The 56914-nt window shown below is 56.7% G+C and carries 57 protein-coding genes, 1 tRNA gene and 1 other RNA gene (1 of these 59 only partly in view); 15 read left to right on the top strand and 44 right to left on the bottom strand.

Annotated features, from left to right (window positions below):
* From FHC51_RS01145 to FHC51_RS01160, 4 genes are all read left to right on the top strand, one after another.
* The coding region (locus FHC51_RS01145) for an IS1 family transposase (RefSeq protein ID WP_000641146.1) at positions 1-99 on the top strand (99 nt) is incomplete at its 5' end.
* Between the two features lie 695 nt (positions 100-794).
* Positions 795-1373, top strand: a complete 579-nt coding sequence (locus FHC51_RS01150) for a tyrosine-type recombinase/integrase (protein WP_220434734.1) — start codon at positions 795-797, stop codon at positions 1371-1373.
* A complete protein-coding gene (locus FHC51_RS01155; protein ID WP_220434735.1) occupies positions 1367-1582 on the top strand; it encodes a hypothetical protein in 216 nt (71 codons plus the stop codon). Before FHC51_RS01150 ends, FHC51_RS01155 begins: the two co-directional genes overlap by 7 nt.
* Positions 1579-1851 carry a hypothetical protein gene (locus FHC51_RS01160; protein WP_220434736.1) on the top strand — a complete coding sequence of 91 codons (273 nt, stop codon included), beginning with the start codon at positions 1579-1581 and terminating at the stop codon, positions 1849-1851. Before FHC51_RS01155 ends, FHC51_RS01160 begins: the two co-directional genes overlap by 4 nt.
* Before the next feature lie 983 nt (positions 1852-2834).
* On the opposite strand, the gene FHC51_RS01165 is transcribed toward FHC51_RS01160, so the two are convergent.
* A tRNA-Gly gene (locus FHC51_RS01165) sits at positions 2835-2908 on the bottom strand.
* Between the two features lie 80 nt (positions 2909-2988).
* Positions 2989-3726 carry an amidase activator ActS gene (gene actS, locus FHC51_RS01170; protein ID WP_114316862.1) on the bottom strand — a complete coding sequence of 246 codons (738 nt, stop codon included), beginning with the start codon at positions 3724-3726 and terminating at the stop codon, positions 2989-2991.
* A 184-nt stretch (positions 3727-3910) separates the two neighbouring features.
* Here actS and idi point away from each other — a divergent pair, with 184 nt between their 5' ends.
* On the top strand, positions 3911-4462 hold the full coding sequence (gene idi / locus FHC51_RS01175) for an isopentenyl-diphosphate Delta-isomerase (RefSeq protein WP_114385806.1): 552 nt from the start codon (positions 3911-3913) through the stop codon (positions 4460-4462).
* A gap of 46 nt (positions 4463-4508) precedes the next feature.
* Here the strand turns inward: idi and lysS are convergent, their stop codons facing one another.
* The 5 genes from lysS to xerD all read right to left on the bottom strand — a co-directional run bounded on the left by lysS (position 4509) and on the right by xerD (position 10625).
* On the bottom strand, positions 4509-6026 hold the full coding sequence (lysS, locus tag FHC51_RS01180) for a lysine--tRNA ligase (RefSeq protein ID WP_103822764.1): 1518 nt from the start codon (positions 6024-6026) through the stop codon (positions 4509-4511).
* Between the two features lie 9 nt (positions 6027-6035).
* Positions 6036-7134, bottom strand: a protein-coding gene (gene prfB, locus FHC51_RS01185; protein ID WP_103176869.1) for a peptide chain release factor 2 whose coding sequence is annotated in 2 segments (ribosomal slippage) — positions 6036-7058 and positions 7060-7134 — 1098 coding nt in all. Because the reading frame shifts where the segments join, the coding sequence is not laid out codon by codon here.
* A 90-nt stretch (positions 7135-7224) separates the two neighbouring features.
* The gene (recJ, locus tag FHC51_RS01190) at positions 7225-8958 is read right to left on the bottom strand and encodes a single-stranded-DNA-specific exonuclease RecJ (protein ID WP_103176870.1); all 1734 of its coding nucleotides are present in this window, start codon (positions 8956-8958) and stop codon (positions 7225-7227) included.
* A 5-nt stretch (positions 8959-8963) separates the two neighbouring features.
* Positions 8964-9677, bottom strand: a complete 714-nt coding sequence (gene dsbC, locus FHC51_RS01195; RefSeq protein WP_220434737.1) for a bifunctional protein-disulfide isomerase/oxidoreductase DsbC — start codon at positions 9675-9677, stop codon at positions 8964-8966.
* A 21-nt stretch (positions 9678-9698) separates the two neighbouring features.
* Positions 9699-10625 carry a site-specific tyrosine recombinase XerD gene (gene xerD / locus FHC51_RS01200; protein WP_255584722.1) on the bottom strand — a complete coding sequence of 309 codons (927 nt, stop codon included), beginning with the start codon at positions 10623-10625 and terminating at the stop codon, positions 9699-9701.
* 70 nt (positions 10626-10695) lie between these two features.
* On the opposite strand from xerD, the gene fldB reads away from it, so the two are divergent.
* Positions 10696-11217 (top strand): flavodoxin FldB, encoded by a 522-nt coding sequence (gene fldB / locus FHC51_RS01205; protein ID WP_103176873.1) that lies wholly within the window; start codon positions 10696-10698, stop codon positions 11215-11217.
* Positions 11218-11221: 4 nt separating this feature from the next.
* Here the strand turns inward: fldB and FHC51_RS01210 are convergent, their stop codons facing one another.
* Positions 11222-11635, bottom strand: coding sequence for a protein YgfX (locus FHC51_RS01210; RefSeq protein ID WP_103822769.1), 414 nt, complete (start codon positions 11633-11635; stop codon positions 11222-11224).
* Complete coding sequence (gene sdhE / locus FHC51_RS01215; RefSeq protein WP_103176875.1) at positions 11616-11882, bottom strand: FAD assembly factor SdhE; 267 nt, start codon at positions 11880-11882, stop codon at positions 11616-11618. The genes FHC51_RS01210 and sdhE overlap by 20 nt, the downstream gene beginning before the upstream one ends.
* Positions 11883-12184: 302 nt before the next feature.
* Between sdhE and ygfZ the strand changes: the two genes are divergently transcribed.
* A complete protein-coding gene (gene ygfZ, locus FHC51_RS01220; protein ID WP_156239714.1) occupies positions 12185-13165 on the top strand; it encodes a tRNA-modifying protein YgfZ in 981 nt (326 codons plus the stop codon).
* Between the two features lie 85 nt (positions 13166-13250).
* On the opposite strand, the gene FHC51_RS01225 is transcribed toward ygfZ, so the two are convergent.
* A complete protein-coding gene (locus FHC51_RS01225; protein WP_103176877.1) occupies positions 13251-13910 on the bottom strand; it encodes a hemolysin III family protein in 660 nt (219 codons plus the stop codon).
* Between the two features lie 165 nt (positions 13911-14075).
* The gene (gene yqfB, locus FHC51_RS01230) at positions 14076-14387 is read right to left on the bottom strand and encodes a N(4)-acetylcytidine aminohydrolase (RefSeq protein ID WP_220434738.1); all 312 of its coding nucleotides are present in this window, start codon (positions 14385-14387) and stop codon (positions 14076-14078) included.
* Positions 14388-14439: 52 nt separating this feature from the next.
* Here yqfB and FHC51_RS01235 point away from each other — a divergent pair, with 52 nt between their 5' ends.
* Together FHC51_RS01235 and bglA are read left to right on the top strand one after the other, a co-directional pair.
* Positions 14440-15171, top strand: a complete 732-nt coding sequence (locus FHC51_RS01235; RefSeq protein ID WP_220436635.1) for a MurR/RpiR family transcriptional regulator — start codon at positions 14440-14442, stop codon at positions 15169-15171.
* Between the two features lie 114 nt (positions 15172-15285).
* Positions 15286-16719, top strand: a complete 1434-nt coding sequence (bglA, locus tag FHC51_RS01240) for a 6-phospho-beta-glucosidase BglA (protein ID WP_220434739.1) — start codon at positions 15286-15288, stop codon at positions 16717-16719.
* Between the two features lie 78 nt (positions 16720-16797).
* Here the strand turns inward: bglA and FHC51_RS01245 are convergent, their stop codons facing one another.
* The 8 genes from FHC51_RS01245 to FHC51_RS01280 form a co-directional block, all read right to left on the bottom strand.
* Positions 16798-17541, bottom strand: a complete 744-nt coding sequence (locus tag FHC51_RS01245; RefSeq protein WP_103822774.1) for an SDR family oxidoreductase — start codon at positions 17539-17541, stop codon at positions 16798-16800.
* 69 nt (positions 17542-17610) lie between these two features.
* The gene (gene gcvP / locus FHC51_RS01250) at positions 17611-20484 is read right to left on the bottom strand and encodes an aminomethyl-transferring glycine dehydrogenase (RefSeq protein ID WP_220434740.1); all 2874 of its coding nucleotides are present in this window, start codon (positions 20482-20484) and stop codon (positions 17611-17613) included.
* Between the two features lie 127 nt (positions 20485-20611).
* Positions 20612-21001, bottom strand: a complete 390-nt coding sequence (gene gcvH, locus FHC51_RS01255) for a glycine cleavage system protein GcvH (RefSeq protein ID WP_039029826.1) — start codon at positions 20999-21001, stop codon at positions 20612-20614.
* Between the two features lie 23 nt (positions 21002-21024).
* Positions 21025-22119 carry a glycine cleavage system aminomethyltransferase GcvT gene (gcvT, locus tag FHC51_RS01260; protein WP_220434741.1) on the bottom strand — a complete coding sequence of 365 codons (1095 nt, stop codon included), beginning with the start codon at positions 22117-22119 and terminating at the stop codon, positions 21025-21027.
* Between the two features lie 428 nt (positions 22120-22547).
* Positions 22548-23750, bottom strand: a complete 1203-nt coding sequence (ubiI, locus tag FHC51_RS01265; RefSeq protein ID WP_114316849.1) for an FAD-dependent 2-octaprenylphenol hydroxylase — start codon at positions 23748-23750, stop codon at positions 22548-22550.
* Positions 23751-23762: 12 nt separating this feature from the next.
* Positions 23763-24941 carry a 2-octaprenyl-6-methoxyphenyl hydroxylase gene (ubiH, locus tag FHC51_RS01270; RefSeq protein ID WP_220434742.1) on the bottom strand — a complete coding sequence of 393 codons (1179 nt, stop codon included), beginning with the start codon at positions 24939-24941 and terminating at the stop codon, positions 23763-23765.
* On the bottom strand, positions 24938-26251 hold the full coding sequence (pepP, locus tag FHC51_RS01275) for a Xaa-Pro aminopeptidase (RefSeq protein WP_103822780.1): 1314 nt from the start codon (positions 26249-26251) through the stop codon (positions 24938-24940). The genes ubiH and pepP overlap by 4 nt, the downstream gene beginning before the upstream one ends.
* Positions 26252-26272: 21 nt before the next feature.
* Positions 26273-26851, bottom strand: a complete 579-nt coding sequence (locus FHC51_RS01280) for a YecA family protein (protein WP_139156297.1) — start codon at positions 26849-26851, stop codon at positions 26273-26275.
* Between the two features lie 167 nt (positions 26852-27018).
* Here FHC51_RS01280 and zapA point away from each other — a divergent pair, with 167 nt between their 5' ends.
* The 3 genes from zapA to FHC51_RS01295 all read left to right on the top strand — a co-directional run bounded on the left by zapA (position 27019) and on the right by FHC51_RS01295 (position 28195).
* Positions 27019-27348 (top strand): cell division protein ZapA, encoded by a 330-nt coding sequence (gene zapA / locus FHC51_RS01285; protein WP_039029820.1) that lies wholly within the window; start codon positions 27019-27021, stop codon positions 27346-27348.
* Positions 27349-27389: 41 nt separating this feature from the next.
* A non-coding RNA gene (gene ssrS / locus FHC51_RS01290) (6S RNA) lies at positions 27390-27573 on the top strand.
* Between the two features lie 25 nt (positions 27574-27598).
* Complete coding sequence (locus FHC51_RS01295; protein WP_220434743.1) at positions 27599-28195, top strand: 5-formyltetrahydrofolate cyclo-ligase; 597 nt, start codon at positions 27599-27601, stop codon at positions 28193-28195.
* 90 nt (positions 28196-28285) lie between these two features.
* On the opposite strand, the gene serA is transcribed toward FHC51_RS01295, so the two are convergent.
* On the bottom strand, positions 28286-29518 hold the full coding sequence (serA, locus tag FHC51_RS01300) for a phosphoglycerate dehydrogenase (protein ID WP_220434744.1): 1233 nt from the start codon (positions 29516-29518) through the stop codon (positions 28286-28288).
* Positions 29519-29785: 267 nt separating this feature from the next.
* Complete coding sequence (gene rpiA / locus FHC51_RS01305) at positions 29786-30445, bottom strand: ribose-5-phosphate isomerase RpiA (protein WP_103180978.1); 660 nt, start codon at positions 30443-30445, stop codon at positions 29786-29788.
* Between the two features lie 150 nt (positions 30446-30595).
* Here rpiA and argP point away from each other — a divergent pair, with 150 nt between their 5' ends.
* Positions 30596-31489: a DNA-binding transcriptional regulator ArgP gene (argP, locus tag FHC51_RS01310; protein ID WP_103822785.1), complete on the top strand. Its 894-nt coding sequence runs from the start codon at positions 30596-30598 to the stop codon at positions 31487-31489.
* 57 nt (positions 31490-31546) lie between these two features.
* Here argP and FHC51_RS01315 read toward each other — a convergent pair whose 3' ends face one another.
* The 7 genes from FHC51_RS01315 to tkt form a co-directional block, all read right to left on the bottom strand.
* The gene (locus tag FHC51_RS01315; protein ID WP_103822786.1) at positions 31547-32332 is read right to left on the bottom strand and encodes an oxidative stress defense protein; all 786 of its coding nucleotides are present in this window, start codon (positions 32330-32332) and stop codon (positions 31547-31549) included.
* A gap of 92 nt (positions 32333-32424) precedes the next feature.
* Entirely contained in the window at positions 32425-33060 is a 636-nt protein-coding gene (gene argO, locus FHC51_RS01320) for an arginine exporter ArgO (protein ID WP_103822787.1), read from the bottom strand.
* Between the two features lie 140 nt (positions 33061-33200).
* Positions 33201-34058, bottom strand: a complete 858-nt coding sequence (gene mscS, locus FHC51_RS01325; RefSeq protein ID WP_103822788.1) for a small-conductance mechanosensitive channel MscS — start codon at positions 34056-34058, stop codon at positions 33201-33203.
* Between the two features lie 185 nt (positions 34059-34243).
* Positions 34244-35323 carry a class II fructose-bisphosphate aldolase gene (gene fbaA / locus FHC51_RS01330; protein WP_039029814.1) on the bottom strand — a complete coding sequence of 360 codons (1080 nt, stop codon included), beginning with the start codon at positions 35321-35323 and terminating at the stop codon, positions 34244-34246.
* A gap of 89 nt (positions 35324-35412) precedes the next feature.
* Positions 35413-36576: a phosphoglycerate kinase gene (pgk, locus tag FHC51_RS01335; protein ID WP_103822789.1), complete on the bottom strand. Its 1164-nt coding sequence runs from the start codon at positions 36574-36576 to the stop codon at positions 35413-35415.
* Between the two features lie 49 nt (positions 36577-36625).
* A complete protein-coding gene (epd, locus tag FHC51_RS01340) occupies positions 36626-37645 on the bottom strand; it encodes an erythrose-4-phosphate dehydrogenase (protein WP_103822790.1) in 1020 nt (339 codons plus the stop codon).
* A 348-nt stretch (positions 37646-37993) separates the two neighbouring features.
* Positions 37994-39985, bottom strand: a complete 1992-nt coding sequence (gene tkt, locus FHC51_RS01345) for a transketolase (RefSeq protein ID WP_103822791.1) — start codon at positions 39983-39985, stop codon at positions 37994-37996.
* A gap of 279 nt (positions 39986-40264) precedes the next feature.
* On the opposite strand from tkt, the gene FHC51_RS01350 reads away from it, so the two are divergent.
* Positions 40265-41023, top strand: a complete 759-nt coding sequence (locus FHC51_RS01350; protein ID WP_103176898.1) for a M48 family metallopeptidase — start codon at positions 40265-40267, stop codon at positions 41021-41023.
* Between the two features lie 115 nt (positions 41024-41138).
* On the opposite strand, the gene FHC51_RS01355 is transcribed toward FHC51_RS01350, so the two are convergent.
* From FHC51_RS01355 to FHC51_RS01420, 14 genes are all read right to left on the bottom strand, one after another.
* Positions 41139-42779, bottom strand: a complete 1641-nt coding sequence (locus FHC51_RS01355) for a thiamine pyrophosphate-binding protein (RefSeq protein ID WP_220434745.1) — start codon at positions 42777-42779, stop codon at positions 41139-41141.
* A gap of 13 nt (positions 42780-42792) precedes the next feature.
* Complete coding sequence (locus tag FHC51_RS01360; RefSeq protein WP_220434746.1) at positions 42793-44262, bottom strand: aldehyde dehydrogenase; 1470 nt, start codon at positions 44260-44262, stop codon at positions 42793-42795.
* A gap of 9 nt (positions 44263-44271) precedes the next feature.
* On the bottom strand, positions 44272-45042 hold the full coding sequence (locus FHC51_RS01365; RefSeq protein WP_114316840.1) for an aspartate dehydrogenase: 771 nt from the start codon (positions 45040-45042) through the stop codon (positions 44272-44274).
* A 9-nt stretch (positions 45043-45051) separates the two neighbouring features.
* Complete coding sequence (locus FHC51_RS01370; protein ID WP_220434747.1) at positions 45052-45846, bottom strand: SDR family oxidoreductase; 795 nt, start codon at positions 45844-45846, stop codon at positions 45052-45054.
* Positions 45830-46600: an alpha/beta fold hydrolase gene (locus FHC51_RS01375; RefSeq protein ID WP_220434748.1), complete on the bottom strand. Its 771-nt coding sequence runs from the start codon at positions 46598-46600 to the stop codon at positions 45830-45832. The genes FHC51_RS01370 and FHC51_RS01375 overlap by 17 nt, the downstream gene beginning before the upstream one ends.
* A gap of 10 nt (positions 46601-46610) precedes the next feature.
* Entirely contained in the window at positions 46611-47141 is a 531-nt protein-coding gene (locus FHC51_RS01380; protein WP_103822797.1) for a cupin domain-containing protein, read from the bottom strand.
* Between the two features lie 10 nt (positions 47142-47151).
* Positions 47152-48408, bottom strand: coding sequence for an MFS transporter (locus tag FHC51_RS01385; RefSeq protein ID WP_156239732.1), 1257 nt, complete (start codon positions 48406-48408; stop codon positions 47152-47154).
* 25 nt (positions 48409-48433) lie between these two features.
* On the bottom strand, positions 48434-49621 hold the full coding sequence (locus FHC51_RS01390) for an NAD(P)/FAD-dependent oxidoreductase (RefSeq protein ID WP_220434749.1): 1188 nt from the start codon (positions 49619-49621) through the stop codon (positions 48434-48436).
* On the bottom strand, positions 49618-50544 hold the full coding sequence (locus FHC51_RS01395; RefSeq protein ID WP_220434750.1) for a VOC family protein: 927 nt from the start codon (positions 50542-50544) through the stop codon (positions 49618-49620). Before FHC51_RS01395 ends, FHC51_RS01390 begins: the two co-directional genes overlap by 4 nt.
* Positions 50545-50622: 78 nt before the next feature.
* Entirely contained in the window at positions 50623-51411 is a 789-nt protein-coding gene (locus FHC51_RS01400; RefSeq protein ID WP_114316834.1) for an IclR family transcriptional regulator, read from the bottom strand.
* A gap of 12 nt (positions 51412-51423) precedes the next feature.
* Positions 51424-52173 carry an SDR family oxidoreductase gene (locus tag FHC51_RS01405; RefSeq protein WP_220434751.1) on the bottom strand — a complete coding sequence of 250 codons (750 nt, stop codon included), beginning with the start codon at positions 52171-52173 and terminating at the stop codon, positions 51424-51426.
* The gene (locus FHC51_RS01410) at positions 52173-53195 is read right to left on the bottom strand and encodes an aromatic ring-hydroxylating dioxygenase subunit alpha (protein ID WP_114316832.1); all 1023 of its coding nucleotides are present in this window, start codon (positions 53193-53195) and stop codon (positions 52173-52175) included. Before FHC51_RS01410 ends, FHC51_RS01405 begins: the two co-directional genes overlap by 1 nt.
* Positions 53196-53205: 10 nt before the next feature.
* Entirely contained in the window at positions 53206-53514 is a 309-nt protein-coding gene (locus FHC51_RS01415; RefSeq protein WP_103822804.1) for a recombinase-like helix-turn-helix domain-containing protein, read from the bottom strand.
* Positions 53511-53834, bottom strand: coding sequence for a non-heme iron oxygenase ferredoxin subunit (locus FHC51_RS01420; RefSeq protein WP_013098654.1), 324 nt, complete (start codon positions 53832-53834; stop codon positions 53511-53513). Before FHC51_RS01420 ends, FHC51_RS01415 begins: the two co-directional genes overlap by 4 nt.
* A 414-nt stretch (positions 53835-54248) precedes the next feature.
* Between FHC51_RS01420 and FHC51_RS01425 the strand changes: the two genes are divergently transcribed.
* Complete coding sequence (locus FHC51_RS01425) at positions 54249-55460, top strand: MFS transporter (protein WP_220434752.1); 1212 nt, start codon at positions 54249-54251, stop codon at positions 55458-55460.
* Between the two features lie 3 nt (positions 55461-55463).
* On the opposite strand, the gene speB is transcribed toward FHC51_RS01425, so the two are convergent.
* Both speB and FHC51_RS01435 read right to left on the bottom strand, forming a co-directional pair.
* A complete protein-coding gene (speB, locus tag FHC51_RS01430; RefSeq protein ID WP_058608614.1) occupies positions 55464-56384 on the bottom strand; it encodes an agmatinase in 921 nt (306 codons plus the stop codon).
* A 152-nt stretch (positions 56385-56536) separates the two neighbouring features.
* On the bottom strand, positions 56537-56914 hold the 3' end of the coding sequence (locus FHC51_RS01435; protein WP_220434753.1) for a sugar phosphate isomerase/epimerase. The gene runs 438 nt beyond the window's last position; 378 of the gene's 816 nt are visible here — the last part of the coding sequence; its start codon lies off the right edge, out of view — the gene reads right to left on this strand; it ends in the stop codon at positions 56537-56539.

The raw sequence follows: 56914 nt of genomic DNA on the forward strand, positions 1-56914 counted from the left end.
CTGGCAAGGCTGGGACGGAAGTCACTGTCGTTCTCAAAATCGGTGGAGCTGCATGACAAGGTCATCGGGCATTATCTGAACATAAAACACTATCAGTAAGTTGGAGTCATTACCAGCGATGCTTTTTCCATCCTAAATAAACAGCCTGTAACGCTCTCTGAGCGCCTTTCTCACTTTCAAAGTATCTTTCATCACTTATGATTAAGCCTTACGCCGTGCGGCTTACAGGGCCGTTTGTCATGGCAAACCACTTTCAAGGTGTGTGCAATGTGTTGAACGAGTTTTCTAAATTGAAACGATGCTTCTTTTTTATGCTCACAAACTCCTTCATTTGAGAATAATTCTCAATAAATCAGATCTCATCGCAACAAATGAGAGGCGTTATCATTAACGCCTCATCTACAGTGCAATTACGCCCTACTTCGATACACTTTGGTAAAGTGTATTATGTAACTTATTGATTTATATAATTCTGTACGATTTTACATTACTTCATCGTGAAAACAGGGGTAACTCCCCGTCATCGAAATTAAATCTCTTGACAGAACCACCGTTTCATGAATCATTAATAAAATTAAGTTTATTGTTGTTTTTCAATCAGTTACAGATATTCGATGATGACGCATGGCAGAATTGGGTGGCCTTCGATCAGGTCGTTCAATTGCTCTCGCAATGCCGCACACATTTTGATCATTTTGTGCTGCTCTTAAGTTCATGTATCGTGCAACCTATTGAAAATGATCAATTTATGATCAATGATGATTTCAACGAAACGAACATGAGGAGGGGTAAAGATGAAAGGCATTAGCCAGGCGCTAAAGAGTGCAGACGAAGTTAAAGCAGTGGCGGCAGAGCTACAGCGCACCACCAGAAGCAACCTGTTCTATTGCTTGTGGGTGTTTATGTATGAATCGGGCTTGCGAATCTCTGACGTACTCAAGCTCAAGTATGAAGACGTAGAGGGGCAATCTCACCTCAAGGTGAAGCAGGAGAAAACGGGGAACGTGGTAAGGCCAAAAGTTACAGCGTCCATGTTGTCAGTGGTGGCACAACGCAAGGCAGAACAAGCTAAGATGCCTGTAGCTACAGATTACATTTTCAGTGCTGCCACATTACGCAGTAGAGGAAACCCCGTTACACGTAACACGGTGTTTGCCGAGTTCGGCAAGATGGGCCGTAGAGCGGGATTCTCTAACGTGGGATGCCATACACCCCGAAAAAGTCGGGGCCGAATTTTATTCGAGAATGGGGTGGCTATAGAGACAATCGCCCATTTCCTGGGACAGACAGATCCACGGTCAACGATGTATTACATCGGGTATGGTCAGGATGTCCTGGACGATTTAACAGAAGAGTTTTCTTTAGAATGGTGATCAACATGAAAGGCTTGCTTTATGCGCTGGCACTCCTGCCGCTGGCAGCTCATGCAGGACAAATTACGATGACCAACCCACAGGAGGAAAAGACGGAGAACGGGAAAATGCTATGCACGTATCAGAACAGCAATTATCTGTTCTCTTACGTAACAAAGGGGAAATGTCCGTATGCGAAAGCCTTCAATACTGAGGATTCAGAAGAGTGAAAAAGGAGGAAGAGCCGATCATTAGCTTTCAATGGAACGGTGCCACCGTGCGTGTTTATACGCAGGTAGTGAAACTTGCAGGAACGACGCTACAACGGCATTTACTGCCGTCCAACCTTAGAAAAGCAGTAAATGAAGAAGTGGCGAAGGCTGGCAACTTGCCGGAAGACAGCCCCCGCCGTATTCAACAATCCCAACGGAGAGTTAGAGATGCCGAATCAGCACATTATGGCGTTAGCGCTCGCGCTGTGCAACGTAAGCAACGGTAGAACCGTCCGAATCCCTGCCATGACAGGAAGCCAGCTTCATTTGCTTATGATGTGGCTACGGGCTTTACAGGAATGATACGAGGGGGCGTAATGCCCCCTTTCTTCCAAATCTTGTTCATCAGCGGAGAGCCAGATTTCGTTAAATAGCTCTGAAAGAATTTTTTTACCTGGCAGTACCGGCACACCACATCACCCTAACCCATTGTTATAAATCCAAAATAATTTAACTTGTTTTATGGTTGACACAATAAAAAATACTATGCTATAGTGAGATAGTCAAAAAATCTTAGACAGAATCACCAGAGGTGCTTATGATCAGAGCATACACCTCAGGACATAATCTATGCGAGCTTATTTTTTCACGCCAGAATTTGACCATCATTATCATCATGGCTTTACTCTGCCTCGCTTTCATTACTGAAAACTCTCTTTTCTCTATTGCCTACTTCGGCTGGATGGCAATCGCGCTAATAGATCGTTTGCAATGACAATAGCAGCCAATAAGCCCGTTGGTGGTAAGACAACGTGCGGAGCCGTTAGGCGACTTCATCAAGGGTTATGTCAGACAGTGAAGTTTGTCAGGATGACCATGTACCCGAAGGAGCGAGGCCGAACCGCTGGCAGAGCTTGCATGTGGTGTGCAAGTACCGTGACCACCATAAACCTGTTTATTCCCTGCAACGTCATCACGACGTGTGGCATGGGGGAGCATCGGCAAAAAATGCGCTTCACTGTAAGGTTATGAGAATCAATGCCCGGATCAGGCTTTTCCTTCACGTTGGATTATCGCGGTGTGAGGTTGGAACTGCCGCCGACGAATAGTTATACTCTCATTTCCATAGTAACTATCCGTGACAACTAACAGTGTACCTTGTGTTGGTAAATCATCGTTCAATAGTAGAACGATTACAGACAACTTAGCTAAGATAAGTTGTTGATAGCAAAACGAATTTTCATGAAGTTTTGCCACAAGGGGAGAGATCTGGAGCGGGCGAAGGGAATCGAACCCTCGTATAGAGCTTGGGAAGCTCTCGTTCTACCATTGAACTACGCCCGCATTGAGGTGCGTAAAGCATTATAGACCTTACGCCTCTGCTGACAAGAGACCGGCTCGCTAAGTGGCGATTAAATAATCACTTAGCACTTCGGTTTACCACCTGGTGCCGGTAAATAGCGGATCGGATCGATAGCCGTCGCCCGGTAGCGGATCTGGAAATGCAACGCCACGGTATTGGATCCGGTGCTGCCCATGGTGGCGATCTTCTGCCCGGACTTCACGTTTTGCCCATTATTCACCAGCATCGTGTCGTTATGGGCATAGGCGGTGATGTAGTCCTCGCCGTGCTTAATCATGATCAGGTTGCCATAACCCCGCAGCTGATTGCCGACATAGACCACTTTGCCTGCATCGGAGGCATACACCGGCGCGCCGCGGGTGCCGGCGATATCAATGCCTTTGTTTCCCCCTTCCGCAGTGGAGTACGGAATCACCACTTTGCCGCTGGCCGGCCAGACCCAGCAGCGCTGCCCGACAGGCGGCCAGGAGGATTTAGGTACGGTGTAAGAAGGGGTGACCGCGGCGGTTTTACCGCTGCTCTTTGACGAAGACTTTCTGGCCGTGCTGCTGCTGCCGTTAATCTTCAGCTTTTGCCCCACTTCGATGGTGTAAGGCGGGGAAATATTGTTCAGGCGCGCCAGATCCTTCACGCTGGTGCCGGTTGCACGCGATATACGGTACAGCGTATCACCGCGTTTAACGGTATACACAGGACCAGAATCCGATGATTTACTGCCCGCACATCCCGCCAGCAACAGGGCCAGGGTCAGGCAAAACAGAGCAGAAACAGGGTTTTTCGTCGGGCTTCCTGCAAACAAAACAGTACCTCGGTCAACGTGAATGGCAGCGCTATCATAACAGTCTCAATCAGGATGCCAATAGCACCCTGAGCGACAACCCGTTTAGCAGCGATTACGATATAATCGCCCAGCCAGGCCGTGCTGAACTTACTGGAATGCTAACAGGTCAGTATCGCCCGGTAATTTCAGCACGGGAGTTACAATGGGAACGCACGAACACGTCATTTTAGTTAACGACCACGGAACGGTTATTGGCACACAGGAAAAATACGCCGCACACACCTCGCACACCCCTCTTCATCTGGCCTTTTCATGTTGGTTATTCAATGCCAGGGGGGAGACGCTGGTTACGCGTCGCGCCATGAGCAAGAAAGCCTGGCCCGGCGTCTGGACCAACTCCGTTTGCGGACATCCGCAACAGGGGGAATCTCTGGAGCAGGCCATGATCCGCCGCTGCCGCTATGAAGTGGGCGCAGAGATCGCCGGGATCTGCCCGGTCGCACCGGCATTCCGCTACTGCGAAACCGATCCTTCCGGGATTGTCGAAAATGAGATCTGCCCCGTCTTCGCGGCGCTCGCCGTTAACACCGTGATCATCAACCGCGACGAAGTGATGGATTATCAGTGGGTAACGCTGGAGGCGATGCTCGGCGCGCTGGAGGCCACTCCCTGGGCGTTCAGCCCGTGGATGGTGATGGAAGCCCAGGCAGCGAGAGACGCCCTGCTTCGCTTCGCGGCAAACGCCAGGCAATAAAAAAGCCCCGACGCGTTATACGCCGGGGCTTTTTATCAACAATGACTTATTTTACCGGACGCATCGCCGGGAAGAGGATCACGTCGCGGATGGTGTGGCTGTTGGTGAACAGCATCACCATACGGTCGATACCGATACCCAGACCCGCCGTTGGCGGCAGGCCGTGTTCCAGCGCGGTTACGTAATCTTCGTCGAAGAACATCGCTTCGTCGTCACCCGCCGCTTTCGCATCAACCTGATCCTGGAAACGCTGCGCCTGATCTTCTGCATCGTTCAGCTCGCTAAAGCCGTTGCCGATTTCACGGCCACCGATGAAGAACTCGAAGCGGTCAGTGATTTCCGGATTCACATCGTTACGACGTGCCAGCGGAGAAACTTCAGCCGGGTATTCGGTGATGAAGGTTGGCTGAATCAGGTGCGCTTCGGCCACTTCTTCGAAGATCTCGGTCACGATACGGCCCAGACCCCAGCTCTTCTCAACCTTGATACCGATGCTCTCAGCGATCGCTTTTGCGGAGTCGAAGTTATCCAGATCCGCCATCTCGGTTTCCGGACGGTATTTCTTGATCGCTTCACGCATGGTCAGCTTAGCGAACGGCTTACCGAAGTCGAACACCTCTTCGCCGTACGGCACTTCGGTGGTGCCCAGAACGTCCTGCGCCAGGGTGCGGAACAGGGATTCGGTCAGCTCGATCAGATCTTTGTAATCCGCGTAGGCCATATAGAGTTCCATCATGGTGAACTCTGGGTTATGACGCACGGAGATGCCTTCGTTACGGAAGTTACGGTTGATCTCAAATACGCGATCGAAACCGCCCACCACCAGACGCTTCAGGTACAGTTCCGGCGCGATACGCAGGTACATGTCCAGGTCCAGGGCGTTGTGATGGGTGATGAATGGACGCGCGGAGGCACCGCCCGGGATCACCTGCATCATTGGGGTTTCCACTTCCATAAAGTCGCGGTTAACCATGAACTGGCGGATACCGGCCATGATCTTAGAGCGAATTTTGAAGGTGTTGCGGGATTCATCGTTAGAGATGAGATCCAGGTAGCGCTGGCGATAGCGCGCTTCCTGATCCTGCAGGCCGTGGAACTTGTCCGGCAGCGGGCGCAGGGCTTTGGTCAGCAGACGCAGCTCGGTGCAGTGGATAGAGAGCTCGCCGGTCTTGGTTTTGAACAGCTTGCCTTTGGCGCCCAGGATATCGCCCAGGTCCCACTTTTTGAACTGCTCGTTGTAGATGCCTTCAGGCAGATCGTCGCGAGAAACATACAGCTGAATGCGGCCGCCAACATCCTGCAGCGTAATAAAGGAGGCTTTACCCATGATACGGCGGGTCATCATACGGCCAGCAACGGCCACTTCGATGTTCAGCGCTTCCAGCTCTTCGTTCTCTTTAGCGTCGAAGTCAGCGTGCAGTTGGTCTGAGGTACGATCGCGGCGAAAATCGTTCGGGAACGGCACGCCCTGCTCGCGCAGCGCAGCCAGCTTCTCGCGGCGGGTTTTCAGTTCATTATTAAGATCGGCTACCGCGTCAGCGCCCTGTGCTTGTTGTTCAGACATGTTGGTTCCTCATAACCCTGCTTTCAAACTTGCTTCGATAAATTGGTCCAGGCTGCCATCCAGCACCGCCTGCGTGTTACGGGTTTCGACACCGGTACGCAGGTCTTTGATGCGGGAGTCATCAAGGACGTAAGAACGGATCTGGCTGCCCCAGCCGATATCAGACTTGTTATCTTCCATCGCCTGTTTCTCAGCATTTTTCTTTTGCATCTCCAGCTCATAAAGCTTCGCTTTCATCTGCTTCATGGCCTGGTCTTTGTTTTTATGCTGGGAACGGTCGTTCTGGCACTGTGTTACCAGCCCGGTTGGAATGTGGGTAATACGCACCGCAGATTCCGTACGGTTAACGTGCTGACCACCCGCACCGGATGCGCGGTAAACGTCGATACGCAGATCTGCCGGGTTGATTTCGATGTCGATATCTTCGTCCACTTCCGGATAGACAAACGCGGAGCTGAACGAAGTATGACGGCGACCGCCGGAGTCGAACGGGCTCTTACGCACCAGGCGGTGTACGCCGGTTTCGGTACGTAGCCAGCCGTAAGCGTAATCGCCAATAATCTTGATGGTGACAGATTTCAGGCCTGCCACTTCGCCTTCAGACTCTTCGATAATCTCAGTCTTGAAGCCGCGGGCTTCAGCCCAACGCAGATACATACGGGTCAGCATGCTGGCCCAGTCCTGCGCTTCTGTACCGCCGGAACCGGCCTGGATATCAAGGTAGCAGTCGGCGCTGTCGTACTCGCCGGAGAACATACGACGGAATTCCAGCTGTGCCAGCTTCTCTTCCAGCCCATCGAGCTCTGCGACAGCTTCGTTGAAGGTCTCTTCGTCGTCGGCCTCAACGGCCAGCTCCAGCAGCCCGGAAACATCATCCAGACCCTGCGCCATTTGATCCAGCGTATCTACGATAGCTTCGAGAGAGGAACGCTCTTTACCCAGCGCCTGTGCGCGTTCAGGTTCGTTCCAGACGTCCGGCTGTTCCAGCTCGGCGTTTACTTCTTCAAGACGCTCTTTCTTGGCATCGTAGTCAAAGATACCCCCTAAGAACGTCGGAGCGCTCGGTGAGGTCCTGAATGCGGTTTTTTACCGGATTAATTTCAAACATGGTCTGTTTTCTTTTATGGACGAGTAAAAATGCGGTGTAAGGGCGGAATTGTACCGGATTCACGCCCTTTTTTATAGCGGAATAGTGATGCTAAAGTGGCCAGATATGGTCGATGATGATTTGCAGGCTGCGGTTGCCGCGAAACTCGTTAATATCCAGTTTATAGGCCAGTTCGACTTCGCGTACGCCGTTATCAGGCCAGATTGTGGTATCCACGTTAAAGGCGATACCGTCCAGCAGCGGGCCGCCGCCAACCGGTTCCACCATCACTTTCAGATGCCGTTCACCCACCAGACGCTGCTGCAGCAGGCGGAAACGCCCGTCAAACAGCGGCTCCGGGAACATCTGCCCCCACGGACCGGCATCGCGCAGCATCTGCGCCACCTCCATGGTCATATCCGCCGGCGCCAGCGGGCCATCGGTGACCACTTCGCCCTGGAGCAGAGCCGGATCCAGCCAGTCGGTGACCAGTTCGCTGAACAGGCGCTGGAACTGGTCAAATTTCGCCTCTTCCAGCGACAGTCCCGCCGCCATGGCGTGGCCGCCAAATTTAATCATCAGCCCCGGATGCAGCGTATGCAGGCGCTCCAGCGCGTCGCGCATGTGCAGCCCCTGAATCGAGCGGCCCGATCCTTTCAGGGTGCCGTCGCCGGCAGGGGCAAAGGCAATCACCGGGCGGTGAAAACGCTCTTTAATGCGCGAGGCGAGGATACCCACCACCCCCTGATGCCACTCGGGGTGATACATTGCCAGCCCGCCGGGCAGCGAGTCGCCGCTGCGCTCCAGCTTTTCGCAGAGAATCAGGGCTTCGGCCTGCATCCCCTGCTCGATCTCTTTGCGGGTCTGGTTCAGCGCGTCCAGCTCGTTGGCCAGCACGCGCGCTTCGCCGATGTTGTCGCACAGCAGCAGCGCCACCCCCACCGACATATCGTCCAGACGTCCGGCAGCGTTGAGACGCGGGCCGAGGGCAAAACCGAGATCGCTGGCCGCCAGCCGCAGCGGGTCCCGGTTGGAGATCTCCAGCAGCGCCTTGATACCCGGACGGCATTTTCCCGCCCGAATACGGTTTAAGCCCTGCCAGGTGAGAATACGGTTATTGGCATCCAGCGGCACCACGTCCGCCACGGTGCCCAGCGCCACCAGATCGAGGAATTCCGCCAGATTAGGCGGCGCAATACCTTTAGCGTCAAACCACCCTTCATCACGCAGCCGTGTACGCAGCGCCAGCATCAGATAGAAGGCCACCCCCACTCCCGCCAGCGATTTCGACGGGAAGTCGCAGTCGCGCAGGTTGGGGTTAACGATCGCTTCTGCCGCCGGTAAGGTATCCCCAGGCAGATGGTGATCGGTGACCAGCACCGGGATGCCAAATTCATGGGCGCGCTCAACTCCGGAGTGGGAGGAGATCCCGTTGTCCACCGTCAGGATCATCTGCGCGCCGCGGGCGTGAGCCTGATCCACCACTTCCGGGCTCAGGCCATAGCCATCCTCAAAGCGGTTCGGCACCAGATATGAGACGTTGTCGCACCCCATCGCCCGCAGGCTGAGCACGCTCAGCGCGGTACTGGTGGCGCCATCGGCGTCAAAATCCCCCACCACAATGATGCGCGTCCCCTCCCGCAGGGCGTTGTACAGCAGCTCGGTGGCGCGTTCGACGCCGCTAAGCTGCTGCCAGGAGAGCATGCCCTTGACGCTGCGCTCAAGGTCATCTGCATTTCGCACGCCACGGCTGGCATAGAGCCGACGCAACAGCGGAGGGAGCGTCGCGGGTAACGCGGCGCTCTCGTCCACTTCACGACGACGAAGTTGTGTCGAAGATTTCACGCGAATTATTTACCGCCAAACTGTTTCTGGTGCGCATCAAGGAAGGCTTTCATCTCTTTCGGCCCCTGGTAGCCCGGCACAACATAGCCGTTGCTCAGCACGATCGCAGGCGTACCGGTCACACCAAACTGCACGCCCAGCGCGTAGTGATTGGCAATGTCGATATCACAGGAGGCAGGCTTAACGCCTTTACCGCTCATGGCATCATCAAAGGCTTTGTTGCGATCTTTCGCACACCAGATGGCCTTCATGTCCTGCTCAGGCTGGCTCTGCACACCCGCACGCGGGAAGGCGAGATAACGCACGGTGATCCCCAGCGCGTTGTAGTCTTTCATCTCTTCATGCAGCTTGTGGCAGTAACCGCAGGTGATGTCGGTAAAGACGGTAATGACATGTTTTTCCTGCGCCGCTTTGTAGACGATCATCTCTTTTTCCAGCGCGTTCAGGTTTTTCATCAGCATCTGGTTGGTAACGTTAACCGGCTGCGCGCCGCTCACGTCGTACAGCGGTCCCTGGATAAAGTGCTTACCGTCTTCGGTCACATACAGCACGCCGTTGTTGGTCAGTACCGTTTTCATGCCCGCAACGGGCGCAGGCTGAATTTCGCTACTGGTGACACCGAGCTTCGCCAGAGACTGTTTAATGGCCGCATCGTCAGCATGCGCCAGACCGGATAATGACGCTGCCAGCAGAGAGAACAGCACTAAAGACTTTTTCATATTGGTTCCTGTTACAAGTCATCACGCACGTGGGTGATGCTGTTGGTGTAGCTGCCGCAGGCGTTCCGTCGCGACATGCGTGTAGATTTGCGTCGTTGACAGGTCACTGTGCCCAAGCAGCATCTGGACCACGCGCAGATCGGCGCCGTGGTTCAGAAGATGGGTCGCAAACGCGTGACGCAGAACGTGCGGCGAAAGTTTTTCACTGTCGATACCCGCCAGTGTGGCGTAATGTTTGATGCGATGCCAGAAGGTTTGACGTGTCATTTGCTGCGCGCGCTGGCTGGGAAACAGCACGTCAATGGAGACACCGTTCAGCAACCATGGGCGGCCATGCTGAAGATAGTTCTCCAGCCAGTAAACCGCCTCTTCGCCCAGCGGCACCAGACGCTCTTTATTGCCTTTGCCGATCACCCGTACCACGCCCTGGCGCAGACTGATATCGCTCATCGTCAGCCCGACCAGTTCAGACACGCGCAACCCTGTGGCGTAAAGCACTTCGAGCATCGCTTTATCGCGTAACTCCAGCGGTTGGTCAACCACTGGCGACTGTAATAATCTCTCAACTTGTGCTTCGCTGAGATCTTTTGGCAAACGCTGGGGCAGTTTTGGCGACGCCAGTGCCGCACTGGGATCATCAGGGCGTATCTTCTCGCGGTAAAGGTGCTGAAACAGACGCCGCATGGCGCTCAGCAGCCGCGCGGAACTGGTGGCTTTATATCCCCCTTCCATCCGCTCGGCAAGCAGCGCCTGCAAATTGTCGCTTTGGGCCGTGGTCAGAGAGAGATCATGATGGTGTAACCATGCCACCAGCATCGCCAGATCGCGTCGGTAGGCGCTGAGGGTGTTCTCGGCAAGATTCTTCTCCAGCCAGAGCGCATCGAGAAACTGTTCGATGAGTGAGAGATCCTTTTCCACGTCCGCCTCTTTCGTTCTGCAATGGGGCATTATGCCTGAATGGGTCTTGTTTCTGGTACACTACTCGCAAAGTCATAGCAAGTATTGAGACATTTTAGCGATGAATATTGGTCTGTTTTATGGTTCCAGCACCTGCTACACCGAGATGGCCGCAGAGAAAATTCGCGACATTATCGGCCCGGAACTGGTCACCCTGCACAATCTCAAAGATGATGCCCCATCAATGATGGAGCAGTACGACGTGCTGATCCTCGGCATCCCGACCTGGGATTTCGGTGAACTGCAGGAAGACTGGGAAGCCATCTGGGATCAGCTCGACTCCCTGGCGCTTGAAGGCAAAATTATCGCGCTCTACGGCATGGGCGATCAGCTGGGCTACGGCGAGTGGTTCCTCGACGCGCTGGGGATGCTGCATGACAAGCTGGCACCGAAAGGGGTGACGTTCATTGGTTACTGGCCAACAGAAGGCTATGAGTTTACCAGCAAGAAACCGATTATCGCCGACGGAGAGCTGTTTGTCGGGCTGGCCCTGGATGAAACCAACCAGTACGACCTCAGTGAAGAGCGCCTGCAGAGCTGGTGCGAGCAAATCCTTGGCGAAATGGCGGAGCAGTTCAGCTAAACCCCTACCGCCCCTGCGTTGGCTGGTGCGACATCATCCGACGCAGATCCCGCCACTCCGCTTCATCCATACTGTCTGCCGCCAGCCATAAATGATGGCAGCGCTGACCCGCGCCTTTGCGTAAGCGGAGCATCATGCCGGATTTCAGCATCCACGGCGTGCCGACAATTTCCCACTCGCTGTCTTGCCAGTGCAGACGGGAATCCATAAACAGTTTGATTTCACCCTGACGGGCGTTAATGCGCCGCTGACTGCGTACGCTATCAAACACCACCAGCGACAGCAGCATCAGCCATAATGGGGTGTAGCTCAGCGGCCATGGCATCAGAAGAATAACAGCCGCGACCAGGCCGTGGAGCAGAAGCGACATCCACTGGGCGCGCCATGAGACGCGTAGATCAGATTGCCACAGGACCACGTTCCTGATTCCGTGTCTGAATTAAAAGCACCATCCGTTGCAGCTCGGCGTCGGCAGGTTTGCCGTGATTCATTAACCAGTTAAATAAATCGGGATCGTCGTTCTCCAGCAGGCGGACGAAGAGATGCTTATCCTCATCGCTCAGGCTGTCATATTCATATTCGAAGAACGGCATGATGGAGATATCGAGTTCGCGCATGCCGCGACGGCATGCCCAGTGAATGCGGGCTTTGTTATTAATGTCCATGTCTGATTCCTGCATAACGTTGAGTTCAGGCAGTGTTCCGTTCGTATCGGCAGAGAAACGTGCTCAACCGGGAAGAAACGGCTCTTAGTGTAACGTGTTTTTGCTGTTTCATTACTGGAATATTACGTTCCAGGAGCAGGCTTCCACAAAAAAACACAATAAATAAGCGTGTTCAGCTGTTTTGCGTAGCGTTACGCAGATTAGGCTAAGGGCACGAATAGCCTGTTGAAACCGCTTGCAATGGCTACAGTCTCTTTTACCATTAGGCATTATCAAAGCGTTAAGCAATTCAGGACATCAATATGGCATTTACACCCTTTTCTCCGCGCCAGCCTGTCGCCTCTGCGCGTCTGCCGCTGACGCTTATGACCCTTGATGACTGGGCGCTGGCAACCCTCGTCGGCGTGGACAGCGAAAAGTACCTGCAGGGCCAGGTGACCGCGGATGTCAGTCAGCTGACCGAACACCAGCATCTGCTGGCAGCGCACTGCGATCCGAAAGGCAAGATGTGGAGCAACCTGCGCCTCTTCCGTCGTCAGGATGGTTTTGCCCTGATCGAACGTCGTAGCCTGCGCGACGCCCAGCTCACCGAGCTGAAAAAGTATGCGGTATTCTCGAAAGTGACCATCGCGGCCGATGACGAGCAGGTGCTGCTGGGTGTGGCGGGCTTCCAGGCGCGCGCCGCGCTGAAAAACCTGTTCAGTGAACTGCCTGATGCAGAAAAACAGGTCACTAACGACGGGGCTACTTCGCTGCTGTGGTTTGAACATCCGGCAGAGCGTTTCTTACTGGTAACCGATGTCGCTACCGCCGAGCGCGTGACCCAGGCCCTGCGTGGCGAAGCGCAGTTAAATAACAGCCAGCAGTGGCTGTCGCTGGACATTGAAGCGGGTATTCCGGTTATCGAGGCGGCCAACAGCGGGCAGTTTATCCCGCAGGCAACCAACCTGCAGGCGCTGGGTGGTATCAGCTTTAAAAAAGGCTGTTATACCGGTCAGGAGATGGTTGCCCGTGCGAAGTTCCGCGGCGCCAACAAACGCGCGCTGTGGTATCTGGCGGGTAAAGCCAGCCGCGTACCTGAAGCCGGTGAAGATCTGGAGCTGAAAATGGGTGACAACTGGCGCCGTACCGGCACCGTGTTGGCTGCCGTTCAGCTTGACGATGGCCGCCTGCTGGTTCAGGCCGTGATGAATAATGATATGGAGCCAGACAGCGTCTTCCGCGTGCGTGAGGATGTGAATACGTTAAGCATCGAGCCGCTGCCGTATTCGCTGGAAGAGTGATAGCTGTTGCCCGGTGGCGCTACGCTTACCGGGCCTACAAAACCCGTAGGCCGGGTAAGGCGAAGCCGCCACCCGGCAATTTTTATTAGACCTGCCCGACGTACAGATAAATCGCCAGGAAATGGCACACGCTGCCGCCCAGTACAAACCCATGCCAGATAGCGTGGTTATAGGGGATGCGCTTGCAGACGTAAAAAATGACCCCCAGCGAATAGACAATTCCGCCCACCGCCAGCAATGTCACACCGCCCGCCGCCAGTTTTACCGCCAGCTGATAGATCACAATCAGCGACAGCCAGCCCATGGTCAGATAGGTCACCAGTGACAGCACCTTAAAGCGGTGCGCGATGGTGAGCTTAAACAGGATCCCCAGTAGCGCCAGGCTCCAGATAACAATCATCAACCCGCGCGCCAGGGGTGAATCCAGCCCCACGAGCAAAAACGGCGTATAGGTTCCGGCAATCAGCAGATAGATCGCGCAGTGGTCAAATTTCTTCAGCCAGATCTTGGCCCGCTGATGGGGAATGGCGTGGTAAAGGGTGGAGGCCAAAAACAGCAGGATCATACTCCCGCCGTAGAGGCTGTAACTGGTGATCGCCAGCGTGCTGGCGTTAGTGTCGACGGCCTGCACCAGCAGCAACACCAGCCCAACGATGCCAAACACCAGGCCAATACCGTGGCTAATGCTGTTGGCTATCTCCTCAGCCAGCGAATATCCCTGTGTGGTTAATGGTTTGCTAACCATAGATAACTCCGGGAAAACAAAAGTGAATAATGTCTCGCTGTCTATGCTAACTGAGAATGATTCCAGTGAACATCTGTTCGCCAAAATAAATATCAGTTTGAAATTTATTTATTACAATCAAAATGTTGAGGTATTATTTCAGCTAACGGTCGTTCACATAAAAACTCAAAGACATTTAAATTCAATGACATAAAACTGGTGCTGGTCCGGGTAAATGTCTGTAATTACTCGCTTCAGTTCGTCCATGGACATGTTCTCCTGTTGAGCATGTTTTTCACTCAGCGTATCGAGCGTGACCGTCGACGTGCCTGTAACCTCAATGGTGCAGAAGTAGCCGTCATCTTCATAACGCCCCACCCGCAGCACATCGCCCGCTTTGAAATGTGATTCGCTCTCATCGCGAATAGTAATGGTCTTACGTCCGGCCAGAATGTCATCCTGAAAGCGCTGAAAAAAAGTGATGTCGTTTGGCTGCATGGTATTATTCCCTGAAGATGAAGTCTGATGAGTGAGTTTAGCCCCAGTGAGCATGTTCTCCCATTCCGCCATTGCCAGTCTCAACAACCTGGAGATGATGGTCTACAACACCGTCATTAAAAACCGCGATCGGGTGATGTACATGACCATTCGCGAACTGGCGGATGCGGCGGGGGTCTCCACCACCACCGTGCTGCGCTTTTGCCGCAAGTTAAACTGCGATGGCTATTCGGAATTCCGCGTGCGGTTTAAATTATATCTTGAGCAAAACGAACCGCAGCAGACTAATTTTGGCGTCAGTGAGATTATCAGTTTTTTCAAAAGCGTAAACAACGACGAATTTGACGCGCTATTAAATAACGCCGTGGATATTATATTATCCTCGGAACGTATTATATTTGTCGGCACGGGAACTTCAGGCTCGCTGGCAAAATACGGCGCACGCTTCTTTTCCAATATTGGAAAATTCAGCAACCATATCGACGACCCTTATTTCCCGGTCACCAACGATATGGCGAAAAACGCGCTGGCGATTGTGCTCTCGGTCTCTGGCGAAACCGAAGAGATCCTGCGCTTTGCCAGCCAGTTCAGCCTGCATCACTGCAAGGTACTTTCTATTACCAGCCACGAACATTCTCGACTGGCGAAACTGGCGGACTTCAATCTCTCCTGGCACGTGCCGCAAACCCGCGTCGGCGGCGTCTACGATATTACCACGCAGATTCCGGTGATTTATATTCTTGAATCGCTGGGGCGCAAACTGGCGAAGAAATTTACGGAATAAAACACCCTGTTTTTTCGGTGTGACATATTACAACTCTCACGAATTGTTATATCGTGACATTTTAGTCCCCTTTGTTAGACTCAAAAACAATAGCAATAAATGAGATTAGCAAAGATGAAAAAACTCACCTTACCAAAAGACTTTTTATGGGGCGGCGCGGTTGCGGCGCATCAGGTTGAAGGCGGCTGGAACAAAGGCGGCAAAGGCCCGAGCATTTGTGACGTGCTGACCGGCGGCGCGCACGGCGTACCGCGTGAAATCACCCAGGAGGTGGTTGACGGCAAATACTACCCTAACCACGAGGCCATCGACTTCCACGGCCACTATAAAGAAGACATCAAGCTGTTTGCCGAGATGGGCTTCAAATGCTTCCGTACCTCCATCGCCTGGACCCGTATCTTTCCGAAAGGTGACGAAACCCAGCCCAACGAAGAGGGGCTGAAGTTTTACGATGACATGTTCGATGAGCTGCTGAAGTACAACATCGAGCCGGTCATCACCCTCTCCCACTTCGAAATGCCGCTGCACCTGGTGCAGGAGTACGGCGGCTGGACCAACCGTAAGGTGGTCGATTTCTTCGTCAACTTCGCTGAAGTGGTCTTTGAGCGCTACAAGAGCAAGGTCAAGTACTGGATGACCTTCAACGAAATCAACAACCAGCGTAACTGGCGCGCGCCGCTGTTCGGCTACTGCTGTTCCGGCGTGGTCTATACCGAGCATCAAAACCCGGAAGAGACCATGTACCAGGTGCTGCATCACCAGTTCGTGGCCAGCGCCCTGGCGGTGAAAGCTGCCCGACGCATCAACCCGGAAATGAAAGTCGGCTGTATGCTGGCGATGGTGGCGCTCTATCCGTTCTCCTGCAAACCAGAAGATGTGATGTTTGCCCAGGAATCGATGCGTGAACGCTATGTCTTTACCGACGTGCAGCTGCGGGGTTACTACCCGTCCTACGTGCTGAATGAGTGGGAGCGCCGCGGTTTCACCATCAAGATGGAAGCGGGCGACGAGCAGATCCTGCGCGAAGGCACCTGTGATTATCTGGGCTTCAGCTATTACATGACCAACGCGGTGAAAGCGGAAGGCGGCACCGGCGATGCGATCTCCGGCTTTGAAGGCAGCGTGCCGAACCCGCACGTGAAAGCATCCGACTGGGGCTGGCAGATTGACCCGGTGGGCCTGCGTTACTCCCTATGCGAACTCTATGAGCGCTATCAGAAGCCGCTGTTTATCGTGGAAAACGGCTTTGGCGCGTATGACAAAGTGGAAGAGGACGGCAGCATCAATGATGACTACCGCATCGACTATCTGCGCGCGCATGTGGAAGAGATGATGAAAGCGGTCACTTACGATGGTGTGGATCTGATGGGCTACACCCCATGGGGCTGCATCGACTGCGTGTCGTTCACCACCGGCCAGTACAGCAAACGTTACGGCTTTATCTATGTGAACAAGCACGACGATGGCACCGGCGACATGTCCCGTTCGCGTAAGAAGAGCTTTGAGTGGTACAAAAAAGTGATCGCCAGCAACGGCGAGACGCTTTAATCCGGCATTGCCGGGCGGCGCTGCGCTTGCACCGGCCTACAGCGATCGTAGGCCCGGTAAGCGTAGCGCCACCGGGCGTTACTTCCCGCCCGCTAACTCAATAAAACTGCCCGTCACGTACGAGGCTTTCTCGCTCAGCAGCCAGACAATCGCCTGCGCCACCTCTTCCGGCTGGCCGCCGCGCTGCATCGGCAGCATCGACTTCACCCGATCCACCCGCCCCGGTTCACCGCCGGAGGCATGAATGTCGGTGTAGATCAGCCCCGGACGCACGCAGTTCACCCGGATGCCCTGGGCCGCCACTTCCAGCGACAGCCCGGTGGTGAGAGAGTCCACCGCCCCTTTCGATGCCGCGTAATCCACATACTCCCCCGGTGCGCCGAGTCGTGAGGCTGCTGAAGAGACGTTTACAATCGCCCCGCCTTTACCGCCATGTTTCAGCGACATGCGTTTCACCGCTTCGCGGCAGCAGAGGAAATACCCGGTCACGTTGGTGGCCAGCACACGGTTAATCCGCTCGGCGGAGAGGTTCTCAATGGTGCTCTGCTCGAAGAGAATCCCGGCGTTGTTGACCAGCGCGGCAAGGGGCTCCCCTTCGCGATCGAGGCTGTCGAACATCGCCATGACCTGCGCTTCGTCGCTGATATCCGCGCGCAGGGCAAAGGCTCTGCCGCCCTCTTCTATAATCTGATTGATCACGTCGGTGGCGGCGCTGATGTTGTGGTGATAATTCACCGCCACGTTATAACCCACACGCGCCAGTTCAAGCGCCGTCGCTTTGCCAATCCCACGGCTGGCGCCGGTGACTAATGCGATTGCCATCTACAACCTCCGGATAAAAAAAAGCCGGGTGGCGCTGACGCTTACCCGGCCTACAGTATGACAGAAAGATTACTGGTATTCGCTCATCGGCACACAGGAGCAGAACAGGTTACGGTCGCCGTAAACGTCATCAAGACGCTTCACGGTCGGCCAGTACTTGTTGGCTACGCCTGCCGGGAAGACCGCCAGTTCGCGGGTGTAACCGTGGTTCCACTCCGCCACCAGTTCGTTCTGGGTATGCGGCGCGTTAACCAGCGGGTTATCTTCCAGCGTCCACTCACCGGCCTTCACGCGGTCGATTTCGCTGCGGATCGCCAGCATCGCATCAATAAAGCGGTCCAGCTCAACTTTGCTTTCGGACTCGGTTGATTCAACCATCAGCGTACCCGCAACCGGGAACGACATGGTCGGGGCGTGGAAGCCGTAGTCGATCAGACGCTTGGCGATATCCAGTTCGCTAATACCGGTCTCTTCTTTCAGAGGACGAATATCGAGGATGCACTCGTGCGCCACGCGACCATCACGGCCGGTGTAGAGCACCGGATAGGCATCTTTCAGACGCGTCGCGATGTAGTTGGCATTCAGGATCGCCACCTGGCTGGCCTGCTTCAGCCCTTCCGCGCCCATCATGCGGATATACATCCAGCTGATTGGCAGAATAGAGGCGCTGCCGAACGGTGCCGCAGAGACCGCGCCCTGACGGGTCAGCATACCTTCGATCTGCACCACGCTGTGGCCCGGAACAAACGGCGCCAGGTGCGCTTTCACACCGATCGGGCCCATGCCCGGGCCGCCACCGCCGTGCGGAATGCAGAAGGTTTTGTGCAGGTTCAGGTGCGACACGTCCGCGCCGATAAAGCCTGGCGTGGTGATGCCTACCTGGGCGTTCATGTTGGCGCCATCGAGGTAAACCTGGCCGCCATACTGGTGCACGATTTCGCACACTTCGCGGATGGTCTCTTCATACACGCCGTGAGTGGACGGATAGGTGACCATGATGCAGGAGAGCTTATCGCCGGTCTGTTCCGCTTTCGCACGCAGATCGGCCAGGTCGATGTTGCCGTTTTTATCGCAGGCCACCACCACCACTTCCATCCCTGCCATCTGGGCCGATGCCGGGTTGGTGCCGTGGGCGGAGCTTGGGATCAGGCAGATATCACGATGCCCTTCGTTACGGCTCTCGTGGTAATGGCGAATCGCCAGCAGACCTGCGTATTCACCCTGGGCGCCGGAGTTTGGCTGCATGCAGAGGGCGTCGTAGCCGGTCAGTTTCACCAGCCAGTCGGAGAGCTGGTTGATCATCTGATGATACCCTTCCGCCTGATCGGCCGGGCAGAATGGGTGCAGTTCAGCGAATTCCGGCCAGGTGATTGGGATCATCTCGGCGGCGGCGTTCAGCTTCATGGTGCAGGAGCCCAGCGGGATCATCGCCTGATTCAGGGCCAGATCCTTACGCTCCAGAGAGTGCATATAGCGCATCATCTCGGTTTCGCTGTGATAGCGGTTAAAGACCGGATGCGTCAGGATCGCGTCATCGCGCAGCATGCTCGCCTGAATGGAGCGGCTGTCGTGCGCCACCTCTTTATCGAGCGAGTCCACATCAAGACCGTGGTCTTCACCCAGCAGGACGTTGAAGAGCACCTGCAGATCGTCACGGGTGGTGGTCTCATCCAGGGTGATGCTGACCGCATTCAGGATATCGCTGCGCAGGTTAATCTCTGCCGCTTCTGCGCGTGCCAGTACGGTCGCTTTGTCGGCCACGTCAACGCACAGGGTATCGAAGAAGTGGGCGTGACGCAGTTTTTGACCTTTCTGCTGCAGGCCACAGGCCAGAATATCGGCCAGGCGATGAATGCGGCTGGCGATACGCTTCAGGCCAACCGGGCCATGGAAGACCGCATAAAGGCTGGCGATATTGGCCAGCAGTACCTGAGAGGTACAGATGTTGGAGTTCGCTTTCTCACGGCGGATGTGCTGCTCGCGAGTCTGCATCGCCATGCGCAGGGCGGTGTTGCCGGCGGCATCTTTCGATACGCCAATAATACGGCCTGGCATGGAGCGTTTGAATTCATCTTTAGCGGCGAAGAAGGCCGCGTGCGGACCGCCGTAGCCCATCGGTACGCCGAAGCGCTGCGCGGAGCCGAAGACGATATCCGCACCCTGTTTGCCCGGAGCGGTTAACAGCACCAGCGCCATAAAATCGGCCGCCACGCTGACGACAATTTTGCGCCCTTTCAGCTCGGCAATCAGTTTGGCGTAATCGTGCACTTCACCGGTGGTGCCAATCTGCTGCAACAGCACGCCGAACACATCCTGGTGATCCAGCACCTTATCGGCATCATCAACGATCACTTCAAAGCCAAAGGTCTCAGCACGGGTACGTACCACGTCGAGGGTTTGCGGATGCACGTCGGCTGCGACGAAGAAGCGGTTTGCGCCCTTCAGTTTGCTGACGCGTTTTGCCATCGCCATCGCTTCTGCGGCGGCAGTGGCTTCATCCAGCAGGGAAGCAGAGGCGATGTCCAGACCGGTCAGATCCAGCGTCACCTGCTGGAAGTTAAGCAGCGCTTCCAGACGGCCCTGGGAGACTTCCGGCTGATAAGGGGTGTACGCGGTGTACCAGCCCGGGTTTTCCAGCATGTTACGCAGGATCACCGGCGGCAACTGCACGTTGGTATAGCCCATGCCAATATAAGACTTAAAGCGCTTGTTCAGGCTGGCAATGCCCTTCAGTTCCGCCAGCGCAGCGTATTCAGTGGTCGATTCCCCCACCTGCGGCGGCGTGTCGAGCTGAATATCCTTTGGCACAATCTGGCCGATCAAGGCGTTGAGCGAATCCGCGCCAACCGTCTTCAGCATCTCCTGCTGTTGCTGAGCATCCGGCCCAATGTGACGTTCGATGAAGGCGCCACGGTTTTCAAGCTGGCTTAAAGTCTGTGTCATGAGCGATGGTTCCTGAAACGTGCAGTGAATCGTAGTTGTCTGTAACTCTGTTGCCCGGTGGCGCTAATGCTTACCGGGCCTACGTTGTTCTGGAGGCCGGATAAGCGCAGCGCCATCCGGCACAACATTATTCGTCTTCCAGTAAGGCTTCGTACGCGGTGGCATCCAGCAGGGCGGCCACTTCCGCTTCGTCGCTGGCTTTAATTTTGAAGATCCAGCCTTCACCGTAAGGCTCGCTGTTGACCAGCTCCGGGGAGTCGCTCAGGGCGTCGTTAACCGCCACGATTTCACCGCCCACTGGCGCATAGATATCAGAAGCGGCTTTTACAGATTCCGCTACGGCACAGTCGTCGCCCGCGGTCACGGTCGCGCCCACTTCCGGCAGATCCACAAAGACCATGTCACCTAACAGCTCCTGAGCATGTTCGGTGATCCCAACGGTATAGGTGCCGTCGGCTTCTTTGCGCAGCCACTCGTGTTCTTTGCTGTATTTCAGTTCTGCTGGCACATTGCTCATTGAATTTCTCCTGATAAAAATAATTAGGCGACCGGTTTACCGGCGCGAACAAAAATCGGTTTGGTCACGCGGACCGGCATTTCGCGGTTGCGGATCTGCACCACGGCCGTCTCGCCAATGCCCGCTGGCACACGCGCCAGCGCAATACTGTAACCCAGCGTCGGGGAGAAGGTGCCGCTGGTGATAATGCCTTCGCAGTGGTTGCCATTGGCATCGGTGAAACGTACCGGCAGTTCACCGCGCAGGACGCCTTTCTCGGTCATCACCAGGCCAACCAGCTGTTCGGTGCCCTTCTCACGCTGCTGTTCCAGCACTTCACGACCGATAAAGTCGCGATCGGCCGGTTCCCAGGCAATGGTCCAGCCCATGTTGGCCGCCAGCGGAGAGACCCCTTCGTCCATCTCCTGGCCATATAAATTCATACCAGCTTCCAGACGCAGCGTATCGCGCGCGCCCAGACCTGCCGGCTTAACGCCCGCTTCCACCAGCGCACGCCAGAAGTCAGCCGCTTTTTCGTTCGGCATCGCAATTTCATAGCCCGCTTCACCGGTGTAGCCGGTGGTAGCCACAAAGAGATCGCCCGCCTGCACGCCAAAGAACGGCTTCATGCCTTCGGTGGCTTTACGCTGTTCGTCGTTAAACAGGGAGGCAGCTTTCGCCTGGGCATTTGGCCCCTGCACCGCAATCAGCGACAGGTCGTCACGCACGGTAATGTCGATGCCGTAAGGTTCAGCGTGTTGGGTGATCCAGGAGAGGTCTTTTTCGCGGGTGGCGGAGTTTACAACGAGGCGGAAGAAATCTTCAGAGAGGTAATAGACAATCAGGTCGTCAATAACGCCGCCGGAGGCATTCAGCATGCCGCTATAGAGCGCTTTACCCGGCGTCTTCAGTTTGGCAACGTCGTTTGCCAGCAGATAACGCAGAAACTCCCGGGTGCGGCTGCCGTGCAGATCGACAATGGTCATGTGAGAGACGTCGAACATACCGGCATCGGTGCGCACCGCATGATGCTCATCAATCTGCGAACCATAATGCAGCGGCATCATCCAGCCATGGAAATCGACCATGCGTGCACCGCATAAGGTGTGTTGTTCATACAAAGGCGTCTGTTGAGCCATCTTATCCTCGTTGAATGAGCTGGGCTGTCTTGCGTTTCATGGCGAAAAATTCACCACGAAACCCGGCATCGGCATCGCTCCCGGACACCGACGCAAACGTTCTCTTTCCTCAGAACTTACCACCGAAAACGGTGGTTAACCATAAGGAAAAATGGGTCATCACATTAGCTTATGGTCAAAAAAGCCAGCAAAGCGTACAGAATTATTCACTGCAAAAATGCGAATCATTCCGCACAAACACAAAGACAATAAGAGAGGATTTAGCACGGAGTGATATTTACTGCGGAAAAATGCGCGAAATTTCCGTAACATAAAAATAGTCAGATTAGTTAATCTAATGTGAAAAAGGTGGTGAAATTAGATTATTTCAAACGAGGGAGATCCCCCGGCCTGCAGGCCGGGAGAATAAAGTGTGATGGAGTTCTAAATTAGCGTAGCCAGTCCGGCAGGTCGTTAAGACCCATCGCCTGACGCAGAAGTTGTGGTTTAACGCCCGGGAGGGTGTCAGCCAGTTTCAGGCCGAGATCGCGCAGCAGTTTTTTTGCCGGGTTGGCACCGGCAAAGAGTTCGCGGAAGCCCTGCATTCCCGCCAGCATCATTGCCGCGCTGTGCTTACGGCTACGCTCGTACCGGCGCAGGTAAAGATGCTGACCGATATCTTTGCCTTCACGATGGAGGCGGCGCAGTTCATTCACCAGCTCGGCGGCATCCATAAAGCCCAGGTTTACCCCCTGCCCGGCCAGCGGATGAATGGTGTGCGCCGCGTCGCCCACCAGCGCCAGGCGATGCGCCGCGAACTGGCGTGCATAGCGACCGGTTAACGGGAATACCTGACGCTCGCTTTCGACGGTGCAGAGCCCCAGCCGGTTATCAAAGGCCACGCACAGGGCCTGATTAAATTCTTCGGCTGACGCCTCCTGCATCTGCTGCGCCTTCTCAGGGGAAAGCGACCAGACGATGGAACAGAGATGCGGATCGCTGAGGGGCAGGAAGGCCAGAATGCCGTCGTTATGGAAGATCTGCCGGGCCACCGCCTGGTGCGGTTCCGCCGTCCTGATGGTGGCGACCAGGGCATGATGGCGGTAGTCCCAGTACGTCAGGGGTATGTCGGCTTTGTTGCGCAACCAGGAGTTGGCACCATCGGCCCCGACCACCAGACGCGCGGTCAACATGTCGCCGCTTTGCAGGGTAATAAAGGCATCGTTTTCACCCCAGGCCACCTGCTGCAGTTGTGCCGGGGCAATCAGCGTGACGTCGCTGCACTGCTGCGCTTTTTGCCACAAGGCATGATGGATCACCGCGTTTTCGATGATATGGCCGAGATGGCTGTAGCCCATGCTCTCATCATCAAAGGCGATATGCCCGAAGCTGTCTTTATCCCACACTTCCATGCCGTGATAGCAGCTGGCGCGCTGGGCGATAATCTCTGACCAGACGCCAACGCGGGTCAGCAGCTTTTCACTGGCGGCGTTGATCGCCGAAACGCGTAGCTCAGGCGGCGCATCGGGAGCGACAGGCTGCGGCTGTTTCTGCTCCAGCACCGCCACGCGCAGACCGCTCCCCTGCAGACCGCAGGCCAGCGCCAGTCCTACCATTCCGCCACCGACAATGGCGACATCAACATTCTGCACTTTGTTTACTCCTTAGCGAGCGACCCAACCAAGCGTCCTCTGTGCCAGCACATCACGTGCCGGAATAAATAGTTCCATCGCCATTAACCCGGCGTTACGTCCCGCTACCAGCGGCGCCCAGCGATTGGCAAACAGATGCACCAGCCCGTCGGTTACGCCGATCGTCGCCGCTTTATCTGCCTGGCGACGCTTCTGGTAGTGGCATAACACCGGATATGCCCCGCAATCCTGCTGTTGCGCAAATGCCTGGGCCAGGGTTTCGGCAAGGCTCATGACATCGCGCAGCCCGAGGTTAAAGCCCTGTCCGGCGATGGGGTGTAACGTCTGTGCCGCATTGCCCACCAGCGCGACGCGATGGGAGACAGACTGCGACGCCGTGGTTAAAGCCAGGGGATAGACCGAACGCTTGCCCGCATGGGTGATCCGCCCCAGCCGCCAGCCAAAGGCTTTTTGCAGTTCGGTGCAGAAGCGTTCATCAGACCAGCTCTGCACGTCGTCCGCACTCTCCAGCGGATGGCACCAGACCAGCGAGCTGCGCCCCTGCGACATCGGCAGCATGGCCAGCGGGCCATGCTGGGTAAAACGTTCAAAAGCGCGACCACGGTGCGGCTCGGCGGTGGCGACGTTGGCAATCACCGCCAGCTGATGATAGGGCTGCTGTTGCCACTGGATCCCGCACTGCTGGCCGAGCGCCGAACGGGAGCCGTCGGCTGCCACCAGCAGTTGTCCCTCAAGGGTCGTACCATCATCCAGCGTAACGCTGACTGAGGTTTCGCTGCGGGTAAAATGCTCCACGCGCGCCGGGCAATGCAGCGTCACGCCTGGGGCATCCTTTAGCAGACGGAACAGGCGCAGGCCCACATCGTGCAGTTCAACCACCTGCCCCAGCGCATCAATGCGGTAATCCTGTGCCTCAAGGGTGACAAACCCGGCATGACCCCGGTCGCTGACATGAACGGTTTCGATGGCCGTGGCGCAATCGGCAATCGCCTGCCAGATGCCGCTACGCGCGAGCTGCTGGCAGGTGCCCTGCGCCAGGGCGATAGCGCGTCCGTCAAAACCCGGATGGCCCGTTGACTGCGGAGCAACCGCTTCGACAAGATGGATCGGCAGCTTACCCTGGGTCAGGGAAGAGAGGGTCAGCGCCAACGTCGCTCCCGTCATGCCTCCGCCAACGATGATGATACTCATGCGCGCGCCGCCGCCATCAGCGCCTCGATCTCGTCGGCATTTTTCACCACCGATGCGGTGAGGTTTTCGTTGCCGGTTTCGGTGATAACGATGTCATCTTCGATACGAATACCGATACCGCGATACTCCACAGGCACATCGGCATCCGGTGCGATATAGAGTCCCGGCTCAACGGTCAGCACCATGCCAGGCTCCAGCACGCGCGAACGCTCCGGGCCATAGGCACCCACATCATGCACGTCCAGCCCCAGCCAGTGGCTCAGGCCATGCATAAAGAAGGAACGGTGCGCGTTCTCAGCAATCAGCTGATCGACATCGCCCTGCAGGATACCCAGATCCACCAGTCCGCTGACCATAATGCGCACCACTTCGCCGGTGACTTCCTGAATAGAGGTGCCGGGGCGGAACAGCATCAGCGCAGTGTCCAGCGAGTGCAGAACGATGTCGTAAATCGCGCGTTGGGCTGGGGTAAATTTACCGTTCACCGGGAAGGTGCGGGTGATATCCCCGGCATAGCCTTTAAATTCACATCCGGCATCGATCAGCACCAGATCGCCATCCCGCAGTTCGGACTCGTTTTCGGTGTAGTGAAGAATGCAGCCATTTTCACCACCGCCCACAATGGTGTTATAGGCCGGATAGCGCGCGCCGTGGCGGGAAAACTCATGATGAATTTCCCCTTCCAGCTGATATTCGAACATCCCCGGGCGGCACTTTTCCATCGCCCTTGTATGGGCCAGGGCGCTGATCTCACCCGCACGACGCATCACCTCCAGCTCTTCAGCCGATTTAAACAGGCGCAGCTCATGCACAACGGGACGCCAGTCGGTGATCGTTGCGGGCGCTTTCAGATTTTGCCGGGAGCCTTTACGCAGCTTATCCAGCGCGGCAAAGAGAATCTCGTCGGCATACGCATATTCGCCCTGGGCGTGGTAAACCACATCCAGGCCATTGAGCAACTGGTAAAGCTGATCGTTGATTTCGCTGAACGCCAGAGCGCGATCCACGCCCAGCTTTTCCGGCGCGGCCTGCTGTCCTAGCCGACGGCCAAACCAGATCTCGGCGGTGAGATCCCGGACGCGGTTAAACAGTACGCTGTGGTTGTGGGTGTCATCACTTTTAATTAGCACCAGTACTGACTCCGGCTCGTTGAAGCCGGTGAAGTACCAGAAATCACTGCTCTGGCGATACGGATATTCGCTATCGTTACTGCGCGTGGCCTCCGGTGCGGCAAATATCAGCGCGGCGCTTCCCGGTTGCATCGTAGCCAGCAGCGCCTGACGGCGACGAAGGTACTCTTGCTGAGTCATGACACCCTCCAGTAGTTGTTATTAGTGTAAGGTTGGTTTGCGCACTTCCGGCGCAGTGGGCTGAGTCCGCGTAAAGGTATCGTGGCAGAGCAACGACGCGACGCGCACATACTCAATGATCTCTTCGAGGGACATTTCCAGCTCTTCCTGGTCCTCTTCCTCGTCGTAGCCCAGCTGTGCAATGTTGCGCAGATCGTCGATCGCTTCTCCGGCTTCGCCCGTCACCTTTTCAAGTTTAGGCTGCGTTACGCCCAACCCCAACAGGTAATGGTTAACCCACCCGGCCAGCGCATCGGCGCGATCGAACACGCTGACGTCGTCGCCATCAGGCAGATAAAGCTGAAAAAGGAAGCCGTCATCTTCCAGCGCATCGCTGATTGCGCCATGCATACTGCGCAACGCCTGGGCCAGATCGTGACCAAACGCCAGACCTTCGTTCGTCAGGTCGTGAACCAGCGGCAGCCATGAGCTGTCGTTGTTTCCACCACACAGCATCCCGCTGATCAGACCGTGCATTTCAGCAGGTGTTAAACCCACGCCCTGCTGGTTCAGTAACTGGCTAACGTCGTTGTAGCCAGGCATTTCGTTCTGTATAGACATGCGCATTCGTCATCATTGGGAGGAATATTCATGGTATGCTACCACTTTGGACCCTGGTGAACCAGAATAGGGCTTGTATCTGCGCACCAGGGTAGCTATAGTGTCGCCCCTTCGCAGCCCCCGGAATCGGGTGTGAAGGCAGCGCAGTCAAACAGCAGGAAGGTGGCATGTCTGCACAACCCGTCGATATCCAAATTTTTGGCCGTTCGCTGCGAGTGAATTGTCCGCCTGAACAAAGGGATGCTTTGAATCAGGCTGCGGATGATTTGAATCAGCGGTTGCAAGATTTAAAAGAACGCACTAGAGTCACAAATACTGAGCAGCTGGTTTTCATCGCCGCGTTGAACATCAGTTATGAATTGACTCAGGAAAAAGCGAAGACCCGCGAATACGCGGCGAGCATGGAACAACGCATTAAAATGCTCCAGCAGACCATTGAACAGGCATTGCTTGATCAGGGTCGCATTACTGACAGACCGGGGCAAAACTTTGAATAACACTTCATGGTCTACTATGGTAGAGTGACCCTGAAGGAAAAATTTCTCTGAGATGTTCGCATGCGGGCCAGTCCCCTGAGCCGATATTTCATACCACAAGAATGTGGCGCTCCATGGTTGGTGAGCATGCTCGGTTCGTCCGAGAAGCCTTAAAATCATGACGACACATTCACCTTGAACCAAGGGTTCAAGGGTTACAGCCTGCGGCGGCATCTCGGAGATTCCCTCACCTTTCTACCCAGCGACTACCATGACGCAACTTCCTGAAGTTCCTGCCACACGTCAACAAATTCGTCAGTTTATTCGTCAGCAACGCAGAGCCCTAACGCCTGAACAGCAAGCCCATTTCGCGCAGCAAGCCGCGGCCCGCATGATGGCGTATCCGCCTATGGTCATGGCGCACACGGTGGCCCTGTTTCTCTCCTTTGACGGCGAACTGGATACCCAGCCGCTGATCGATGAACTCTGGCGTAGCGGGAAAAAAGTCTATCTGCCGGTACTCCACCCTTTTAGCCCGGGTCATCTTCTGTTTCTGCACTATCATCCTCACAGCGAACTGGTGGTGAATCGTCTGAAAATCACCGAGCCGAAACTGGACGTGCGCGACGTATTGCCGCTGGATCAGCTGGACGTGCTGGTGACGCCGCTGGTGGCGTTTGATGAGAGCGGCCAGCGTCTGGGTATGGGTGGTGGCTTTTACGATCGCACGTTGCAGAACTGGCAGCAGTACGGTTTACATCCCGTGGGCTATGCGCATGATTGCCAAGGGGTTGAAAAGTTACCGGTGGAGAAGTGGGATATCCCGCTGCCTGCGGTGGTGACGCCTTCCAGGATTTGGCAGTGGTGAAAAAAGCCGGGTGGCGGCGTCGCCTTACCCGGCCTACACAATCCGTAGGCCCGGCAAGCAAAGCGCCGCCGGGCAGCAGACCGCACTAAATCAGTAAAGCAGACGCGCGCGAATCGTGCCCGGAATGGCTTTCATCCCCTGCAGCGCTTTCTCTGCAACATCTTCATCCGCTTCAATATCGATAACCACATAACCCATCTGCGCGTTAGTTTGCAGGTACTGTGCGGCGATGTTAACCCCCTGCTCGGCGAAGATCTGGTTAATGGCCGTCAGCACGCCCGGACGGTTTTCATGGATGTGCAGCAGACGACGTCCGCCATGCAGCGGCAGCGAGACTTCCGGGAAGTTGACCGCAGAGAGGGTTGAACCGTTGTCGGAGTATTTGCTCAGCTTACCGGCCACTTCAAGACCGATATTTTCCTGCGCTTCCTGCGTGGAGCCGCCAATGTGCGGAGTCAGGATCACATTGTCGAACTCACACAGCGGCGAGCTGAATGGATCGCTGTTGGTCGCCGGCTCGGTCGGGAAGACGTCAATGGCCGCCCCCGCCAGATGTTTGCTTTTCAGGGCGTCACACAGGGCAGGAATATCCACCACCGTACCACGCGCGGCGTTGATCAACAGCGAGCCCGGCTTCATCAGCGCCAGCTCTTCCGCACCCATCATGTTTTTGGTGGAGGCGTTTTCCGGCACGTGCAGGCTCACCACGTCGCTCATGTTGAGCAGATCGGAGAGATGCTGAACCTGAGTGGCGTTACCCAGCGGCAGTTTGCTTTCAATGTCGTAGAAGAAGACGTGCATCCCGAGCGATTCAGCGAGAATGCCCAGCTGTGTACCGATGTGGCCGTAACCGATAATCCCCAGCTTTTTACCACGCGCTTCGTAGGAACCGGAGGCCAGCTTATTCCAGATCCCGCGGTGCGCTTTGGCGTTGGCTTCAGGAATGCCGCGCAGCAGCAGCAGAAGTTCGCCGATGACCAGCTCCGCCACGGAACGGGTGTTGGAGAATGGCGCGTTGAATACCGGGATACCGCGCTTCGCGGCAGCATCGAGATCGACCTGGTTGGTGCCGATGCAGAAGCAGCCAATCGCCACCAGTTTTTCTGCGGCGGCAATAACCTCTTCTGTCAGGTGGGTACGGGATCGCAGGCCGATGAAGTGGGCATCACGGATCGACTCTTTCAGCTGTTCGGTATCCAGTGCACCTTTGTGAAATTCGATGTTGGTGTAACCCGCCGCACGAAGGCTATCCAGTGCTTTCTGATGCACCCCTTCGACCAGCAGAAATTTAATCTTGTCTTTCTCCAGTGATACCTTTGCCATTTCCCCGACCCTGTCTGATTGTCTGAACTGTTGTTGTGCTGGATTGAAATCCACTCCCGCCAACATATCAAAAAAAACTATTGCAGCAATATGAACGTTTGCGTCGGCACTCTGAAGAAATGTCATACAGCCGCAATTGGCAGTGAATTGTTCTGTGGAGCAGGAGGAAAGCGGCAGGATCGTCAGGAGAGGGTTATAAATGTGACACAAGTCACCAAATATCGCTTTTGCAAAAATAATTAGCGGGGGGAGGCTCCCCCCGTCAGATCATTTCACGATGGTTTTGACGCCTTCGGCGGTGCCAATCAGCGCGACATCCGCACCTCGGTTGGCGAATAACCCTACAGTTACTACGCCTGGCAGGCCATTGATGGCGTTTTCCAGCGCCACGGCGTCGAGGATCTCCAGACCGTGAACATCCAGAATCACGTTACCGTTGTCCGTCACCACGCCCTGACGGTATTCCGGACGGCCACCGAGTTTGACCAGCTCACGGGCAACCGCGCTGCGCGCCATCGGGATTACTTCAACCGGCAGCGGGAATTTGCCAAGGATATCCACCTGCTTCGAGGCATCGGCGATACAGATGAACTTGTCCGCAACAGAGGCGATGATTTTTTCACGCGTTAGCGCCGCGCCGCCGCCCTTGATCATCTGCATATGACCGTTGATTTCATCCGCGCCATCAACGTAGATACCCAGGCGGTCGACTTCATTCAGATCGAAAACGGTAATACCCAGGCTTTTCAGCTTCTCCGTGGATGCATCGGAGCTAGAAACCGCGCCCTCGATCTGCCCTTTCATCGTGCCCAGTGCATCAATAAAGTGTGCTGCCGTTGATCCTGTGCCCACGCCGACAATGGTACCCGGCTGTACATACTGGAGAGCGGCCCATCCTACTGCTTTTTTCAGTTCATCCTGCGTCATGATCTCTTGCCCGTGGTGATTTTGCGTGACGCGCATTATAGAGCATTCACCTGCGCCATGTGATCTGCAAGGTCACCAATTTCGTCTGTATCAAACATAAATTTATGTCATAGTGCGAAGTATTGAATCATTTGGGAGTCAGCCAGAGCAATGAAACGTCCGGACTACAGAACATTACAGGCCCTTGATGCCGTTATTCGTGAACGCGGATTCGAACGCGCAGCACAGAAGCTGTGCATTACCCAGTCCGCCGTTTCGCAACGGATCAAACAGCTTGAGAATATGTTCGGGCAGCCGCTGCTGGTTCGTACCGTTCCGCCGCGTCCCACCGAACAGGGGCAAAAACTGCTGGCGCTGCTGCGTCAGGTTGAGCTGCTGGAAGATGAGTGGCTGGGTGACGAACAGACCGGCTCCACGCCGCTGCTGCTCTCTCTCGCGGTCAACGCCGACAGCCTGGCAACCTGGCTGCTGCCCGCGCTGGCGCCGGTGCTGGCCGATTCGCCTATCCGGCTGAATTTGCAGGTGGAAGACGAAACCCGTACCCAGGAGCGTCTGCGTCGCGGTGAAGTGGTGGGCGCGGTCAGTATCCAGCCTCAGGCGCTGCCGAGTTGCCTGGTGGATCAGCTGGGGGCGCTGGATTATCTGTTCGTCGCCTCCAAAGCCTTTGCTGAACGTTACTTCCCGAATGGCGTCACCCGCGCGGCGCTGCTGAAAGCGCCCGCCGTGGCGTTTGACCATCTCGATGATATGCATCAGGCGTTTTTACAGCAGAACTTCGACCTGCCGCCCGGCAGCGTACCCTGCCATATCGTTAACTCATCAGAGGCCTTCGTGCAGCTGGCGCGTCAGGGCACAACCTGTTGCATGATCCCGCATCTGCAGATCGAGAAAGAGCTACAGAGCGGTGAGCTGATCGACCTGACGCCAGGCCTGCACCAGCGCCGCATGCTCTACTGGCACCGCTTCGCGCCGGAAAGCCGGATGATGCGCAACGTCACCGATGCGCTGCTGGCTCACGGCCATAAGGTTCTGCGCCAGGACTAATAAAAAAGCCGGGTCGCGTTAACGCTCACCCGGCTTTTTATTGCTGCTAAACAACCATTACGGTGCTTTTGTCGCCGTATCCGGCTGCTGCGCTTGCTGCTGCACCTGTGGAGTCTGCTGGCTCTGCTGCTGACCCTGTGCAGGCTCCAGCTGGAACACCACGTCAACCTGATCGTCGAACTGAATCGTTGGCTGCTCGTAGGTATCCTGCGCGGAGACCGGCGCCGCTTCCGCTTTCATCATGCGCACCATCGGGCTCGGCTGGTAGTTAGAGACGTGGTAACGCACGCTGTATACCGGGCCCAGCTTGCTGTTAAAGCCAGAAGCCAGCTGCTGCGCCTGATGCAGGGCGTCATCAATCGCCGCTTTACGCGCTTCGTCTTTATATTTCTCAGGTTGCGCAACGCCCAGGGACACGGAACGGATCTCATTCAGACCCGCTTTCAGCGCGCCATCGAGCAGAGAGTTGAGTTTATCCAGCTGACGCAAGGTCACTTCGACGGTACGTACCGCGCGATAACCTTTCAGGATGCTTTTGCCATTCTGATAGTCGTAATCTGGCTGGGTGCGCAGGTTAGCGGAATTGATATCTTTCTTCGCTATGCCATTCTGCTCAAGGAAAGAGAGATATTGCGCAACGCGATCGTCTGCCTGTTTCTTGGCGGTGGCCGCATCTTTGGCCGCCACGTTAACTTCAATGGCAAGGGTAGCGATATCCGGTACTGCATCCACGCTTGCGGTTCCGGAAGTGACAATATGCGGGCTGTCAGGCAGCTCACTGGCCTGCACGGATGCTGCGCCAAAACCCATTAATGCCGCCAGGGCGATTACATTCAACTTCACTTTAATTCCTCCATGTTGCGAAGAGTGCCCAGGTAACAGGGCGCATGCCAGCAAGCTTAGCGACTGCTGGCCGAATGTCCATAAGACAACGCTTAGTTGAATAGTTCACGAATGTGATGAATCCCCTCTTTCGCCAGCTGGAAAGCAATAAACCACATCACCACGCCGACCAGGCCGTTAATAATGCGCTGGGCTTTGGCGGTGCGCAGGCGGGGTGCCAGCCATGCAGCGAGCAGCGCCAGACCAAAGAACCAGAGGAAGGAGGCGCTCACGGTACCCAGCGCGAACCAGCGCCTCGGCTCAGCATCCAGTTGCCCTCCCAGGCTGCCCAGCACCACAAACGTATCGAGATAAACGTGCGGATTAAGCCAGGTCACCGCCAGCATGGTGACGATAATTTTCCAGCGCCCCTGCTTCATGACTTCAGCGCTGGCCAGCTCAATATTGCTGCCCAGCGCCGTTTTCAGGGCGCCAAAGCCATACCAGAGCAGAAAGGCGACGCCGCCCCAGGTGACCAGTGCCAGCAGCCAGGGAGACTGCATCAACAGCGCGCTACCGCCAAAAATCCCGGCACAAATCAGTAGCATATCGCTTAGTGCGCAGAGCAGCGCGATCATGATGTGATATTGACGTCGAATGCCCTGATTCATGACGAAGGCATTTTGCGGACCGAGAGGCAGGATCATCGCCGCGCCAATCATAAGCCCCTGAATGTAAAAAGATAACATGGAAACCAATCTCAAAAATGTGTCTTAGGGGCTGACTATACTGCGGGAGAATAATAAGAGGAAATGGATAATATTAATTGGCAATAAGGGAAGCTAATAAAACCCGGTACGCATTGCGCGCACCGGGTTAAGGTAAAACCTTATTCCGCTGGTTCTTTCACCCGTTTGAAGTTCACGTCCATCTGCGGATATGGGAAGCTGATGCCGTTGGCATCAAAGTCGCGTTTGATGCGCTCTAGTACATCCCAGTAAACGCTTTGCAGATCGCTACTTTTGCTCCAGATACGGACAACGAAGTTGATAGAGGAGGCGCCCAGCTCGTTAAGGCGAACCGTCATTTCGCGGTCTTTCAGGATACGCTCGTCAGATTCAATGATGTCGGTGATGAGTTTTTTCACCTGCTCGATATCGGAATCATAGCCCACGCCGATCATAAGCTCATTGCGGCGAACCGGCTCCCGGGAGAAGTTAGTGATATTGCCGTCGATGACCTTTTTGTTAGGCACGATAACAATTTTGCCGTCCGCGGAACGCAGCGTAGTGGAAAAAATCTGCACGTTCAGCACCGTACCCGCGGTGCCGCCGAGATCGACATACTCCCCGGAACGGAATGGACGGAAGGTAACCAGCAGCACGCCGGCCGCCAGGTTTGCCAGCGAGCCCTGTAGCGCCAGACCCACGGCCAGGCCAGCGGCACCCAGTACAGCAATCACCGAGGCGGTCTGAACCCCCACGCGCCCCATTGCCGCTATCAGGGTAAAAGCAATAATCGCGTAGCGCACCATTGCCGAGAGGAAATCGGCGACGGTAGCGTCAATATGCCGGGCGAGCATCACGCGATTAATGCCTCTGGCAACCGTCCGGGCAACGATCATCCCCACCACCACGATGGCAATCGCCGCAGCAATATTTACGACATAGCTGATAAGCAACGCCTGATTACGCACCAGCCAGGAGCCCGCGTTATTGATGCTATCTACAACACCGAGATCTTCCATTTATCTTTCCTTATGCACATAAAACACAAATCCGCCCCATGCGGAGAGGAGCAAGTGTGTAAAGGGTAAACAAAAAGCCCACAATATGCCAAGCAGATCACATAAAACAGCCGCTATAGCCAGTTGAAAAGACATAAAAAAAGCCCGCGATTAACGCGGGCTTTTGATGGTGTCAGCAGCTTAAATTACAGAACGTCAACCGCGTTCAGCTCTTTGAAAGCCTGCTCCAGACGCGTCACCATAGAGGTCTGGGCTGCACGCAGCCATACGCGTGGATCGTAGTATTTCTTGTTCGGCTGGTCTTCGCCTTTCGGGTTGCCCAGCTGGCCCTGCAGGTAAGCTTCGTTAGTTTTGTAGTACTGCAGAATACCGTCCCAGGTTGCCCATTGGGTGTCGGTATCGATGTTCATTTTGATAACACCGTAGCTAACAGAATCTTTGATTTCCTGAGCAGAAGAACCGGAACCGCCGTGGAAGACGAAGTTCAGGCTGTTGTGCGGCAGGTTGTGTTTCTTGGAAACGTATTCCTGAGAATCACGCAGGATGGTTGGCGTCAGAACCACGTTACCTGGCTTGTACACACCGTGTACGTTACCGAAGGAAGCCGCGATAGTGAAACGTGGGCTGATTTTGCTCAGCTCGGTGTAAGCGTAATCAACATCTTCTGGCTGAGTGTACAGAGCAGAAGCGTCCATGTGGCTGTTGTCCACGCCGTCTTCTTCGCCACCGGTGCAACCCAGTTCGATTTCCAGGGTCATGTCCATTTTGGCCATGCGCGCCAGGTATTTAGAGCAGATCTCGATGTTCTCTTCCAGAGACTCTTCAGACAGGTCGATCATGTGAGAAGAGAACAGTGGCTTACCGGTTGCAGCGAAGTGTTTTTCGCCCGCGTCCAGCAGACCGTCGATCCACGGCAGCAGTTTCTTCGCGCAGTGGTCAGTGTGCAGGATTACTGGAACGCCGTAGTGCTCAGCCATCTGGTGAACGTGATGTGCGCCAGAGATTGCGCCCAGGATTGCAGCACCCTGAGGAACGTCAGTTTTCACGCCTTTACCTGCGATAAACGCAGCACCGCCGTTAGAGAACTGAACGATTACCGGCGCTTTAACTTTGGCTGCAGCTTCCAGTACGGCGTTGATAGAGTCGGTACCGACGCAGTTAACCGCTGGCAGAGCAAAGTTGTTTTCTTTAGCTACCTGGAACACTTTCTGAACGTCATCACCAGTGATCACGCCAGGTTTTACGAAATCAAAAATTTTAGACATGTTGCGAGTCCTGTATCTTCGGCCTTGGAAAGGGGCGAGCTCTTAAAAGCGCGCTGAAAATTGGGCAGGTTTCCCTGCCCTAAAATGGCTTACTTCTTAGCGCGCTCTTCGAGCATGGCTACTGCTGGCAGAACTTTGCCTTCCACGAATTCGAGGAATGCGCCGCCGCCAGTGGAGATGTAGGAGATCTTGTCGGAAATACCGAACAGATCGATGGCTGCCAGGGTGTCACCGCCGCCAGCAATGGAGAATGCTTCGCTGTCTGCAATCGCGTTAGCCACGATTTCAGTACCTTTACGGAAGTTCGGGAATTCGAACACGCCAACCGGACCGTTCCACAGAATGGTTTTTGCATTCTTCAGGATTTCAGCCAGTTTCTCTGCAGAGGCGTCGCCCAGGTCCAGAATCTGCTCTTCATTTTTGATGTCAGAAACAGATTTCAGCTCTGCGGTTGCGGTTTCAGAGAACTCGGTCGCCACACGAACGTCAGTTGGAACCGGGATATCGCAGGTGCTCAGCAGACGTTTCGCTTCGTCAACCAGGTCTGCTTCGTACAGGGATTTACCCACGTTGTGGCCCTGGGCAGCAACAAAGGTGTTAGCGATACCACCGCCAACGATCAGCTGGTCAGCGATTTTGGACAGGGAGTCCAGAACGGTCAGTTTGGTGGAAACTTTAGAACCACCAACGATAGCAACCATCGGACGAGCAGGTTCTTTCAGTGCTTTACCCAGCGCATCCAGCTCAGCGGCCAGCAGAGGACCTGCACAAGCGACGTCGGCGAATTTACCGATACCGTGGGTAGAAGCCTGGGCACGGTGAGCGGTACCGAAGGCGTCCATTACGAATACGTCGCACAGTGCAGCGTATTTTTTGGACAGGGTTTCGTCGTCTTTCTTCTCGCCTTTGTTGAAGCGAACGTTTTCCAGAACAACCAGCTCACCTTCAGCAACTTCCACGCCGTCCAGGTAGTCTTTAACCAGACGTACCGGGCTGGACAGTTTGTCTTTCAGGTAATTAACAACCGGCAGCAGAGAGAATTCTTCGTTGTACTCGCCTTCGGTCGGACGACCCAGGTGGGAGGTTACCATCACTTTTGCACCCTGCTTCAGTGCCAGTTCGATGGTTGGCAGAGAGGCACGGATACGCGCGTCGCTGGTTACTTTCCCATCTTTAACCGGTACGTTCAGATCCGCACGGATGAAAACGCGTTTACCTGCCAGATCCAGATCGGTCATCTTAATTACAGACATGGTGAATCCTCTCGTTGATTCTTAAAGTTTTGCAGACGCAATACGCGTCTTACCTGAAACCTTGTGCGGCCATGGCTAACGTGGTGTCGAGCATCCTGTTAGCAAAGCCCCATTCATTATCACACCAGACCAGCGTTTTGATCAGGTGCGCCCCACTCACTCGCGTTTGGGTGCCATCAACAATAGCGCTATGCGGATCGTGGTTAAAATCTACTGAGACCAACGGTAATTCCGTATAGTCAACTATACCATGAAATGCTTGCTGTGCCGCCTTTTGCAGCAACAGGTTGACCTCACAGGCTTTTACCGGTTTTTTTACGGTAACACTGAGGTCGATCGCCGTCACGTTGATGGTAGGTACGCGGACGGCGATAGCTTCAAAACGATCTTCAAACTGCGGGAAAATTCGGGTAATACCGGCCGCCAGTTTGGTGTCCACCGGGATAATCGACTGACTCGCCGCGCGAGTGCGTCGCAGGTCCGGGTGGTAAGCGTCAATGACCTGCTGATCGTGCATGGCTGAGTGGATAGTGGTAACCGTACCCGACTCAATGCCGTAGGCATCGTCCAGCAGTTTGATGACCGGAATAATACAGTTGGTGGTACAGGAGGCATTGGAGACTATTCGGTGTTCTGCGTGCAACTCGTGATGGTTGACGCCGTAAACCACCGTGGCATCGAGATCGTTACTGCCAGGATGTGAAAAGAGCACTTTCTTTGCGCCAGCCGCCAGATGGGCTTCGCCGTGCTCGCGGTTGCCGTAGACGCCGGTACAATCGAGAACCACATCGACACCCAGTTCACGCCAGGGTAATGCTTCGATCGTCCGCTCATGAAGCACACGGATCACGTCATCACCGACAAGCAGCTGCTCTCTCTCCTGACGAACGTCCCAGGCAAAGCGTCCATGGCTGGTGTCATATTTCAATAAATGCGCCATGCCTGCGGCATCCGCCAGTTCATTGATGGCCACCACGGTAATTTCCGCCCGGCGTCCGGATTCATATAAAGCACGAACCACGTTACGTCCGATGCGACCGAAACCATTAATCGCTACGCGTACGGTCATAAGTCTCCTGCAAAGCTTTCCCTGACACGAGGTGGCTGACAGAGTAATGCAGCAACGCGCTGAGGGGAATCCTTGCCTGTCACAAACTCCAACTGATTGGTCATTTGTCGAACATTTAATCGACTGAAACGCTTCAGCCAGAATAAGCGAAACACGGAATAAAGGGAATGACTGTCCAGACCAATAAGCCAGCTATATGACACACATCACATTTTAAGTGGAATAATTTACAGAGGTATTACATCTTTGAGGAATAACATGCACAAAAAAGCCGGGTGACGCTTACGCCTGCCCGGCCTGAATATTTTGTAGGCCCGGCAAGCTACGCGCCGCCGGGCACAACCGTGATTACAGCAGTTCTTTCGCTTTCGCGACCACGTTCTCAACGGTGAAGCCGAACTCTTCGAACAGCTGCTCAGCTGGCGCAGACTCACCGAAGGTGGTCATGCCAACGATAGCGCCGTTCAGGCCCACGTATTTGAACCAGTAGTCAGCGATACCCGCTTCGATTGCCACACGGGCAGAAACGGCTTTCGGCAGTACGGATTCACGGTACGCCGCGTCCTGCTTGTCGAAGGCGTCGGTAGACGGCATGGAGACCACGCGCGCTTTCACGCCTTCGCCTGCCAGCTGATCCCAGGCGGCAACAGCCAGTTCAACTTCAGAACCGGTTGCGATGAAGATCACCTGCGGCTGACCGTCGCAGTCTTTCAGCACGTAACCACCGCGAGCGATGTTCGCCAGCTGCTCTTCGGTACGATCCTGCTGAGCCAGGTTCTGACGGGAGAGGATCAGCGCGGTCGGGCCGTCCTGACGCTCAACGCCATATTTCCACGCTACCGCAGATTCAACCTGGTCACATGGACGCCATGTGGACATGTTCGGGGTCACACGCAGAGAAGCAACCTGCTCAACCGGCTGGTGAGTCGGGCCATCTTCGCCCAGACCGATAGAGTCGTGGGTGTAGACCATCACCTGACGCTGTTTCATCAGCGCAGCCATACGCACCGCGTTACGGGCATATTCCACGAACATCAGGAAGGTGGAGGTGTACGGCAGGAAACCACCGTGCAGGGAGATACCGTTGGCAATCGCGGTCATACCGAACTCACGAACACCGTAATGGATGTAGTTACCGGCAGTATCTTCGTTGATAGCTTTAGAACCAGACCAGATAGTCAGGTTTGATGGAGCCAGGTCAGCGGAGCCGCCGAGGAACTCTGGCAGCAGCGGGCCGAAGGCTTCGATCGCATTCTGGGAGGCTTTACGGCTGGCGATTTTAGCCGGGTTAGCCTGCAGCTTAGCGATGAACTCGTTCGCTTTGGCGTCGAAGTCTGCTGGCATCTCACCTTTCATACGACGGGTGAACTCTGCCGCTTCCTGTGGGAAGGCTTTAGCGTAGGCGGCGAACTTCTCGTTCCATGCCGCTTCTTTCGCCTGACCGGCTTCTTTGGCATCCCACTGCGCATAAATTTCAGACGGGATTTCAAACGCAGCGTGTTTCCAGCCCAGTGCTTCACGGGTCAGGGCGATCTCTGCATCACCCAGCGGTGCGCCGTGGGAGTCGTGCGTACCGGCTTTGTTCGGAGAACCGAAACCGATGATGGTTTTGCACATCAGCAGGGACGGTTTGTCGGTCACTGCGCGCGCTTCTTCTACCGCACGTTTAATCGCTTCAGCATCGTGACCGTCAACGCCACGCACTACGTGCCAGCCGTAGGCTTCGAAACGTGCTGCGGTATCGTCAGTGAACCAGCCTTCAATGTGGCCGTCGATGGAGATGCCGTTGTCGTCATAGAACGCAACCAGTTTGCCCAGTTTCAGGGTGCCAGCCAGGGAGCACACTTCGTGAGAAATGCCTTCCATCATGCAGCCGTCACCCAGGAATGCATAGGTGAAGTGGTCGACGATGTCATGACCCGGACGGTTGAACTGCGCCGCCAGCGTCTTCTCGGCAATCGCCATACCTACGGCGTTAGCAATACCCTGACCCAGCGGACCGGTCGTGGTTTCAACACCTGCGGTGTAACCCACTTCCGGGTGACCCGGGGTTTTAGAGTGCAGCTGACGGAAGTTTTTCAGCTCTTCGATTGGCAGGTCATAGCCGGTGAGGTGCAGCAGGCTGTAGATCAGCATTGAGCCGTGGCCGTTAGAGAGAACGAAACGGTCGCGGTCAGCCCATGCAGGATTCTGCGGGTTGTGGTTCAGGAAATCACGCCACAGGACTTCGGCAATGTCAGCCATACCCATAGGGGCACCCGGGTGACCGGACTTAGCTTTTTGTACAGCATCCATGCTCAGCGCACGAATAGCATTGGCAAGCTCTTTACGTGAGGACATTTTGACTCCAGATCGGATGTTGAAGGCCATGCCCGTTTCGGCTTGACGACAGCGCGTTTTGGGCTACGCCAGAAAAAAGTGCCAACAATGTAACCCAAGCGACAAAGCATGTACATGGACCATTCTTTTGCCGCTTAAGAAATCTCTGGAACAGGCTCGCACGTTGCGCAATCTTCTCGCCCGCCTTCGTTTATATTCTTTATAATTGGAGCTGCACCCTCCTCCGGGGCGGCAAAACTTTCAGAATTTATCAAGTTTAACGAGTACGGAAGCAACATAATGAAAATGCGTGCAGTAGTGCTGGCTCTGGGAACGACCCTTCTTCTTAGCGGGTGTCAGAATATGAATTCTGGTGGCCTGCTGAGCTCCGGAGCAGAGGCGTTTCAGGCCTACTCCCTCACCGATGCCCAGGTGAAAACATTAAGCGATGAGGCCTGTAAAGAGATGGACGGTAAAGCCACCATCGCACCGGCAGACAGCACTTACGCTCAGCGTCTGAATAAGATTGCTTCAGCACTTGGCGACAACATTAACGGCCAGCCGGTGAACTACAAGGTTTACATGGCGAAAGACGTTAACGCCTTTGCGATGGCTAACGGCTGCATCCGCGTCTACAGCGGATTAATGGACATGATGAACGACAATGAAGTCGAAGCGGTTATCGGCCATGAAATGGGCCACGTTGCCCTCGGCCATGTGAAGAAAGGGATGCAGGTTGCCCTCGGCACGAACGCTGTTCGCGTGGCGGCGGCCTCTGCGGGTGGCATTGTAGGTAGCCTTTCCCAGTCGCAGCTCGGCGATCTCGGTGAAAAACTGGTTAACTCCCAGTTCTCTCAGCGTCAGGAATCTGAGGCCGATGACTACTCTTACGACCTGTTGCGCAAGCGTGGGATTAACCCGTCGGGTTTAGCCACCAGCTTCGAAAAACTGGCTCAACAGGAAGCGGGCCGTCAAAGCTCCATGTTTGACGACCACCCTGCCTCCGCAGCGCGTGCGCAGCACATCCGCGATCGCATGGCGGCAGACGGGATTAAATAATGTACCAGGGAGGCGCCTGCGCCTCCGTTGAAAAGCCGGGTGGCGGCTTCGCCTTACCCGGCCTGCTTTGTGCATAAACGTAGGCCCGGTAAGCGCAGCGCCACCGGGCACACAGCTAGTACAGCGTTTTCTGCGGCGGTCCGGCAAACTTCAGGGCGCCAATCTGCCCCATCCGCACCTCCACCACCGACGGCCCCGGCATCGCCAGCGCCTCCGTCATCACCGCATCAAAATCCTCTGCCCGCTCAACGCTCCACGCCTGCAGGCCAATCGCCTGGGCCAGCAGGGTAAAGTCCGGCGTATGCAGTTCGTTATAATACTGCCGCCCGCCAAAATATTTATCCTGAATGCCGCGCATCACGCCGTAACCGCCGTCGTTCATGATCAGCAGCGTCACGTTGGCTTTCTCCTGCGCCAGCGTCGCCAGCTCGCCTAAATTCAGGCTCAGGCCGCCGTCGCCCACCAGCCCCACGACCTTGCGCTGCGAATTGGCAATCGCAGTACCAATCGCCATCGGCAGCCCCATGCCAATCGCCCCGGCCAGAGAGTGAATGTTCATCAGCGGACCGTGAGCGCGGAACAGGCGGCTACCCCACAGGCTGCCGGAAACGGTGATATCACGCACCAGCAGGCCATCCTGCGGCAGTGCTTTCTCGATGGCATCGTTGAGTTTCGCATAGGCACCACACTGCTCGCGCAGCCCCTGCTCAGCTTGCTCCACCGCCTGCTGGACCTGCGTGTCCCACTGCGCGTTACCCCATTCACGCCCCTGCGCTTTTGCAGCCAGCGCGTTAAGCAGCGCTGAACAATCGGCTACCAGCGTTTTATCCATCAAATAGTTACGGCTTGCCGCCGCCGGGTCGATATCGATCTGTACGCGCGGGTAAGGCAGCTCCAGCGTCCAGGAGCGGGTTTCGTTGCTGCGCAGGCGTGAGCCCGCCACCAGCGTAAAATCACACCGGGCGATCAGCGCCTCCACTGACGGCGAGTTATGGAAAGCCCGCAGGCTGGCGCGATGGCTGTCCGGCAGCACGCCGCGCGCGTGGGTGCTGGAGATCACGGTGATACCCGCATCCGCCAGTTTTTTCACCGCGTCCGCACTGCCCAGCGCCCCGCCACCCAGCCACAGCAGCGGCTGTTTCGCCTGCTTCAGCTGCGCCCAAAGCGCATCAATCACCCCGGCGTCTGGCGCTGAAGCTGACACCGGTTTTACCGGCGCCGTCACCAGCGACAGCGGAATTTTCGCCCCCTGAATATCAATCGGAATTTCCACAGAGACCGGCCCGCACGGCGGCGTCTGCGCCTCCTGAATGGCTTTATGGAGAATCGCTATCGCCTGGTTGGCATTGCTGATGCGATACGCCCGTTTTGAGCTGGCCTTCAGGAAGGTCAACTGGTCGCGGGTTTCGTGGATAAACCCGGTGTCGGCATCCAGCCAGGCTTTTTCCACCTGTCCGGTTAAATGCAGCAGCGGCGTGCAGGCATTCATTGCCTCCACCAGCGCGCCTACCGCGTTACCTGCCCCTGCCCCGGTACTGGTCAGCGCCACGCCGAGGCCAGAGAAACGCCCGTGGGCGTCGGCCATGGTGACGGATCCCGCTTCGCCGCGCGCGGGCACAAAGCGGATATTGCCGCGCTGCCCTACCGCATCGGCGATGGGCAGGTTGTGGATGGAGATGACGCCGTAGATGGCCTCAACCTGATACTGCTCCAGCGTTCTGGCGATGGCGTCGCCGACGGTTATCATTTCGCTCATTGCTCACCCTTTCTCAGTCGCACCAGTGGTTGACGCTGTTACCCGTCGCCAGATAAATGCTCTTTTGTTGCATCCAGGCTTTCAGCCCCTGAATGCCCTTTTCGCGGCCCAGACCGCTCTCTTTAAAGCCCCCGAACGGGGTCGAAATCGCAAAGACCTTGTAGGTGTTGATCCACACCGTGCCCGTCTCAAGCTGCTCGCTTAAGCGCAGCGCGCGTCCGGTATCCCGCGTCCAGATCCCGGCAGCCAGACCATATACCGAGTCGTTCGCCTGCTGGATCAACGCCGCTTCATCGTTAAATGGCATCGCCACCAGCACCGGGCCGAAGATCTCCTCCTGACAGGCGCGGGCGCTGTTGCTCAGCCCTTCGATAATCGTTGGCTGGAAGAAGCTGCCGTTTGCAAGACTGGGATCGGCTGGGATCTCCCCGCCGCACAGCACGCGGCCCCCTTCGCGCTTCGCCAGCTCGACGTACTCGATCACGCTCTGGCGATGCTTATCGTTGATCAGCGGCCCGACGTGGGTGCCGTCGGTAAACGGATGCCCGACGCGCAGGCCGCGGGTTAACTCCAGCAGCCGCGCCATCAGCGGGGCGTAAAGGCTTTCGTGGATAAACAGCCGCGACCCGGCGATACAGGCCTGTCCCGCCGAGCTAAAGATGCCGTAGCAGATCCCGCGCGCGGCCTGCTCAATATCCGCATCGTCCAGCACGATGGTCGGGGATTTACCGCCCAGCTCCAGGGAGGCCGGGATCAGCTTTTCCGCCGCCACGTGCGCCAGATGACGGCCGGTGGTGGTGCCGCCGGTAAAGGAAATCTTCCGCACTTTAGGATGACGCGCCAGCGCATCGCCAATGACCGAGCCTTTGCCCGGCAGTACGCTCAGCAGCCCGGCGGGCAGCCCGGCCTGTTCAAAGATGCGCGCCAGCTCCAGCGCCATCAGCGGCGTGGCTTCGGCGGGCTTGAGGATCACCGCGTTTCCGGCGGCAATGGCCGGAGCGACTTTTTGCATTTCACTGGCAATCGGCGAGTTCCACGGCGTGATGGCTGCCACCACGCCAAGCGGCTCGTAGCGGCTCAGCGTCAGTAAATCAGGCTGGCGCGGCGTCGGAAGCTCCCCTTCCAGCAGTTCGCAGGCGGCGGCGAAGTAGCGCGCCGTTCCCGCCGCACTCATCACCAGCCCACGTGCTTCCGCCAGCGGCTTGCCGTTATCGCGGCTCTGCATCTGCGCCAGCTCGTCGACGCGGAATTCAATCTGATCCGCCACTCTGTGCAGGATCTTCGCGCGCATATGCGGCAGGCTGTTGCGCCACGCGGGATCGCGCCACGCCCGCTCTCCGGCCTCTATCGCCTCCTGCAGATCGTCGAGGCTTGCCGCGTTCAGCGTAGCGTTGATCGACCCGTCAGCCGGGAAGTGGCTCTGCATCGGGTTACCGCTGCCGTGTCGCCACTGGCCGCCGATAAAAATCTTCAGTTCGTCCATCGTCACTCCTCAGCTCAGTGCCAGCTCGCGGCAGGCGCGGACCGCGCTCAGTGCCGCCAGGGTGGAGGTTTTCGGGTTAGAGGCAAGCGGCAGCCCGCTCAGCTCCAGATGGAACTCACCAAACACGCCTTCGACATGCAGCGTGTGGGTATTGCGTTTCGTGGCCGGGTCGACCATCAGCTGTACGCGGGTTTCATCCATCCCCACGCCGCCGAGCGCCACGGTCGCCGCCACGTTGGCATTGGCCGGAAACAGTCGTGCCGCCTCCCGGGCGCTGCCTTCGAAAAAGACCTGCGCCACTGATACCGAATTAAGATCGATAAGCTGTTCGGCGTAGCTGCCCCGCCAGCTGGCCGGGCTTTTGCGCGACTGATAGGTGACGCGCTCAAGGCCACCCTCTTTCGCCGCCGCCAGCCCGTCGATACCGGCTACCGCCCCGGAGAGCAGCGTCAGTTTGCCGCCTGCGTTGAGCAGGCGCTGTTCCAGCGCGCTGTCCGCCAGCGCACCGGTCGAAATGACCGCCAGATGCCAGCCGCGACGCAGAATATCCTCGCCGTACTGCGCCACCGCCTGCTGGCTGGCGCACTCCAGTACCAGATCGGGCGCGTCAGCGCACTCCAGCGGCGAGGTCAGCGCCACCACCGCATCGCCAAACTGCTGGCGAATCGCCGCGTGGTGAGACGCGCGCGCCACGATCCAGCCGATAGCGACACCGGCAGGCAGGCGCTCAATCACCGCCTGCGCCATCGCGCCAAAACCAATTAACATGATCTTTTTCATGATGCGTCCTTACAGATGGCGGCAGAAGCCGCCGGAAACGTCCAGCGCGGCGCCGGTGGTAAACGAGGCCAGCGGCGAGGCGAGGAACAGCAGCGCCTGCGCAGGCTCCTGCGGCTTGCCGAGGCGCGCCATCGGGATGCCGCGTTTGCGCGCGATCTCCGCCGTCCACTCCGGCCAGCTCTGGCTTTTGTCTGTACGGTTTTCAAAGCGGCGCTGCCACTGGCCGGACTCCACCATGCCGAGCAAGATGGAATTCACCCGAATGCCTTTCCCCACCAACTCTTTCGAGAGCGTCAGCGTCATATTCAGCAGCGCGGCGCGGGCGGCAGAGGTGGCGATCATGTGCTCTTCCGGCTGCAGCGCCAGCAGGGAGTTGACGCAGGTGATGGAGGCGATGTCGGACTGCTCCAGCAGCGGCTGAAAGGCCTGCACCGGGTTGATCACCCCGAACAGTTTCAGCTCGGCTTCGTGCAGCCACGCCTCACGCGGCGTGTCATGGAAGTGCGCCACGTAGCCCTGCCCGGCGTTGTTGATCAGCATATCCGCCGCACCAAAGCGCGCCTGAACGGCATCCGCAAAGGCTTGCACCTCATCGGCTTTCAGCACGTCGCAGCGGTAAGAGAAAATCTCCCCGTCCGGGTATTCGTTGTGCAGCGCCGCATGGGCGCTGGCGAGCCGGTCCGGGTCGCGGCCACAGAAGGCCACTTTAGCCCCCTCGCCCAGCAGCAGGCGCAGCGTTTCAAAGCCAATGCCAGAAGAACCGCCGGTGACGACCGCTATGCGCCCATCAATTTGTGCATTCATCGCGCACCTCTTCGTTAATGCGTAAAAGCTGTTGGTTAAAAAACGCGTCGTTATCGAGATAGCTGGCGTGACCGGCCTGCGGAATGGCGATAAACGGCATGGCGTAGCGCAGCGCCAGTCCCGCTACCCGTTCAGGTTCCGTGATCGCATCCTGCTCACCACACCAGACTTCAAATTGGCCTGTGTAGCGTTTCAGCCAGCCGTGAATATCGTCGTGCGCCAGCATCCATGCGGCAGCGAGGTAGCCCTCCGGGCGCAGCTTGCGCATTCCCGCCGCGACGCAACTGACATCCTCCGCCCGCGCACCGGGACGCAGCAGCTTCGCGGCGCGGGTCTGGGCGAGGATTTCGCCGCCCAGCGCCATCTGCTGCTCGCGGTTGCGCCAGACCTGCTCCCGCTGCTCCGGCGCGGCCTGGCCGTAGCCCTGTGCGGCATCCGCCAGCACCAGATGGATAACGCGTTCCGGGAACTTCGCCGCAAAAGCACTGGCGACCAGCGCCCCCAGAGAGTGCCCTACCAGCACCGCCTGCCAGACGCCCGCCCGATCGAGCATCGCCGCCAGCGCGTCGGCGTAATCTCCGGCGTTTGCCCGTTCAGCTGCCAGCATCGGGCTTTCGCCATAGCCGGGCATGTCCCACGCCAGCACCCGAAAACCGTTCAGCGCCATCTGCTTATGCCAGGAGGCGGCGCCGGAGCTGATGCCGTGCAGCAACATCAGCGGAATGCCGCATCCCTGTTCACGAAATTCCGTCATCGCGCACCCCTTAGTTCCGCTTCACTTTTGAGAGCGGATGATCGGCCGGGTAGGTCGGGATTTCCGGCTTGTTAGTGCCCAGCATGACGCACATCAGCGCCTCTTCTTCCCCGTGGTTAAACAGGCCGCGATAGATACCCGGCGGGACGGAGATGAGGTCACGCTCGCGCAGCACGGTTTCGGTGTAGTTGTCGCCATCCTGGATCATCAGCGTGATCTGCCCTTTCAGCATGAAGAAGACCTCTTCCACATCGTCATGCAGGTGCAGCGGCCCTTCGCACTTCGACGGCAGCACCATGGTGGAGAAGGTAAAGTGATCCGCCTGCACGGTGTTGGTGTCGTTCGCCACGCCGGTGGCACCGGTGCCGATGTAGCGCATCTGCGCCCGGCGGTATTTCGGATCAAAATCGGCCTGAAACTTCAGCGCGTTCCAGTCATATTTGCGCCCTTCGAAGCGCGCGATGCGCGACTCGACCCACTCCTCCATCGTCAGGTGGTCAGGTTTGATGCCAGATTTGTTGGTTACGGTTGAATCAGTCATGACACTCTCCTCAGTAACGTCTCAGCAGCGGCAGTAACAGGACGCAGCCCACCGCCGCCATCACCGCCAGAAAAATCAGCCCGGAATCCATGCTGTGGGTGAAGGCGATTAACGCGCCCATCACCGCCGGCGACAGCGCGCCCGCAAAGTTTCCCAGCCCGTTGAAGATGCCGCCCGCCGTGGCGCTCACCCGGGGATGGGTGGCCTTTGCCAGCAGGGCGAAAATGTTGGGTGCGCCGGTGCCCCACATAAAGGTGCTGAAGCTCATCGCCGCGATGATGGCCAGCGGGGTGTCGAGCTGCATGACCGCTGCCAGCCCCACCGCCGCCCCCGCCATAGAGATAAAGCAGGCCGCGGCGCGCTTATCGACCCGATCAGAGAGCCATGCGCCAATCACTTCCCCCGCCAGCATGGCGATAAACGGCATCGACGACAGCCAGCCCGCGTGCTCCAGGTGGATGCCTTTGCCCTTGATGAGGTAGCCCGGCAGCCAGCCGTTGATACCCCACAGGTAGGTCAGGAAGGCGATGTTAAAGATGCAGATGATCCAGAAGTGCGGACTGACGAACAGCTCGCGCCGGGCCGCGCGGCGCTCATCCTGCGACGCCTGAGTGGTGGCCGGTTTCGCATCCAGACGGATCCCCCGCAGACCGATGCGCACAAAAATAAGCACCGGCACGGTCAGCATCGCCATCACGAAGAAGGTGCTCTGCCAGCCGAAGGTATTCAGCAGCCAGAGGGAGAGCGGGAAGCCAATCGCCGCCCCTACCGGAGTGCCCAGCAGCCACAGCATGGTGGCGCGCGCCTGCAGATGCTGCGGGAAGTTGTGGCGCACAATGGCGAAGGCCAGCGGGAAGAGCGGCCCTTCTGCCACCCCCAGCAGGATGCGCAGGACAATCATCAGCGTGTAGTTATGGGTAAAGCCCATCGCCACCATCAGCACGCACCAGATCACCATCATCCCGGTGAGCAGGCGCAGCGGGGCGATTTTGTCCCCCAGCCCGCTTAAAAAGACCGATGAAAAGCCGTAGCTCAGCAGGAAGGCGCTCATCAGAATGCCGAGGCGCGTGGTGTCGAAATCGATGCCCATCGCCTGCTGGAAATGGCCGTCAGAAAACAGCGCCGCAATACTGATTTTGTCGAAAAACGCCAGCAGCACGCAGGCCAGCAGCGCCAGCGGGATGGCCCAGCGCACCGCTTTTTCAGGCGTGCGGGTTCCCTCACCGCTCGCCTCAACAGGCGCGGTGTTGGTCTCTAATGTGGTCATGTCTCCCCCTACGGGTGCGGGTTAGCTATCGCAATGACATCAGTGAAAAGGTCGGGTCGCTGAGCGGTACGTCTGACAGATCCCTTCCCGCCGCCATCCAGCGCTTCGCCAGCTTGACGGTGCGCGCATCGTTGAACGCCACCAGCTGCGTCAGCCGCCCGTTCGCGTCGAGCGAGAAGAACAGCGAATCGTCCCGCACTATCGTGCTGCTGTCCGGCTGCGGAATGCCGAGGATCTGGATATTGTGCTGATATTGATCCGACCACAGCCACGGCGCGTCGTCGTAACCTGGCGCATCGGGGTTGAGCATCGCTTTCGCCGTCGCCACCGCCTGATTCTGGGCAAAGGCCCAGGACTGGATGCACAGGCCGTAGTGATGATGCTGGGCCACATCCCCGGCGGCAAAGATGAACGGATCCGCGGTGCGTCCCTGGGCATCCACCACGATCCCGCGTTCGGTTTTAAGCCCGGCGTTGCGCGCCAGCTCCAGGTTGAGATCGACACCGATCCCCACCACCACTGCATCAAAGGTTTCACGCTGGCCGTCGCAGTGGATGACCGGCAGACCGTTATCCTCTTCCAGCTCCAGCGCGCCGCAGCCGGTACGGATCGCCACACCCTGCTCGCGATGAATTGTTGCTAAGCGCTGCGAAACCTCGCCACTCACCGAGCGCATGCACAGGGCGGGCTGCTGCTCGAACAGGGTGACCGCTACACCGCTTTTGCGGGCGGAAGCGGCAATCTCCAGGCCGATCCAGCCCCCGCCGATAATCGCCAGGGTTTTACTTTCCGCCAGACGGCTCTTCAGGCGCTGCGCGTCCTGCCAGTGGCGCAGGGTGTAGACCTGCGGGTGCGCCCCCCACGCCTCACCCGGCAGGCGCGCCCGCCCTCCGGTGGCCAGTAAAAGCATGTTGTAACTAAGATGCTCGCCGTTGCTTAAAACAACCGCTTTCGCTTCACGGTCAATGGAGTCAGCCCGCAACGGACGATACCAGGTCAGGTTCAGCGCCTGCTGCGCCTCTTCGGAAAAGAGTCGCGGAAGCGCCGCGTCTGGTTGCAAAAGAGAGGCTTTCGACAGCGGTGGCCGTTCATAGAAATCCCACTCCTCTTCCGCCACCACGCAAATCTCGCCGTCGAAGCCCTCGTCGCGCAGGGTTTTAGCCGCCCAGCCGCCCGCCTGACCGCCGCCGATAATGACAATGCGCGACGTCATACCGCCTCCGGTTTTTTCTGCTGGCGGCGCGTATCGTGGTCGATCCCGCCTTCCACCGCCCATTCGGTAAAGGAGACCAGCGAGTGCTCCAGCTCGCGCGGCTGCCAGTTTTCGGTCAGGTAGTCGTCATTGGTGTAGTACTCAAACGCGCCGCCGGTCGGGCTGTTGACGTACCAGAAGTAGGCCGACGAGACCGGATGGCGGCCTGGCCCAATAAAGGTGCTCCATTCATTTTTATTCATCGCGATACCGCCGCCGATCACCTCGTGGATATCGCGCACGGTAAAGGCCACGTGGTTCAGGCCACGCTTACGGTTCGGCAATTGCAGCAGGAACAGGTTGTGATGCCCCCCACGCACGCCGCAGCGCAGGAACACGGCGCGATTGATGTAGCGGTCAGAGACCTGGAAACCGAGCACTTCGCGGTAGAATTTTTCCACCGCCGCCAGCTCCTCCACAAAGAAGACCACGTGGCCAACGTTGATGGGCTGGGCGCGGTCGTAAACCGGGCTGGGGGTGTCAATCCGGCGGGCATCGCCCCACTGGTTGATCGGCTCGACGTTCAGCTCCACGTCGGTCTGCTGGCTGACCTGCACGCGCAGGGTCATGCCGTTCGGGTCAAGACACTCCAGGGCATCACCCACCTCGCGGAAGCCGGGCTGCCCGGCAAGCTTCGGGCGCAGCGCGTCCAGATCGTTCTGGGTCGCCACCCCCCAGGTCATGCGGCGCAGGGTGTTACCCGCTTCAAACGCCGGGGGCAGATCGGGGCTGTCGATCGGGTTAAGCTCCACGCGCGCGCCGCTCAGGGTGGTAAAACGCTGGCCGCTGGCATCGCCCGTCAGGCCAAAATCACGCATAAATTTGGCGCAGTGCGTCAGGTTCTCAACGCCAAATTCCAGCTTTTCAATTCCGGTTACACTCATCGTTCGTTGCCTCATCTGGCCCAAATTGGGCGTAAAACATGCCCGACGCAGTGAAGCGCCTGACGTTAACTCACTGATTTAACTGGCCTGTGATAAATACCCTAAGAAGCCAGAAATTTTATCCGCCGCCAGACGAACGTCGTTTTGCAGACGTTCGCGGTCGGTTTGCGGGATCTCTTCCGCCGGCACCAGGATGCTGACCACCGCCGCCACGCGTCCGCTTCGGTCATACACCGGGTAGACGATGGAGGAGATGCCGTGGCGGAAGAAGGATTCGCCGATCACATACCCACGGGCTTTGTCCTGCTGCACCATCTGCCACAGGGCTTCGCGGTCATGAAGCTGCCCCGGCGTGTTGCCCGGCAGGCGCTCATGCGGGAACAGCTGTTCAAAATCGGCGCGGGAAATATCGGTCAACAGCATGCGGCCGAGCGAGGTGCAGTGCACCGGCAGACGGGTGCCGATACTGACCTGATTGATGCGCGACCCGGCGGCGCTGACGCGGGCGATGTAGATGATGTCGCGCCCGTCGCGGATCGCCAGATGGCTACTGCACTGGCTGACGTCGCGCAGCTGTTCGATAACCGGCTGGCCCACCTGGGCCACATCCAGCGAGGCGATGTACTCAAAGCCCAGACGCAGCACGTTCATGCCCAGCGAGAAGGTATTGGTGCGTGTGTTGCGCTCCAGAAACCCCATATACTCAAGCGTCTGTACCACGCGGTAGGCGGTAGCCTTCGGCATATCCACCAGCCGGTGCAGCTCGGCAAAGGTCAGATCGCGATGCTGCTCGCCGAAGGCCAACAGCAGCTGTAAACCGCGCTCCAGCCCCGGCACCAGATACTTCACTTCCTGATCGTTTGCCATAATCGCCAACCCTTAGTTAAAGACAAAACCGCCGTTGACCGGGATAAGCTGCCCGGTGATGAACCGCGACAGATCGCTTAACAGCCAGACCACGCTGCCGGTGACATCTTCCGGCTGCTGCGCCCCCGTTAACGCCCGGCCATTTTCATAGAGCTGATGCCGTTCGGCGGGCACATATTCCGTCGCCTCAACGCGGGTTAATCCCGGCGCGATGGCGTTAATACGAATACGCTTTTCACCCAGCTCCCGCGCCATTGAGCGGGTCATGGCAATCACGGCCCCCTTACTGGCGACATAGGCCATCAGGCGCGGCGCGCCCCACAGGGCGGTATCGGAGGCTACGTTGACAATTCCCGCCCCTTCGCGCAGCAGCGGCACGGCGGCGCGGGTGACCAGCCAGGTGCCTTTGACGTTGACGCGCATTACCCGATCCCAGAGATCCGGATCGTAATCGAGCATGTTTTTGCCGCCGACGCCGGTCGCCATCGCCGCGTTGTTCACCAGACCGTCAATCTGCCCCTGCTCGCCAATGGCGCTGAACACCTGTTCGATGGAATGCAGATCGGCCAGATCGATAACGTGCGATTCGATCGCATAACCCTGTTCGCTCAGTCCGTGGGCGCTTTCAGCCAGCTCGCCTTTCAGAATGTCGCACATCACCACCGCCGCCCCCTGCTCCGCGCAGGCTCTGGCGAAGTGGTAGCCCAGCCCGCGCGCGGCACCGGTCACCACGATGCGTTTTCCGCTCAGCAGCCCGTTCATCAGGCGGCTCCCTGCTGCGCGTCGCGCATCGCCAGCTGCTCTTTCGCAGCTTTTTGCATCATGCGGCGCAAGCGGGAGAGGCCGACGTCATGCTGGTAGAGGTATTCATGGTCGCGGGCGTTTGGCGCCATGCTTTCCAGCACCACGCGATCCTGCTCCAGCACTTCCCAGTGCAGTTTTTCCAGACGGTTGCGGTACATAAAGCGCCACATATCGCGTTGCCAGCCCTGCACGCGGCGGATGCGCCAGAAGAAGACGCGGCAGTTGTCGTTATCTTCCGGCACTACCATACCGACGATAAAGAAGTGGCCGCCCGGTCCGAAACGCTTCCTATAAGGAATGGAGAGGCGCATCCAGCAGGTGCCGCTGTTGCCCAGCTCCACCCAGTCGAAGTTGACGCCGCTCTGCCCTTTTTTCTCAAAGATGAAGCCGGTTTTGGTCGGCTGGAGCACCATGTCGGCCTTGCGGTCCCCTTCCGCCATCGAGTGCGAGGAGGAGTGCAGATAGGTGCCGTGCATCGGGTCCATCACGTTTTCCAGCGCGTACTGGTAATTGCATTTCCACCCGGCGGTGCAGAGGAAGTTGCTGAAATTTTCCGTGTCGGCGAGTTCATCCGGGAAGGTCAGCTCGTCCGGCTGCTGATCGGCGGTGACGCCAAACCACAGGAAGATGGCGCCGTGCGCCTCCTGCACGTTATAGCTGCGTACGCATTGCTGGCCGACCAGCGGACATTTGTCCACCGCAGGCACATCTTTCACTTCGCCATTGCCTGCCACTTCCACGCCGTGATACCAGCAGGCGATGCGGTCCCCGAGATTCCAGCCCATCGACAGGCGCGCGCCACGGTGCGGACAGCGGTCCTCCAGCGCCTGGACCTGACCATCTTTGTTGCGCCAGACCACAATCTGCTCCCCCAGACGGGTAATGCCCACGGGCGCAGACTGCACTTCCCAGCTCGCCAAAACCGGATACCAGAGGCCGCGCAGACCCTTATCGAGATAATTTTGTACGGTAGTCGTCATCGCGTTGTCCTCAGTAGCCGTTAACCTGTAAGAATGCCTGGAAGCTGGCGTCGCTCCACGGCTCGCCCTGCTGATCGTGCATCCGCACCGCGTTCAGCCCCTTCACCAGCTCCGGTAAGGTTTCAATGCCCTGTTCGAAGAGATCTTCCAGCGTCGCAATCAGCTTCACTTCCCAGCTTTCCGGCTCGCGGCTGCGGGTCTGCCAGATCAGATTCTGATATTCGCCCGGCTTATGAATGGCGCCGTTACCGCCCTCGGCTGGCGGGGTAAACTGGCGGCTTTCGGGCAGTGCCGGGTTGAAATTCAGGGTGTCGCTCATGCCACGGTCTCCTCGACGAAGGTAATCTGGATTTGATTTTCAAAGACCCGAACCGGGTAGCGGTTGAGGTTGCGACCACCGGGGCCATGCAGACACTGGCCGGTTTTGACGTCAAACACCGCCTCATGCAGCGGGCATTCCACTTTGCCATCTTCCACGAAGCCCTGGCTCAGCAAGGCATACGCGTGCGGGCATACGTCTTCCAGCGCGTAATATTCGCCGTCAATCAAATAAACGCCGATCTCTTTGCCTTCGACGTTGCCGCTAAAAGGGAAATCTTCCTGTACTTGTTCTGCGTCACATACGCCTATCCAGCTCATCGCGATCCTCCAGGCTTTTGTTTCATATATGAAACTCTGTTTCTTATTTAATACGGTCAATATAAAAGCGATGAATGTTTCGTCAAGCGTTAATGTGACGAATTTGTTAACCGACAGGTAATTAATTAACTAAGTGTGCAAAGGATCACGAAAAAATGCAGCGATATGAAATTTTCATTATTACGGCGTGAATGAATACGATTTACCGATGAGGTTAAATTTAAATAAAGAAATATTGACTTCTTTTACTTTTGTTACCTAAAAATAAAACAACTGAAAATCTCAGTGTTTCACCTGTGAAACAGATCTAAATTTTATTGTTTATAAACAATGAGTTTCACAGGTGAACCATTTTAGCTCCGTGACAATCACGCAAATAAAAATAAAATTACACGCATGTATAAGGCAGGCATTATGACGGCAAGATGGCAAGGCATAATTGCATTGTTATTACTCATTATTATTTCCTACGTCGACCGGGTGAATATCTCGGTGATGATTTTAAACCCAGAATTTGCCGAGCATTTTCGGTTAAATGAAAACAGAATGTTACAGGGAATGTTAATGACCTGCTTTCTGCTGGGTTATGGATTTTCCGCTTTATTATTAACTCCTGTTATTGAAAGCAAACTTCATTATCGGCAGGGGTTGTTAAGCAGCATTGCGATCTGGGCCCTGGTCTGCGCTGTTTCGCCATTGCTGGGCTCGCTAATGGGGATGCTTATCGCCCGCCTGGTGCTGGGCATTGCCGAAGGTCCGCTCTTTTCCCTGAAAACGCGCTTTATCAGCGATAACTTCAGCGCGGAAGAGATAGGCAAACCCAACGCCGTCACCGCGCTGGGCGTCTCGCTCGGGCTGGCGGTGGGCTTTCCGCTCGTCACCTGGCTGATGGCACATCTGGGCTGGGCGGGTTCGTTCTATGCGCTGGCGGCAATCAATTTGCTGCTGGGTGGCGGGTTAATCTGGCGCTTCCTGCCCGCACCGCGCGGTGCGGTGAAGATGAAAAAACCGGGATTTGTCGAAACCTTTACCCTCGCCTGGCAAACGCCGCTGCTGGGCTGGATTTTACTGGTTGAAATCGCCACCCTGAGCTATCTCTGGGGAAGCAGTGCCTGGCTGCCCGCGTGGCTGCGGGATGAACACCACTTCTCCCTTCACGCGACGGGCTGGCTTGCGGCGATCCCCTTCCTGCTGAGCCTGGGTTCAAAGTTCCTGGGTGGTGTGCTGCTCGATAAAATGCGCCCGGACCAGGCTCCGGTACTCTTTGTTGTGGGCGGCGCGTTGACCGCGTTGTCAGTGGTCGCGCTGATGCTCAGCCATCAGCCGGTATGGCTGGCGCTGTTTATGCTTTCCGCCAATATCTTCTGGGGGCTTCAGGGGGCCGCCATTCCTGCCGTGATCCAGCATCACGCCGCACGAGAAGCGGTGGGCAGCGCCTACGGGATCATTAATGGGATTGGCAATATCTGCGCGGCGTTTATTCCGCTACTGATGGGGATGGTGATGAAATCGGCCGGGTCGGTCAGCTCCGGTTTTTCGGTGCTGGTGGTGTCGCAGGTTATCACCCTGCTGGCCGGGGGAATGTTGCTGCTGCGCATGCGTCGCGCAGCAGCAATCAGCGCCTAAGGCTTACTCGCCTTTTTTCGCCGCCTGGATGTAGAGCATCTCCAGCGCCAGGGTCGCTGCGGCCAGCGCAGTGATCTCGGACTGATCATAGGCAGGGGCCACTTCAACGACGTCCATACCGACGATGTTCAGATCCTTCAGGCCGCGCACCAGTTTGATGGCGCGGTCTGAGGTCAGGCCGCCGATCACCGGGGTACCGGTACCTGGGGCAAAGGCGGGATCCAGGCAGTCGATGTCGAAGGTCAGGTAGACCGGCATATCACCGACGATCTGCTTAACCTGGGCGATGATGTCATCCACGCCGCGATCGTTCACCTGGCAGGCATCCAGCACGGTGAAACCATTGTCTTTGTCGAATTCGGTACGGATGCCGATCTGCACGGAGTGGTTCGGATCGATCAGACCTTCCTTCGGCGCGGTGAAGAACATGGTGCCGTGGTCAAATTCACAGCCGTTCGCGTAGGTGTCGGTATGCGCATCGAAATGCACCAGCGCCATCTTACCGAAGTGCTTCGCGTGGGCGCGCAGCAATGGCAGCGTCACGAAGTGGTCACCACCGAAGGAGAGCATGCGCTTGCCGGCAGCCAGCAGTTTTTCTGCGTGCGCCTGCAGTTTTTCACTCATTTCACGCGCGTCGCCGAAGGCATATACCAGGTCACCGCAGTCCACGACGTTCAGGCGCTCGCGCATGTCGAAGTTCCACGGGAAGCGGTTATGCTCCCAGGCGAGGTTGGTGGAAACCTGACGAATGGCCGCCGGGCCATGACGGCCACCGGCACGACCGGATGTCGCCATATCAAATGGTACGCCGGTGATCACCCAGTCCGCATCGCTGTCGTAAGGCTGGAAGTTCATCGGAAGGCGTAGAAAACCAAAGGCATTGGAAACTAACGAGTTGTCGTACTGGTGACCTAAGGTGCTCATGGCAAAAACCTCATATTCGTCGCTATAAAAAAACCCTCCCGCGTCGTTAGCCCGACGAGGAAGGGTTAGATTGGAAAAAGGCAATAAAAAGAATTATCGCCGTTAATCTGCGCAGGTTCAAGTCAGGAAAAATGATCCCCCCACTTCACCCCTTATAAGCGACGCAACCGCTCGATCAGCGGACCGGCCTCTTTAATCAGCGTTGCCGTTGACGGCTGGCACAGACACTCCAGCGAAACCGCACCCTGATAGTTGGCCGCTTTTAGCGCCAGATAGATGTCGTCAATCGGCAAATGGCCATAGCCCGGAAACGCCCGGTTAGAGTCGGCAAAATGCACATGCCGCAGCCGGGAGCCCAGCAAGGCTATCGCGTCGGTGAAATCGCGATCCTCAATATTGGCATGGAAAATATCCCATAACACGCCGACATTTTCCGGTGCGTCGCAGAAGCTCATAAACGCCATCATATCCGCCGCGCTGTGCAGATGCGCGATTTCATAGCGATTGAGGGCTTCAAGGACCAGCGTCAC

It is taken from the genome of Leclercia sp. EC_58 (genome assembly GCF_019584355.1).
Lineage (GTDB): Bacteria > Pseudomonadota > Gammaproteobacteria > Enterobacterales > Enterobacteriaceae > Enterobacter.

Coding starts and splice junctions, on each gene's coding strand:
- FHC51_RS01380 (WP_103822797.1), bottom strand. CDS start 47,141: ATGACTGATTCAACCGTAACCAACAAATCTGGCATCAAACCTGACCAC.
- FHC51_RS01155 (WP_220434735.1), top strand. CDS start 1,367: ATGGTGATCAACATGAAAGGCTTGCTTTATGCGCTGGCACTCCTGCCG.
- FHC51_RS01395 (WP_220434750.1), bottom strand. CDS start 50,544: ATGAGTGTAACCGGAATTGAAAAGCTGGAATTTGGCGTTGAGAACCTG.
- bglA (WP_220434739.1), top strand. CDS start 15,286: ATGAAAAAACTCACCTTACCAAAAGACTTTTTATGGGGCGGCGCGGTT.
- idi (WP_114385806.1), top strand. CDS start 3,911: ATGGGAACGCACGAACACGTCATTTTAGTTAACGACCACGGAACGGTT.
- fldB (WP_103176873.1), top strand. CDS start 10,696: ATGAATATTGGTCTGTTTTATGGTTCCAGCACCTGCTACACCGAGATG.
- xerD (WP_255584722.1), bottom strand. CDS start 10,625: ATGCCCCATTGCAGAACGAAAGAGGCGGACGTGGAAAAGGATCTCTCA.
- FHC51_RS01360 (WP_220434746.1), bottom strand. CDS start 44,262: ATGGACGAACTGAAGATTTTTATCGGCGGCCAGTGGCGACACGGCAGC.
- FHC51_RS01420 (WP_013098654.1), bottom strand. CDS start 53,834: ATGAGCTGGATAGGCGTATGTGACGCAGAACAAGTACAGGAAGATTTC.
- FHC51_RS01295 (WP_220434743.1), top strand. CDS start 27,599: ATGACGCAACTTCCTGAAGTTCCTGCCACACGTCAACAAATTCGTCAG.
- tkt (WP_103822791.1), bottom strand. CDS start 39,985: ATGTCCTCACGTAAAGAGCTTGCCAATGCTATTCGTGCGCTGAGCATG.
- FHC51_RS01355 (WP_220434745.1), bottom strand. CDS start 42,779: ATGAGCGAAATGATAACCGTCGGCGACGCCATCGCCAGAACGCTGGAG.
- dsbC (WP_220434737.1), bottom strand. CDS start 9,677: ATGAAAAAGTCTTTAGTGCTGTTCTCTCTGCTGGCAGCGTCATTATCC.
- FHC51_RS01150 (WP_220434734.1), top strand. CDS start 795: ATGAAAGGCATTAGCCAGGCGCTAAAGAGTGCAGACGAAGTTAAAGCA.
- gcvH (WP_039029826.1), bottom strand. CDS start 21,001: ATGAGCAATGTGCCAGCAGAACTGAAATACAGCAAAGAACACGAGTGG.
- ubiH (WP_220434742.1), bottom strand. CDS start 24,941: ATGAGTATCATCATCGTTGGCGGAGGCATGACGGGAGCGACGTTGGCG.
- FHC51_RS01280 (WP_139156297.1), bottom strand. CDS start 26,851: ATGTCTATACAGAACGAAATGCCTGGCTACAACGACGTTAGCCAGTTA.
- yqfB (WP_220434738.1), bottom strand. CDS start 14,387: ATGCAGCCAAACGACATCACTTTTTTTCAGCGCTTTCAGGATGACATT.
- argP (WP_103822785.1), top strand. CDS start 30,596: ATGAAACGTCCGGACTACAGAACATTACAGGCCCTTGATGCCGTTATT.
- FHC51_RS01365 (WP_114316840.1), bottom strand. CDS start 45,042: ATGAAAAAGATCATGTTAATTGGTTTTGGCGCGATGGCGCAGGCGGTG.
- fbaA (WP_039029814.1), bottom strand. CDS start 35,323: ATGTCTAAAATTTTTGATTTCGTAAAACCTGGCGTGATCACTGGTGAT.
- gcvP (WP_220434740.1), bottom strand. CDS start 20,484: ATGACACAGACTTTAAGCCAGCTTGAAAACCGTGGCGCCTTCATCGAA.
- zapA (WP_039029820.1), top strand. CDS start 27,019: ATGTCTGCACAACCCGTCGATATCCAAATTTTTGGCCGTTCGCTGCGA.
- FHC51_RS01370 (WP_220434747.1), bottom strand. CDS start 45,846: ATGAATGCACAAATTGATGGGCGCATAGCGGTCGTCACCGGCGGTTCT.
- FHC51_RS01390 (WP_220434749.1), bottom strand. CDS start 49,621: ATGACGTCGCGCATTGTCATTATCGGCGGCGGTCAGGCGGGCGGCTGG.
- FHC51_RS01425 (WP_220434752.1), top strand. CDS start 54,249: ATGACGGCAAGATGGCAAGGCATAATTGCATTGTTATTACTCATTATT.
- speB (WP_058608614.1), bottom strand. CDS start 56,384: ATGAGCACCTTAGGTCACCAGTACGACAACTCGTTAGTTTCCAATGCC.
- FHC51_RS01400 (WP_114316834.1), bottom strand. CDS start 51,411: ATGGCAAACGATCAGGAAGTGAAGTATCTGGTGCCGGGGCTGGAGCGC.
- serA (WP_220434744.1), bottom strand. CDS start 29,518: ATGGCAAAGGTATCACTGGAGAAAGACAAGATTAAATTTCTGCTGGTC.
- FHC51_RS01415 (WP_103822804.1), bottom strand. CDS start 53,514: ATGAGCGACACCCTGAATTTCAACCCGGCACTGCCCGAAAGCCGCCAG.
- argO (WP_103822787.1), bottom strand. CDS start 33,060: ATGTTATCTTTTTACATTCAGGGGCTTATGATTGGCGCGGCGATGATC.
- epd (WP_103822790.1), bottom strand. CDS start 37,645: ATGACCGTACGCGTAGCGATTAATGGTTTCGGTCGCATCGGACGTAAC.
- FHC51_RS01405 (WP_220434751.1), bottom strand. CDS start 52,173: ATGAACGGGCTGCTGAGCGGAAAACGCATCGTGGTGACCGGTGCCGCG.
- FHC51_RS01350 (WP_103176898.1), top strand. CDS start 40,265: ATGAAAATGCGTGCAGTAGTGCTGGCTCTGGGAACGACCCTTCTTCTT.
- ygfZ (WP_156239714.1), top strand. CDS start 12,185: ATGGCATTTACACCCTTTTCTCCGCGCCAGCCTGTCGCCTCTGCGCGT.
- FHC51_RS01235 (WP_220436635.1), top strand. CDS start 14,440: ATGTTCTCCCATTCCGCCATTGCCAGTCTCAACAACCTGGAGATGATG.
- FHC51_RS01375 (WP_220434748.1), bottom strand. CDS start 46,600: ATGACGGAATTTCGTGAACAGGGATGCGGCATTCCGCTGATGTTGCTG.
- rpiA (WP_103180978.1), bottom strand. CDS start 30,445: ATGACGCAGGATGAACTGAAAAAAGCAGTAGGATGGGCCGCTCTCCAG.
- FHC51_RS01225 (WP_103176877.1), bottom strand. CDS start 13,910: ATGGTTAGCAAACCATTAACCACACAGGGATATTCGCTGGCTGAGGAG.
- sdhE (WP_103176875.1), bottom strand. CDS start 11,882: ATGGACATTAATAACAAAGCCCGCATTCACTGGGCATGCCGTCGCGGC.
- FHC51_RS01385 (WP_156239732.1), bottom strand. CDS start 48,408: ATGACCACATTAGAGACCAACACCGCGCCTGTTGAGGCGAGCGGTGAG.
- mscS (WP_103822788.1), bottom strand. CDS start 34,058: ATGGAAGATCTCGGTGTTGTAGATAGCATCAATAACGCGGGCTCCTGG.
- gcvT (WP_220434741.1), bottom strand. CDS start 22,119: ATGGCTCAACAGACGCCTTTGTATGAACAACACACCTTATGCGGTGCA.
- FHC51_RS01245 (WP_103822774.1), bottom strand. CDS start 17,541: ATGGCAATCGCATTAGTCACCGGCGCCAGCCGTGGGATTGGCAAAGCG.
- pgk (WP_103822789.1), bottom strand. CDS start 36,576: ATGTCTGTAATTAAGATGACCGATCTGGATCTGGCAGGTAAACGCGTT.
- FHC51_RS01410 (WP_114316832.1), bottom strand. CDS start 53,195: ATGACGACTACCGTACAAAATTATCTCGATAAGGGTCTGCGCGGCCTC.
- lysS (WP_103822764.1), bottom strand. CDS start 6,026: ATGTCTGAACAACAAGCACAGGGCGCTGACGCGGTAGCCGATCTTAAT.
- pepP (WP_103822780.1), bottom strand. CDS start 26,251: ATGACTCAGCAAGAGTACCTTCGTCGCCGTCAGGCGCTGCTGGCTACG.